Source organism: Candidatus Nitrosopumilus sp. bin_6a, assembly GCF_054095695.1.
Genome location: NZ_JBSWSR010000002.1, coordinates 1 through 57,671 on the forward strand (window position 1 = coordinate 1; position 57,671 = coordinate 57,671).

A 57,671-nucleotide genomic window follows, 5' to 3' on the forward strand; every position below is an offset into this window, starting at 1 on the left:
ATTGTTCAGGAGTAGCTTCTTCATGATTAGAACTAGGGAAATTTTGATGTGATAGAATATTTTCTAAATCATCTATCTGTTGTTGTAAATCATTTACCTGTGATAATTGTTCAGGAGTAGCTTCTTCATGATTAGAACTAGGGAAATTTTGATGTGATAGAATATTTTCTAAATCATCTATCTGTTGTTGTAAATCATTTACCTGTGATAATTGTTCAGGAGTAGCTTCTTCTTCCTCTGGTTCTATTACTGGTTCGGGTGCAAGATCTAACTCTTGAGGAAGTTCTTCTGCGGACTCTTTTGGTAATGAACCTCTAGGACTAGAAGGTGGTTCTATTACTGGTTCGGGTTTTGATTCTAATTCTTGTATTTGTAAAGATTTCACAAATGAGGACTCGGGTAAATCGCCAAGATAGTCTAAAGTTGCCTTGTTTTTATCAATACGAAGATAAGGACTTCCATCAATGGAGAAAGTGTGAATTTTATGGCCTTTTTTCCAAGAATTATTTCCACTGTAAATGGTAACATAGAATTTTCCATTCTTAATATCAGAGGCAATTGTTAATCGATCTACAGGTTGACCTTTTGTAATACCTTGATCGGTATCCTGATGTCTAGTTGCAATTGAGATTAAATGTTCAGAATCATAACTAACTTCAGAAATTAAAAAATCAGCCCATTTCTTTATCATAAAAAATAATGATTAATTTCTAGTAATTAAGCGATGATTTTTTGATAATACAAATCAAAAAATCAATTTATTACAAATATTCAAGATTATAGTCATTACAGGCTCAAAAAATAGGATTATTACTGTGAATTTTCAATAAGAATTGATGGAAATTTCAATTGAACCATGGAAAAAACTGATAATTCATGAAGTAATTGAATATAGATTTGAGGACTGGGTCAAACAAATAGCATTTAGTACACGATCGTCAGGGGGAGGAATACCCACCATGCAATGGACAAATGGAATTGTTTTTTCTCCAGCAAATTTCCCTACAACCAATTCAACGGTAGATGAACAATTGAAAGGAACTCTTCATTGGTCTTCAGTATCATTTGCAATTAAAGAAAAATTTGAAAATCAGATTGTGAAAGAAAACGCTACAATAAATTTGGTGGATGTTAGCGTAAATGAGATTTTTAAAGAATTGGCTACTAGCTTAAAAACACAATCAAAATATGCTACAATCAATCATGATAAATCCCAATGAATGCTGAAGAAGCTATAATAAAATGCGAGATTGCTTTAAAACAAATCAAACAATATGATCCTGAGCCATATTATGTAAGTTATTTTTTTGATCAATACATTACATCATTAGATAATATAATTGGAGGAATTTTTGAGGAAGTAGACAGAGATTTTGGATTATTTGTAGAGCAGATTTCTGAAGAGAAAATTTATGAAAAGGCAAAAATGAAAAATGATGAAAACGCTATAAAATTTTTAGAATGGTATTCAGAAAAATATACTGAGGAACACAAAAATCCATATCCAGATTTTATTAACAAAATACGTTCTTTCAGAAATAAATTTGAAAAACTACCTGAAATCAAGATAATGATCAGAGCATCAGATAGATACAAAGATGATATTAATCAAGAAATCAAGATAAATTTGAATAATCAAAAATTAAGATCCCGAGCTGAATTGAATGTAGAAATCAGAAGACAGTTACCAATTTTTTTGGAAGTAATTAATCATAAAAGACATGAACAAAATGAGCCTAAAGTGGAAGAAAAACAGGTTGTGGCGTCAGCATTCACAAGTATTGAAAATTATCAAGATATCGAAGTCGCATATTCTGCAGAGATTTACATTCCAGTCATGAAAAGATTAGTTGAAGAATCAAGAAAGAAGATTCAGGAATTGATCAGATAGAAAAATTCAAAAATTAATCAGATAATCCAAAAATAGAATGTTCATTTTTGATTTTGATGATTGGTAAATATGAAAAGCCATGAACAAAATCATTAGAGAATTCAGGATCTTGTCCTTGAAATCCTTGATATTTAAGAAAATGTTTTGTTGGCTCAGATTCCAATTCTACATAATTGAAATTATAATACACTTCATCCATTTCTAAAGATGTAATGTAGCCAATTACCCAGGACTTTTTGTATGGTAATGTATAAAGTGTGAGTTTTTGTTCATCAGGGAATTCTGGATCATATGTTAGCCGTGCTAAGCTACCCAAATCCTTTACTTGGATTGGATGAAATTGATCAGAGATGTTTTTTGATTTTTTTGGCAATGAAGAAATTTTAGATTTCATATGAATGATAGGTGCATAATTTGAAGTAGTTTTTGTTGATTCAACAATGTCACAAATTTCCTTTCCTGCAATGACATGATATGAAACATATCTACCAGTTTTTGGCATCGGAACATAAAAAATCAACAAAGTATTTGCTAATGCAAGAGTACTTGAAAGAATCCTAGATCCATCAAATTCTTGAGAATATACTCTTTTAGGATATTCGTGAGATGCACAAGAATATCTTGCTAAATCATCAAAACAAGATAATTCAATAAAGCATTCATTTTGTGTAACAGACACAAAATAATTATGGATTGATCATATTTTTATTCTTTCTATGTTTTGTTGATTTGTTTCTTCATCGTTTCTATCAAAAAATTCTATTAGAAAGTGAAAGATGTAGTTTTCCAAAAACAATCATGAAGTAAAAAAGAGAAATTTGTCTCTCAATTTATTAATTTATTTGGATTTTGGCCACATTGAAGTCCAAGTTTCAGCAAACTTTTTCATCATTTCACCATAAGCATTCATCTGTTCTAATCCAGATGAACTAAGTGCTTTTTGCCAATTTTCTGTAAATTGTTTGAAAGAAGCTGTATTACTATCGTTGAGAGCTTTCTGCCAATTCTCACCAAACTCTTTGAATGAATTCATTCCTGCCTCATTGAGAGCTTTCTGCCAATTCTCACCAAATAATTTCATGGTGTCAGTACTAGATTCAACAGTTGCTTTATCCCAAACATCATTGAATTTTGATTGCATTTCATTACTTGCTTTTTGAATTTGCTCAAAAAGAGATTTCCAATTTTCAAGAGATTTGGTGTATTCGGCCCACAAAGAATCCCATTCATTATTTTTTCCTTGTTCGGACATTAACTAAAGATAGTTGTCACTATTCTTAAATGGATCTATTAAAGCACACATTATTTTTGTCGATTCTTTAATCTGTTATCCATTCTGATTTTGCCTTCTTCAAATTTTGTTCTATCATCATCTGTTTTAAGAGATAATTTAGGAACAGATCTTGGTTTTCCATTTTTATCAAGTGCTACAAATGTAACAAATGCAGTTCCAGTAACAGTCCTAATTCCCGTGACGATATCTTCAGCTTCGGCTTTAACTTCAATTTCCATTGATGATTTATGAACATAATTTATTCTGGCATTTAATGTGAGAACATTTCCAACAAAGACAGGTTTCAAAAAATTAACACTGTCCATTGATACAGTAACTGCATTTGACTGAGCATGTCGCTGAGCAACAATTCCTGCTACCATGTCAATATGCTTTAAAATTTCACCACCAAATACATTTCCTGCCGGATTAGCATCGGATGGAAACATTCTGACAATCACTTCTGCATGTGATTCGGAAGGACTCTTTTCTGCAATATTGGGATTTTCTGAGGACATTTTATCTAATAATTATTCCTAAATTTATCCAATTTAATTTAATCAGTCAATTATGCTCATTTGAAATATTTTTCTAGTTTAATTTTCTCAATTTTGGGGATTTTTGCTAATTCGAATCCTTCAGGACGTTTAGAAAGAGGTCTAGTTGCATCAATGCCCATTTTTGCAGTTTGTAATTTTTGTTGATTACTAGAAGGATCAAGACTAGAACCACGTACATTTTTGAGGATTACCAGATCTTTATCTGCCTGAAATCTTGTAGCCATGGCATATTCTACTGATTCTGCACTATTAGGATCAATATCTTCATCAACTACAGTAACTTGTTTCAGTGAACGATGAGATTCGAATGTTTTTTTAATAATCTTTTTTGGGTCAGAATCATTTTTCTTTTTAATTTGGACTACAGCATGCAACCAATTACATCCACCATTAGTCATTGAAACTTGTTTAGTTTGAGAAAAAGATTTTTTCAATTCTCCATTAAGTTTTGATTCAATTGGCATTCCCATTAACAATCTATGTTCTGAATATCCAGAAAGAACATCATGGAAAATAGGATTATTTCTAAAATATAGATTTTCAAGTTCGAAAATTGGTTGGGTTCTTTTATGGTCATATGTCTGAAGCATTTCAACCATCCATTCAGGATGGGTTTTATCACGAAGAATTTTTCCTTCCATTACAATTTCAGCACCAGAAGGTACATTCAATCCTGACACAGGAAGTTGTGTTAAAGTTAATTTTCCATTCAAAAGAGAATTTGCAATGTCAATTTCATCTTTACCCCAATCAGCTTGGTACGCACCAGCGATTGAAATTGCAGGATGTACTCCTACTGTAATAGCAATTTTAAGATCTTCACCATGATCTTTTGCATCAATAAAACATCTGTGTAAATGACGACCTTCAACCATCCTTATAGAAAGATGGTTTTTATCAATTGGCATCATCCTATGAAATGATGAATTTTGTTTTCCAGTTTCAGGGTTTTTGGCATATGCAATAGATGATGTAATGAATGGACCAGATTCTTTTTCAAAATGAGTCACTATAGGCATGGAAAAGAGGTTTTTTTGCTTATTTTCCATGAATTTTCCCGAAGGAATAATTTTAGGTTTTTTTGCTTTTTTTATTGCTGAAATTACTTTTTCATGAATATTAGATTCAGTTCCACCAACTGCTATACCAAATCGTTTTCTAGTACCAACTAAGTTAGCAATTAATCTAAAATCACTTTCTTTGATTTTTTCAAACAAGACAGCATGAGAACCGTCAACCTTGGCTGTAACTCCAGCAATTTCAAATTTTGTTGAAACCGTATTTTTTACTGTTTTTAATTCATTTATTTTTTTGATCTGTGAAATGTAACTTCTTAAATCACTCATTCTCAATCATCTCCATAATCTCAGACATTAAGGCTTTTGCAGTATTTGATTCTAAAGGTTTTTGAATAAAAGTAGAAACTAAAGCAATTCCTTTCATTCTAGTACTAATACGTTCAGAAATAAGTTTTAGAAAAAGAGTTTCTGTTCTTGATGGAATTATTGTAGTTGTAATAGGAGTTGGTCCTGTTGATAATGATATTACCATTGAACCTAATTTGTTAGATCCTTCTGTTACTGAAATAAAATAACCATTTTCAAATTTTTGAATTTGTAAAGAAAAATTACGACTCTCCAAATTTACCATTTTGTGGAAAAATCCATTTGGAGAGGTCAACAAGCTATGAACAAATCTTATGCTTTTATTGCTATTGATTCACTTTTCTGAGAAGATATAACTTCGGTGTTCTTCTTGCAATTCTTCTCATGTTTATCTGGATAAACAAAGAGTTTCTCACAATATTTACATGGAGTTTTTTCTTTGGTTTTAGATTTAGTTGCTTTAGTTTTAGCAGTTTTAGCTTTAGATTTTGCCTTCACAGTAACTTCTTGAACTTCTGATTCAATTTCAGTAGCTGCTGCAGCTTCCATAGAATCAGCCTCAACTCTAGCACGTAATTTTGCTTTGTATTTCAAATTACGTGGCTTTGTTCTTAATCTATATCCACAACATGGACACCATAGTCCTTCCCATTTGATGAATATTTCACAAATCTGGCATCGACGTTGTCCAGAAGCATATCTTCCAGTGCCAACAGGCTTTTGAGCCTTATATCTAACACAAATTCCTTTACAAGTCATCTTGGTAATAAGATATAGAATTCATAACTATATAAGCATGGATCGATGTAATTTATAAGAAATTGTAATAAAACTTGAAAATATTTCATGTTTTGTATCGATCAAAAATATTATTTTCAAATAAAACTCGAAAAGTTCAATAAATATGTATAGCTGATTTTAAAACCATGTTTTTTGAAAAATTAACATGTAATAATATACGTGTTTGACAAATTATTTCATTTTTTTTCAAAATAATTATAAAACTTATGATATTCTCATACTTTCATCATATAATAGATTCAAAGTAAATCAAAGAATTTAAAATCATTATAATTTTGGAGTATTTTTAATTAAAAAAATTACATTTTCTACCCAGTAATTGAAAGAGGAAGAATAGAATGTCTATACCCATCTCTTTGAGAAATATATTTTGCAGAAAGCATATCTCGTTTTCCCCTTTGATTAAAATTTTTGATTTTCAAACTAGTTTTACTCTCATCTACAAATTCCAATTCAAATGATGAACAGAATTTAAGATTCAACATTGAAACAATTTGTTTTGCTATCTTCATATTACCATCTCCAATTTTTAGAATTTTTCTTTTTGCTCTAAGACCACCTAAAATCCCTATAAGATGAAAAACCAATTCTTCAATAGAAGTATGAACTGATCTTTCAATTTCTACTCCATAATAAAAAATTGATAATCCCATCCTTTGTCCAGGATCTATTCCTAAAATTAAATTCTCTTCTTCAAAATCAAGATTAAGTTTTTGCATCATCATTCCTCTAATTACAGTAGGATGATGTTCAAGGACATCCTCGTGAAATAAAATTTTTTTACAGTTTTCAGGAGATTCTTCCCTAGTAGTGAATACAAAATGTCCCGAAAAATTATGAATTTCTTCAGGAAGAATAGAATCAAAGGATAGATTGAGAGTTTTTAGAGAAGTTGAAAATCTATAGTATGGTTTACCATAAGTTGTAGCAAGTCCAATACGAGAATTCAGTAGGGGATCTATAATTTTTGAAATGAGGTATGAAATTTAGGTTTATGCTTTCAAAACAGTTGACACTACATGTTTGACTGCTTCATCAAAATTAGTATTGATATTTGACTGAATTTGAGATAATTTTGCATCACCTTCTTGAGCAATTTTTGCAGATTCAGCAGTTGCCTTTTCTTTTGATGCGTTAATGATAGTTTCAGCCTCTTTAGTTGCCATTTCTCTAGTTTTTGCTAACAAATTATCAATTTCAGATAGACTTTTCATGGCAAGTTGTTTTTTCATATCCCCAACTTTGCTGGTTAAGGAATCTAAATCATCTTCCAAGGCATTTAGAGATTTGATAATTCCAGTTACCTTGGATTCAGCCATACTGCTCATTATACTACAAATCTAGTAATTCCATTACTTAAATCATTCATTTTTAGGCACAAAATAAGAAAATTTTGAGGATTATCCAGTAGTCAAGAGTAAGATTGCTCTTGCAAGATCGCCTTCTGCCTCCTCTAAAGCACTTTTTGCCTTTTCCTCATCAACACCAGCCTGCTGACTAACAAGTTGAATGTCCTCTTCAGAGAAAATTGGAACCTCTAGTTCTCTTTCTTCATAACTATCTGCAGTGACAGTAAAAATAGAATTGTCTTTTGCCTTCATTTCAGTTACGGATGGTTTTGAAATGATTATTTCTTTTTTATCAGTTTTAATTATTACCTCTTGGACATTAGATAGTTCATTCATGTCTAGACCCATCTTGTCCATCATTCTTCGCATTTCGCGATTTCCTCCACGCATCATGATCTTATTTCCTCATTACGACTTTTTAAACTATCTCTGACTTTTATGGCTACTCCCCTATCAAAATCAGAAATCATATCAGAAGACAATATGGCCCTTCCAACAGCAATTACTTGATTTTTGAACAAGACAGGAGTATCTGCAGAGATACGAACGTTTTTTCCACATGACACTACATGCTTGCAAAATACGGATCTTCCTTGTTCCACATAAGGTGCGGCATCAGCATTTATCTCGACACAGTTTTCTTTGAATTTTTTATTTTTTAGTAGCATCTGAGCAAAATAAGTACTGATAGCTAAACTTCCATCAATTCTCAAAGTACAAAGTAATTTTCCTTTGTAAGATACTGTTCTGATTCTACCTGTTTTTCGTGAAAAGGTCATTTCAATATTTTTAGGTAATGACTTTGATGTGCCATTTCCAAATAATGCATCAAGGGAATACTGTAACTTCAGAACATGGTCCATTAGTATTAGAAGAATTTTTTCTAAATATTAGTTCAATGCTAGTCTATATTATATAGCCTAAACTATATAGAATGGAATTTTCCATTTAGATTATGGAAGAAGGGGGAGAAACAAGAAAAATTCAGTTTACTGGCAAGTCATCATACATAGTTTCATTACCAAAGCAATGGATTATGGAATTAGGTCTGAAACAAGGAGATCAAATAAGAATGGTCCGAAAAGGTTCATCGACATTAGAGCTTTACCCACCAAAATTTGAATCGAGAACTCAGAAAAAAGAAGATGCAGTTATTGAAATAGATGGAGAAGAAGAAGCATCTTCAATTGTTAGAAAATTAATTTCATTATACTTTTTAGGATTCAAGACAATCAATGTAAAACCAAAAAACGGTAGATTAAGTGCCCATCAGAGAAATACAGTAAAAGAAGCTGTAAAACGAATGTTGATGGGTTCTGAGATAATTGCTGATTCCAGTGGCGGAATAACAGTGCAGGTTCTTGTTAATTTGTTAGAATTATCAGTTGATGGTGCTTTCAAACGAATGATTCATTTAGCAAAATCAATGTCAAGTGATGCAATTTTAGCTGTAAAAGAAAATAATTTAGAATTGGCCCAAGAAGTCATAAACACAGATGATGAAGTCGACAGATTTGGATTTTATATTATCAGACAATTAAAAATTGCAATTCAAAATGAACACATGTTAAAAGAGATGGGATTTAGAAATGCTAGAAATTGTTTAGGATACAGATTGGTTGTAAAAAATATAGAAAGAACAGGAGATCATGCGGCTTTTATTGCAAAAGATCTTATCGAATTTAAAAAACCTGTAAAAAAGGAGATTTTGCAAAAAATACAAGAAATGAATGAGTTTTGTTTATCTGTTTTAGATGATGCATGTCTTGCATTATTCAAAGAAGATTATAATCAAGCCGAAGAGACAATTTCAAAAACTAAGGAAATAGCAAAATTTGAGAAAAAAGTAAGAGATGCTTCAAAATCATTAAAAGATGATGAGGAGATTTACAGAGTAAGAAGAATGACTGAAAATATTCGAAGAATTTCTGAATATGCTAGTGATATTGCAGAAATAGTCTTGAATATGAATATAGAAAAAGCACTAAAAAAATCAGGTTAATTTCCAAAACATGTCCAATACAATTATCTTAGATTCGATCAAAAAGATGAATTAGAATGAATTCTGCGATTTTAATCACTTATGATCAGGAGGACTCGATTAACGAGGCAAAAGGATTGTGTGATGCAGCAGGGTATGAAGTAGTGCATGTTATCAGACAAAATTATCTTCAGAAACCAAAGTATGGCATCAGCGGAGGAGTAGTGGAACAATTAGAAGAAATATCTGAAAAATTAAGACCAGATGTAATCATATTTGATGAGATTTTAAAACCAAGTCAAAACTATAATCTTGCCACAGTATTACACAGAGAAGTATTAGATAGAGAAGCATTAATTCTTGAAATTTTTGAGAGTAGAGCTTCAAGTGCAGAATCAAAATTACAAGTGAAATTAGCACAATTAAGATATGAAATGGCAAGAGCTAAAGAAAAAGTCAGACTTGCAAATATGGGAGAACAGCCTGGATTTATGGGGATAGGAAAATTCGAAGTTGATGTGTACTATAACGACATTAAACATAGAATGCAGACAATTAGATCAAAGCTTGAAAAAGCTGGAAAACAACGAGAGCTTCACAGACAAGGGCGAAAAAGAATGGGATTCAAGACAATTTCACTTGCAGGATATACATCTGCAGGAAAAACAACATTGTTTAACAAAACTACTGGTGAAACAAGAAGTCAGAGTAAAGAACTGTTCACGACTCTCACTACAACTACACGAAGAGTCATGATAGATCAAGAGGCATTTCTAATTGCAGATACAGTTGGTTTTATCAGTAAATTACCAGCATACATGATTGATGCATTCAAATCAACACTAGAAGAATTGATACATACAGATGTAATCATTTTAGTAATTGACATTAATGATTCAATTTCTGAATTGAAAAAGAAGTTTTCTAGCTGTATGAGAACTTTGAGCGAGTTGGGAGTAGAACAAGACAAGGTAGTTTACGCTCTAAACAAATCAGATTTATTAGAAAATGATGAAATTGAACGAAAGATTGAATTTCTTAATTTAAAAGAAAATAAAAAAGTGATTTCAGTTTCTGCAAAAACTGGAAAAAATATTCCACAATTAAAAGAATTAATCAAAGAAATCGTACAAAGTCAGAATTATCATAAACCAAAAAACAATGCATGGGAAGGAGCAGAGAAAACATTTGGTAATTGAAGTAGTTAGAATTGGACAACGATTAGTAAGAGATGACAGAGTGACAACTCATGTTGCACTTGTTTCCAGAGGATTTGGTGCAGAGAAAATCTACATGACTGAAATCAATCCAGAAATAAAAGATACCATTGAAAAAATTAACAATACCTGGGGAGGTAATTTCAAGATTGAATTTATTGAAAAATGGAAAAATATTGTAAAAAAGAAAAAAGAAGAAGGATTCAAAATTGTTCATCTTTCAATGTATGGTGAAAGTATCAATAAGGCTCAAGAAGAAATTCGAGCTGAAAAAGATTTGTTAGTTGTTGTAGGGGCTGAAAAAGTTCCAAGAGAGATTTATGAATTGGCAGATTATAATGTTGGAGTTGGCAGTCAACCTCATTCAGAGATTAGTGCTTTAGCAATTCTCTTAGATCGTATCCAAAACGGTATACAATTTGAAAAAGAGTTTCCGAATGCAAAAAGAAAGATCATACCCACCAAAAAAGGCAAAAACGTGCAGGTAAAAGAAACAAGGGATTAATAGTAGAAAATCAGGAGTCATTAGAGTTGGTAGACAAATACGAAGATCCTTTTGTTAGAATTGCTTCAATGATTGGGGGGGATGAATACCTCAAAGTAGCAAGATCTCTTCTAAAAGCTGAAGATGCTACTGATGAAGAAATTGCTAGCTCTACAGGTCTTAGAATCAACATGGTAAGAAAAGTATTGTATGATTTATTTGGAAAATCTCTCATTACAGGAATTAGAGTTAAAGACGAACGAAAAGGATGGTTTGTCTACAGATGGAGAACTAGAAGAGAAGAGGTTGAACATTTTATTGAGAATCAAAAGAAGAAAATTGATGAAAGATTACAACAAAGATTAGATTATGAAAATGCCTCAGATTTCTATCATTGCGGTAATGAAGATTGTCCTAGAGTAACATTTGAAAGTGCTCTTGATGGGATGTTTAAATGTCCATCATGTCAAAATGTTTTGAATCTAAAAAAGAACGATAAATCTAAAAAAGCATATCAAAAGAAAATTGATGAGATCAAAAAAGACATGCAACAAACGTTTTGATATTTTATCAGATAAAAAATTAGAAAAACAGGTCACTAAAATAAATAGGAGGAAAACTCGGAAAAATCCTTGAGCCAGATATCCACAGTAAATCCATCCACCGGAGAGAAAATTACAACATTTTCAGCAATGGACAAAAGTCAAGTGTTTGATTTAGTAGGAAAAGCAAAAAGAGCATATCCAGAATGGAAAAAAGATTATGAGAAACGAAGAAGTTACATTTACAATTTAGTAGAACATCTAAAGAAGAACAAAACAGAACTTGCAACAGTAGCTACATCAGAAATGGGGAAACCACTCAAAGAATCAATAGGAGAGGTTGAAAAATGTGCATGGGCTTTAGAATTTTATGCAGATCACGGAGATAGTTTTCTTTCGGACGAAGTATTAAACACAGATGCAAGAAAAAGTTTTCTAACTTTTGAGCCACTTGGAGTAATAGGTTCAATTATGCCATGGAATTTTCCTTATTGGCAAGCATTAAGATTTGCAGCTCCTTGTTTGATGGCAGGAAATGTGATTGTCATGAAACCATCTAGAGTGACAATGCAATCAGGTATTGAAATTGAAAAAGCATTTTCTGAATCGGGTATGCCTGACGGAATTTTTCAAACGGTTGTCGGAAGTGTCGAATCTGCAAATCATCTTATAGATTCAGATGTCAATGCTGTAACTTTTACTGGTAGTACCAATGCAGGGGCAAAAGTTGGTGAAAGAGCTGCAAAGAATTTGAAAAAGTGTGTATTAGAATTAGGTGGAAGTGATCCTTTCATAGTATTAGATGATGCAATTATTGAAAAAGCAGCAGAGGGAGCGGTAAAAGGCAGATTCATCAATTGTGGTCAAAGTTGTGTTGCATCAAAAAGATTTTTTGTTGGAAAAAATATTGCAGAAGAATTCACTGAATTATTTATTAAAAAAGCATCTCAACTCAAAGTAGGAGATCCTATGTCAATTGAAACTGACATTGGGCCACTTTCAAGTAAAGATGGATTAGAAACAATTTCAGGAATAGTTGAAGATGCGAAAGAAAAAGGTGCAGAAATTCTTTTAGGAGGTTCTGAAATAGAAGGGAAAGGATTCTTTTACAAACCAACAATTCTTAGAAATGTCAAACCAAACATGAGAATAGCACAAGAAGAAACTTTTGGGCCAGTTGCTCCTATTACAATTGTAGAAAATGAAAGTGAGGCAGTCAAACTAGCTAATGAGAGTGAATTTGGTCTAGGCGCAAGTATTTGGACAAAAGATCTTGCTAAAGCAGATAAAATGTCAAGACGAATAGAATCAGGTATTGTAAGTGTGAACAATGTGGTAATTTCAGATCCAAGAATCCCATTTGGGGGAATTAAGCACAGTGGATTTGGAAGAGAATTATCAAGATATGGCATGCTAGAATTTGTAAATTTGAAATCAGTTAGATTTTATGATAATTTAACACACCATCACTACGTAGAATAAATTATTTGAATTAAGAGATATTATTCCTCTGAATCATCAAATTCTTCATCATCTAGATCGTCCTCATCACCACATTCTTCTAGTTGAATATGTGTTGGATTTCCATCATCCCCAAAGAAAATCTCAATGCAAATATCAGTAGCCAGAGTAGGAATTAGAGTTTCTATCAGTTCCTTAGGAAAATTACTTAATCTATTGGGATCAGATGAATATCGATATGTGGTTAAATCATCTTCATGATAAAAATCGATTTCAATATCACCGTTAACGAATTTTCTCACTGAAGTGACTTGACCAAATATGCTATGTGACAAATCTAACTTCCCTGCTCAGAAACATCTTTTGCAAGATTTTCGGCTAATTTTTCATAATGTTCTCTAGTTTTCCCAAGCTCATCAAGTTTAGATTTTTCAATTTCAGATAGTTCTTTATCGACTTTTTCTGAAACATATTGTAATCTTGCTTCAGCCATCATGAACAATTTGTTATTCTCTTTCCACAAATGTTCAGTAATATGTTCAACATATTGTTGCATGTCACTAACCAATTTTGTCGAATCGCCTGATGAAAGATATTCTTTTGCTGATGCTTCCATTTCGGAACCAATTTCTCTTGAACGTTGGTGATCAATTAGCATCATAGCAATAGGCCCCATGTTGGAAGGCAATCCAGCTTTTTCTAAAGCTGGAAATAATGATTTTTCTTCTTTACTGTGATGACAAACGTCTGTAAAATTTTTTGAAAAATCGATTACAGGTAATAGTATGAATTCAGGGATTTGTTTACCATCATTTAACAATTGAATGGTAGATTCCATAGCTTTGATGACCTTTTCTATTAGTTCATGATCGCGTCGTAATGATGCAGTAGACATGTAAGTTTCAGATTAAATCTAATATCTATATCTTATTGATTTCAGAAAAAATAATTAAAAGATAGAAATTTGTTAACGAAATCTCGCTAACATTTGGGTTTAACGATTAGAAAGGCTTTTTGATTTTACAAATGCCCAAATCTTTTTAGTCATTTCACTTGGTGCAATTGGTTTTTTACCAAATACTTGTTCTACAGTTTCAGAACGCCCTGCAAAACTAATTGCATATCCACCAAATGCTGCTTTTTTAGCTTTTGATTTAGTTGCTTTCTTTTTTGGTGCAGCTTTCTTTTTTGGTGCAGCTTTCTTTTTTGGTGCAGCTTTCTTTTTTGGTGCAGCCTTCTTTGTTGTAGCTTTTCTTTTTGTTGTAGTTTTCTTTTTTACTGCCAATTTCTTGTAATTTTATTTCAAATTAACTATAATAACTTACACTTTCAGATAATTCAAAACCAGATGATTTTTGAGCCTCTTAATTGATTTAAGTTGAAGATTAGGCGATTTTGATATTTTGTCAAATCCATCGCCCTGAACAAAAGATATTGCATTTTTTCCACCAATTAGAAAAGGAGAAATTGTAATGATTAATTCATCAAAAATATTTTGTTTGACAAATTCCCAATTTACAGTTCCACCACCTTCAACAAGAATAGTTTTAATATTTTTTTGTGCGAGTTTTTTCAAGAGAGATTTGATATTTACAGACTTTTCTCCAGTGATAATCACTTCAACAGGAAACTCTCTTAATTTTTGAAGATTAGATTTTGTGATTTGTTTTGATGTTGCAATAATTGTAGGAACTTTTTTGGATGTTTGTAATATTTTAGATTTGGATGATATTTCACCTTTAGAATCAAGTATTATTCTAACAGGATTTTTTCCTTTAGTATAACGTACAGTCAGTAAAGGATTATCTTTCATGACAGTATTTTTTCCAATCAAGATTCCATCAACTTTCGTTCTTAATTTATGTAATCTAACAAAATCCTCATTTGATGAAAGATCAGAATGTCCTACATTAGTAGCAATTTTTCCATCAATAGAAATTGCTGCACTGAGTATTACATACGGATTAGATTTTTCCATGTACTATTTTTCCTCCAATCATTACAGCCTTTATTGTAGATTCAGAAGCTCTATGAACAATTGATGCATATGGATTATGCATCGGTTCTAAATCCAATGCATGTTTATCAAGAAAAATACAATCGGCAATTTTTCCAGGAGCAATTACTCCAATATTTTTATTTAATATTTTTCCACCATTTACAGTTGCCATTTTCAGAATTTCTTTTGCATCTATTCTTTTTTTATGCAATCCCATTGTTACTTTCCAAATGAAATCCATTTCTCGAAACATATCAGGAGAATTTATCATTACATTATCTGTGCCTAATCCTATGGTACAACCAGCCTTTTGCATTAATTCAATATCAGGAATTCCTTCAGCAAGAGAGGAATTTGCTCGGGGACAAATTACAATTCCTCTTGTTTTTTTAGAGGCCATCTGAAGATCAGATTTTGAAGCATAAGTCATATGAACCAAAAAATCAGGCTTCATGGCCAATGCTCTGATTGTCTCAGATTTTCCTGTAATTTTTTTTGATTTTGTAGTGCTTTGTTTGGTTTCTGCAGAATGTATTGCACGAATTTTGGGTATTTTTGAATAATAATTCAATACGGATGTGCTATTTTCATTTGCACCGCTAATTCCAATACCGTCACATTTTTTTAACAGTTTAAGAAATTCGCCAGATTTGGTGCTTGGAAAAGAGGAGTTTTTTTGAATTTCTTTATCTCCATGATAAAATTCTAAACGTCCTAAAATTATCGAACGTAAAGGTATGTCATCAAGTACTTTTTTCAATAAAAGAACACCATCCAATCCACCTTCCCTAAAATCAACAAAAGTGGTGATTCCCTTTCTAAGCATAGAATAACATGAATTTTTCATAAAATTTCCGAGGTTTTCATTGGATGTATTTTTGAGGATTTTTGATTTAGCACCAAAAACAGGATGTATTTTTTCATTAACTGTCTTGTTTAAAGAAACATCTTTTCCAATCGAGTCTCCAATATGCGTATGTGCATTAATGAATCCAGGAATCATCAATAACCCTTCACAATCTACAGACTCTTGTGGATTTGGTTTGATCTTTGAATTTATTTTTTTGAATTTATTTTTTTGAATTTCTACATCTGTATTTGAAATAAAATCTAAATTTTGTCCTGATAAGACACTGACATTTTTAATCAACATGATAATTCATAAACTTCAGGTTTTTCTTTGCCCGAATCTCGAATTTCCCTTATAGTATCAAGGGATTTCGTGGCTAATTTTACAGCTTCTCTACTAGTATTTGCATTACCTATACCGCAATTCAAAGAAATTTTATCATTATTTTTTGTTATGTTGATAAAATCTTGTACAGATTTTTTTGCATCATCGTTTGAAACTACCATAAAATTATCACCACCCATAAAAAATGTAAGAGAATTTTTCTCTAAAAAGAATTTAGACATTTTTGAATATAAATCAAATATTATGGATGATATTTCATATGGAGAGGCAGTTTTTCTTCTTGAAGTAAGATCATCTACATCTAAATGCATTATAGAAACTTTAGAATCAGAGTCTCCATTAATAAAACCAAAAATATTATGCTCCTTGTTTAAAATAATTTTATTTTTCTTTCCTTCATACGCTTTCAAATTTGCTTCAAAGGGAGAACTTCCAATGCCAATAGATATTGTTAATCTAATATCAAATAATTTTTCTAATTTTTTTTGAATTTGAATATGATCTTCCAAGTTTAGACCATTTGAAACCACAAAAAATTCATCAGATCTATTAAGAAATACTATACAGTTTTTTTCAGAAAATAATTTTTGTACTTCCTTGTATAGTGAAGCTTGAAGCATTTGGAGTTCATGCTCTCTATCACTACCTAAAGTTAAGGTCCACGGACCATATTCAGAAATTTTTAATATGCTAAGTTGAATCATTTTTGAATCCTTTTCAATTCTTCATAGATTTTTACAACGGCTTCAACAGCACGTTCGGCTACAGGTCTAATCCTAGCATATGCATGTCTTTCTTGCATTCCAGGGCCAGATATTCCCAAAGAAACAGGTTTTTTGTATTTTAATGATAAATCAGTCAAAGATTTTGCTGCTGCATGAGATATCACCTCATCATGTTTTGTTTGTCCTTTGATGATAGCACCTAAAGTAACTACAGCATCAACGTTTTTTTTATTCAATAATGAATCTACAATTATAGGCATATCATAGGCTCCAGGTACCATAGTAATATAGGATATTTTCAATTTCATCAAGTTCGCTTTTTCTTTAGCCACATCAAGCATTCTAGATGTTATTTCTTCATTGAATTCCGAAACAACTATGGCAATATTCAAAATTAATTCACCTTAGCATATTCTAAAAGTTCTTTTCCATCAACTAGTGGAATTCCATTTTCTTTTGCAAATTTTTCAGCTTTTTCTACAGATAACGCAGAATAAGTTTCAGCATCCATCATTTCACATATTGCGGTTACAGGAGTTAAACCTGCTAGTTGTGTTAAATAAACAGACATTTCTGTATGTCCTTGACGTGCAGCTAACAAACCTTTAGATGCAATCAATAATGGAACATGGCCTGGAGTTTTAAAAGATGATGCAAATTTTTTCTGCCTATTTTCAACATTGTAGATTTTTGCCATCTCAGTAATTGTTAATGACCTATCCTTATCAGTGATTCCAGTATATGTTTGATAATGATTAACAGATAATGAAAAGGTAGGATGATCACCGTATGGGGCCAAGCCCATAATCATTTCTTTATTTGCAATGGAAGATTCTGAAAGAATTTCATGCATATATTGCAAATCCAAAGAAGTTGCAAAATTATTTTCAATTGCAATACATAATAATCCACCAGCATGTTGACGCATTCTTGCAATATGCTCAGGTGTTACAAATTCTGCGGCTACAACCATATCAATTTCATTTTCTCGTCCAGCAGAGTCAAATAACAAAACAAATTCTCCGCGTTTTAAAGATTGTAATGCAGATTCAAGAGACATATGAAAAAACCTGTTAGTCTAATTATAAAGTTTACTAAAAAATTGGTAATTACCACTAAATTGGTAGATAATTGGCTTTATTTTAGAATGTATTTTCCGAGAATGTCAGTTTCAATATTAACTTTATCGCCTACTTTTTTGGTATGGAAATTAGTTACTTCAATAGTATGAGGAATCAGTGATACTGATGCAAGAGAATTTTTGATATCTACTACAGTTAAGCTAATTCCATCTACAGCAATAGAGCCTTTTTTTACAACAAATTTTGATAGTTTTTTAGGAACTTCAAACCAAACCTGAACTTCTTTGGGCTTTTTTAAAATTTTTTTGATAATTCCAACTCCATCAACATGTCCTAAAACAAAATGGCCTTCTAATCGATCGCCTGCCTTTAAACTTCGTTCAATATTTACTATTCCACCAACTTTCAAATTTCCAAGATCCGTTTTTTTCGTAGTCTCTTCAATCATTTCAAAAACACAATTAGACTTTGAAAGTTTTGTTGCAGTCAAGCAGACTCCGTTTAGAGCAACGCTTTGACCGATTTTTAATCCCTTTGCATGTTTTCCTAAATTAATTGTCATCTCAATTGCACTCCTATTTTTAGTATTTTTAGAAATCTTTTCTACTTTACCAATCCCTTCAACTATACCAGTAAACATTATTGATTCTATCATGTTTGTGTATAAAATTATTTAGATAGTATGTTATTTGTTAGATTTTTCAAATTCCTCTTCACAAAACTGATGGAAAACAGAGCATTTATTTTTTTTAGCATCATTTTTGATTTTATCCATATCTTTGTTAAGAACTCCTTGCGCAGCTAAAAACGCTTCATCAAGCATGTCTAGTTTTTCAAATAAACGAGATTTTGCAAGAGGTATTTCTTTCAAGTCTGAGTCTATCGTCTGAGTCATATCATAGTAATTTATTGCATCTTTGTATTTTCCCAGATGGCTCAAAGAAATTGCCTTATTCATTAAAGCAGTAACATCATTAGGATCTATTCCTAAAACCATATCATAGTATTCCAATGCTTTTTGATGAAGATTTAATTCATTTAGTGCCAATCCCATACTGTTTAGAGCCCAAGTATCTTTGGAGTTATAGTCAAGAATTTTTTGGCTTAATTCCAAGACTTTTTCGTATTGCTTTAAATTTTCTAAGGCATAGATCTTATTTTTTAGCGCATAAATATCAGAATTTTTTATTTCTAAAACCTTATTGCAGTAAATTATAGCCTCGTCGAATTTTTTTAAATAAATCAACGACAGTGAAATATTTTGTAGTGCAACCATGTCATTTGGAATTTTTTCTAGTAGATTTTTACAATATTCATACATCTCATCATATTTTTGAGCATTAAACATTCTAGTTATCACATTTGAAGGATCAAGAAGATCAACCATTTTACTATAGTTATTAATATTTTATCATGTTTAATCTATTCTGAAGATAAGAAAGAATCTAAAATTATTTTAAAATTTTACGCAGTGATTCATTTAACACTTTGGAATAACTGTATGATGTTTGTTCTTGTTGAATCATTTTTGCTTGACGTAATCGAAGTTTTTTATCTAGATCATCGTCAATCATGATTGTTACACGTTTACTCATTTGTATCATAATAATATCTTAAATTTCGAATATAAGATTATATGAAAAGTTCCAGTAATGGGAATTTTAGTTTTGAATCATAGAAATCACTTGATCCATTTTGAAAGGCTTTTGGATCAGAGGAATATTGAGCTTTTCTAATTTTTCTTCAGTTGCAAAACTTCCATCAGCACTAACTGCAATTATGTGGGCCTTTGGATTAATATCATGAATTTTTTTTGATGGCATAAAATCCACTACCATTTGGCATGTTTAGATCAATCAGTACAACATCAGGTTTAGTTTTTTTGTATAATTGTACAGCAGTAATCCCATCATATCCATTACCAATTACCCGGATATTATTTTCTTCAAGGAATTCACAAAATAATCTGACTGTATCTTCATCATCATCAATTACTATTACTGATTTAGTCATACTCATACAGGATACTCAAAACAGTGCTTTAATATTTTCCATTAATCAAAAAAATACATGTCGGGCATAGATAGAATGATTGCATCTTCATTAACATCTCAAATTAAAAAAAATCTTGATTTAGACATTTTAAAAAAAGTGGAACGAGAATTGTTTTTAGAACATGGAATGTCAATAAAATTATCTATTGAGCATTTTCATATATTTTCAAAAGTTCTTAAAAAAAATTCAAACATAGATGTTAAGAAATTTGAAGATGAATGTATTAAAAAAATTATCAAAATTAAAAGAAATAATGAAAAATACATAATCACTATACTAGACTCGGATTTGAAGAACTTGATTCTAGAGATATTTGGAGAAATAGAGTCAAGGAAAATAATTTCGTGTCTTTTTGATAATGAATATACCATTCCACATATTCTGAAAGAATCAAGAGTACCTAAAACATCAGGATATAGAAAGATTAAAAATTTAATTCTTAATGGATTAATAATCGAATCAGGAAAGGTTCTAAGCGAAAGTAAAAAAATTTCTAAATTACAGTGTATTTTTCAAGAAATAAGTTTGGATATTAAAAAAGGAGAATTTTTAGTAAGTGGGACTGTTGATAAAAAGATATTTGAAAAGAGTACAAGCATGAAACATGTTTTAGAATAATTGGAATAAAAAACTACTTTACAAGTTCCAAAAGAGCTTTTGCTTGTTTGAAATGTACTTCATCTATCATTTTTCCTTCAACAGTGGTAGCGCCCTTTCCTTTCTTTGTTGATTCGAGATAAACCTTACATACTTTTTCGGCCCACAAGATTTCACTTTTATTTGGATGAAATAATTTGTGTACAACAGAAATTTGATCAGGGTGAATGATACTTTTTCCAGTATATCCTAAACTTTTTCCTAATTTGCAATCAATTTCTAATCCTTTAGGATCTTTAAGATCTTGCCATATCGAATCAATTACTGCCACGCCTGCTGCATGTGCATCTACAGCGATTTTCCTTCGAGAGTATTTTTCTCCTTCAGAATATTTTGTATATTCAACTCCTAAATCATTTAACAAATCAAAAACACCAAAAACTACTGCAGATACACGTTTTCCAAATGATGCAATATGATAGGTGTTGACTACGCCTTCTGCTGATTCAATTGATGGGATAATTTGAATTGGCTTTAGTTTTCTAGTTTTTTCCAAGATAGAAAGAGTTTTGGTAATTTTTTTGAGTTCTGCAATATTGTTTACTTTAGGGATTACAATTCCATCAATTCCTTCTTGAACAATTTCTTTCAGATCTGTTGGAATTTTTCCAGAATTTGGAGAATTTGTTCTGACAAAAATTGAAGATTTGTACAATTTTCTTGATTTTAGTGCAGTTTTGATTAATTTTCTGGCATTAGGTTTTTCTACATCAGGAACTGAATCTTCTAAATCAAAACAAACAATGTCAGCTTGAAGGTCTTTAGCTTTTTCAAGAAACCTTGAGTTATTGCCAGGAACAAAAATGAGACTTCTGAAGAGCTGAGTCATTAAATGACTAAGCGCCTTCAGGCTTCATTAAGATTTTTCCGAACATTCCTTTTCCGGTTAACATCTTTGTATGAGCCTCAGCTGCTTGCTCAAATGTGTAAGTTGAGTCAATTGCTGCTTTGATTTTTCCTTGACCCATCCAATACAAGGCTTGGTCAAGTTCTGCTTTGGTTCCTTGTGTTGAACCTAAGATGTTAGTTCCTTTAAAGAACACATGTCTAAGATCAGTCTTTGCATTATATCCAGTGGTTGCACCGCATGAAACAAGGGTTGCACCATACTTTAACAACTGCAATTGTTGATTCCAGTGTGTTTCACCAATATGATCAAAAGACAAATCAATTCCTGGTGCTTCACCTTTTCTCTTTGCAATTTCTTTTGAAATCTTAAAGACTTCTTTACTCCAATCTTCTTTTCTGTGATCTACTGCATAATCTGCTCCAAGTTCTAGACACTTGTCTAGTTTGTCTGGACTTGCAGTTGCAATAACATCACAGTTGTATAATTTTGCAATTTGAATTCCAAAGCTTCCTACTCCAGAACCTCCTCCCATAATCAAGACGGTTTGTCCAGGAGTGATTTTGGCTCTGCCAACTAGCATGTGCCATGAAGTTAGAATAGTCATTGATGCAGCTGCTGCTTCATCATATGATACACCTTCTGGGATTTTTGAAACATTGACTTCAGGAAGATGAGTTACTTCTTGGAATGCTCCCCAAGTTGGACCAGTTTGGAAACCCCAAATGGTTCTCTTAACACAATCAAATTCTCTACCGTCAGTACAGGCTTTACAAACTCTACATGACATATTGGAGTGAGAAACTACTCTATCTCCAACTTGAATATTTTTTACATCCTCTCCGACTGCAATAACATCACCTGCAGCATCAGAACCTGATACGTGTGGTAATGGAACTGCAACTGGAACTCCACGCATTCCCCAAATATCATTATAATTCAGAGCGGCAGCTTTTACTTTGAAAACTACTTCATCGGATTTTGGTTTTGGGTCATCTATATCCTGGACTTTGAGGATTTTAGCATAATTATCATCTGGTGCATATTCATTGTATACAACGGCTTTCATGTATTAACAAAATTTGTTTCTAAATTTATATTTTTTCTGTATTATACTCGATTTATCTTGAAATCACGTTTAGGTTGTTGTGCAGAGAGTAAAATTTGCTTTAATTGATCGTCATTTATCTGCCCAGGGATCTTTCCTTGAGTTGCCATTCCAATGAGATATTGTTCTACCATTTCAGATAACTCAGGTTTTACCATTTTGATGTTATTTAGCCTCATTCTAGCTTCAGGAGTTAGAATTTGTTTTAGGATTTGTTCTTTTTGTGCAGCTAATTCATGATTTGTGTTATCAACGGGAGATTCATTAGATTCTGGAAAACTCATTTTGTATCTAAGAATATACTTTCAATTGTGGATTTTCAACGATTAGTTCTTTAAGAATTTCTGTTGATAATCTATCTAGTTTTTGCATTCCTTGTTTAGAAATTATACGTCCCTTCTTCTCAACTTTTTCTACATATCCAAGTTTCTCCAAACCTTGAATTGCATTTCTGATAATTGCACCGCCTGCATCTTTATGATGGGCAGCTCCATATCCAGAAGGTTTACCACCGCCATAATCATTTCTTAAAGCATTAATTCCAATTGGACCATTAAGGTAAATTTTTCTCATAATTGAAGCGCATCTAGTATGCCACCATTCCCTATCTTGTGGAGGTTTATCTGCATGAGCTCCAGTTTTAACAAATGGAACCCAAGAAGGTGCAGGAATATCTTCATTTTTTAGAGCTGAAGATAGTCTTTCAATCAATATGTCTGCTGGTACATCATAGACCTTTGCCATAGAGTGAAAAAATCGAGAATCGTCTTATAAATCATTGAGATATTGGGTCTAGTTTATTCAACATATTTCAGCACAAATTCTTAGATCGGTGATTAATTTTATTAAATTTAATTTAAAAAATACGTAGAAATTATTCATGCAAATTATCAGTATTATCTAAATATCATTTAGGTAAACTCAATTTAGTTGGAATTGTCACCAGACAATAAATCATTGTTGGTCTTAAATTCCAATTTAGATTATCTGATTATCCCTTGACTGATAAGGAATTCTATTCCCTTGACAAAATCTCTTTCAGAAATCAAATCATCTGCCCACCATCCAGCATTGTTTTTTATCCAAGATGGAATTTCTTTAGAGCCTGTTGATTTTGATTCAGTAACAGGAATGTGAATGATGTTTTCATTAATCAAAAATTGAATAGATTGAACAAATTCTTGATCACCCATAATTCCATCTGCCCACCATCCAGCATTGTTTTTTATCCAAGATGGCACTAATACAGATTTTTCTTTGTTTACAGATACAGAATTAAGACTAAAGTCAGATTTTGATGTAAAATACTTTTCAAAATTTTTAGAATCATGACCAATTAAAATTATTTTTAATTGATAGTTGCCATCAGTTGGAATTAAAACAGACTCTTGATAAATTCCATGAGGAGATAAAATGCCAAGATATTTTTCAGATATTCCCATATTGGACCAGATCTCTTTTCCAAAAGAATCAGAAATGCTATATGCAAACAATATATCTTTGACAGACTCATTGTTTGCATCAAAGAAAGAAAATGTAAGTGGGATTTTTTCGCCTGGTTTTAATTTAGAATCCCAAGATATTTTTGCATTAAAACCATTTTCAAACGTTAAATCAAATTCATTTAGATCGATTTGTTCACCAGATAAAATTTCTATTTTTATTGTATCATTATCATTGAGATTTGATTTATTTTTGATTTTCATGAGTTCTTCATGAGGGAGATTTATTCTAATAATATTTTCATCAGGATTTGAAATTTCAAAATCAAAATGATTACCATTAATTTGAATATTATCTACAAAAACATCAATGTCATATCCTGTTTTGAATGGTGAGAAATCTTTTTGGAATAATATTATTTGGTTGAGATTAGAATCATGTTGATTTGGGTTTGAATCATATGATATTTCATATGAAATTTTATTTGTTAATTCATCATAATTGAAATTTGAAATTTTGTCGTTGTAAGATTTTATAGATATTGGAGATTCCTGTGCATTTGCGATTTTAATTGGAAATGTTTGTTTTTGTGGAAGATGTAAAAAAGTTTCAAACAATAGATCTTTTGTGGTCATTGTTTTTGGATTGGTTGCTCCTACAATGGAAACTTGAATACTATATTGTCCACTTTTATCAAAAACAGGGCCTTGAATTACAGGCAATGAATCACCTCTTGCATAATAGGCTCCAGCTATGGCATGTTTTTCACCATAATATTTAGTACATTTCCAAAGATTTTCATTTTGGCACAGAGATGTAGGTTTAATTTCTAAATCTAGTTTGCCGTCATCGTCAAAAAAATATTCATTGGCAACTAAATTATCTTCGTGAAAAATCTGAATTCTGTATGTGACGCTTTGGATATTTGTATTGGTATCACTGTCAAAGAATCTAACTGATAAATTTACACTTTTAGGATCACCATAAATGAAATCTTCTGGAGTTAAAATGGTAGTTAGAGCTACTCTTAATCCATCAAAATCTATGGGAGGTGCCAGAGATCCTGAATGATGTTGAGCATATGCGGGAGTTATTGAAATTGTAAATAAGCCAACTAGAATTAACAAAACAATCTTTGAAATCATAATTATATGTATTTTGAAGTTGTTAAAATATCATTGTTAATTATTAAGATATAATTTTACGATAAGTATGCCCGCATAAATTACAAGAAATTCTGATCGATTTGACAGATGCTCTTCCTAAACGAATTCGAGAATTTATTCCAGGAGCAATAAAGGATTTACATTTTTTGCAAAAAACCATTCTAAGATTATAAGGCATTCTGATTTTATGTCTAGTACTTATTCTTCTAGCAATAGAGGCCTGCCTTTGAGAAAGTTCAGGGTTTGTCTTTGCATTACTAATTGCATTTTCAATTAGAATTTCCATTCTTTCCATTGCAATTTTTTTTGCTCCTAGTTTCACAGTAATCTTTGAATCTACACCTAAAAATTGGTTCTCATAGAATAAAACAATGCAGTCAGCGGGATTCGAACCCGCGTCACAGGGTTGGAAACCCCGAATACTAACCAGGCTATACTATGACTGCAATAGATTGCAAATTTTATTTCCTACATAAAAATGGTTTTTTCATACTCATAGAGCATTCTAGCAATGACAACATGACCTTCGAAGGATTCATCCCCAACCGAATAAAGGTCTGTAATTTCATTTTCAACTGAATTAGAAAAATGACCTTTTTGGAATCCTCCAAGTACTATACAGGCATCATCTGGAATCTCTTTTGCAATTTTTTCATAAGTACTCTTTGTACCTTGTGTAGAAAAACCAATTACTTTTGATGGATTAATCTCACCAATTAATTGAGAGAATGTTTTTTCTTCAATTTTTAATAAAAGATCATCGTCTTTTGTTGTAATTTTTTTTTCCTGAAATAATTTTTCAATGACACCTTCAAATCTGTGATATGATTTAGGAATGTGAACATTTTTTCCAAAGAATATTACTTTGTCATCAAGTGTATGTACAAAAAGTTTCATTTTATTTTGAAGATATAATGGAATAGTTGTAGCTTCCAGTATTGAAAAATGCACTAGATCAGGTCTGCCTCTTTTTAATTCATTTTCAATTCCTTTCATAGCTGCAAAATGCCACGAATTATCAAGTAGGATGTCTGAGGGATGTTTCCCTAGTTTTCTTGCATGTGCAATTATTGATGGATGGTGTTTTAATTCAGTTGGAACAAGTTCTAATGAAGATTCAGACAAGATTAAAGAAATCATTAGTTTATCATTTGTATTTGCTTCTTAAATTCATTCCAACTTGATTTGGGATTGCCATCATTATTGATCAATCCAGCATCACAAATGTAATTACTCAATCTTTCAGCAACATGTTCGCTACTTCCAAAACCAGAACCTCCAACAGTCAGAGTATCTTCGCCTATAGTAGGAGACTCAACTATACAAGTTCCATCAGGTCTATCATATTGTCTATACCAAGTGAAGAATTCTATTTTAGGTTCATTTTCAGTGTAAAATTCAAAAGATTTTTCTAGAAATTCTGTTTGCATTGCTTCATTTCCTCCAACAAAATCAGAAGTGCTCCAGCTAATCTCAAAAAGTCCTGCCTGTTTATCACCTGCTAAATCAAAAATTTGGGCTAATTCTTCTTTTGCTTGTTCAGGAGTTTTTACAATATCATTTAGAGAATCAACTGGTGAATAAGAAAATGCAATAAAATCACCAATTGCCAAATCAGTCACAACATATTGCAAATTTTTATTTAAAACCTGGTGTAATGCAAACGAATTTCCTATTTTTACATCAGGATGTTTTGATTTGATTTTATCATAAACTCCATTGAATAGATCTTTGTATACTGGAATATTTTGTTCATAAAATCTGAATTGGGATTCTGTTTGTCCTGCTAGAATTACAGTATCTACAATATCATATCTTGATAATATTTCATCTAATACGCTAACAACTCTGTCTTCACCTATAGAATTAAGAGATGGCTTTCCAATCCAATTAGGAAAAGGTCCAAGTGTTTCACCATTAATTATGGAAAAATATAGAGTAACTTTGAGATCATTTTTTTCATTCAAACCCATCAGGATATCAGATTGTTTCCAATCAAATTCTCCACGTACAGGTTCTACCAGATTCCAAAATAGATAGACATTGCTTCTTCCAATTCCAGCATCAGAAGCTTTTGAGTAAACCTGATCTAATTCTTGTAATGTTGTGGATTGGTTTGGGGAATTAATTACAAGACCAATTTTTTCATTTGTTTGTTTAGAAACGATATCGGTATCGGAAGTTAATAAAACTGCAGATATTCCGATTATTACGGCTATGCCTGCGATAATGCCTAGAAATTTTTTATCCATACAGATTGAAAAAGAAAAGAAAGTAAAAAAGTTGTGATTCTGTTATTTATCCAGAAGTACAACCACTGTATCCACATTCAATGCAGATACTGCAACCCTCTACGAAGACAAGATTGTTTTTACATGTTGGACATAGACGATCTTCTGAAACCTCTTCAATTTTAGTAGGTTCTAATTTGATTTCTTCATCATGTACCTTTAATGCAAGTGCAGCGTTGACTTGTGACTTGATGTATGGATTTGTAATTTGAGTGGTGACATATTCAGTCATGAAATCACTTGGTCTTACATCAAATGTCTTTGTTGCATTCTCACTTGTCATGTGAAGAACTTGTTTGTGTCTAGAGCCATCACGATAAACAGTCATTCCTTTTAGACCAATTTCGTGTGCTAGCAGATATGCAGATTTTACATCTTCGACTGTTACATCATATGGCATGTTGATTGTTTTTGCAATTGCATTTCCAATCCAATCTTGCCATACACCTTGAGCCATTAGATGATCGGCCCAATGGATATCCATTGCTGTAACAAAGACATCTTGCATCCATTGTGGAATCTCTTCAATTCCTTTCAATGAACCGTAGTTGTCTGCGATCTTTTCAAGAATTTCATCAGTGTAGAGACCTTCTTCTTTGAGAGCTTCTTCAAGAATCTTGTTTGTATAGAAGAATCTTCCAACAGTGACTCTCTTTTCAAACACTAGAGCAAATGCAGGCTCCATTCCATTTGAACAGTCTGCAATCATAGATAGTGTTCCAGTTGGGGCTACTGTGGTAGTTAAGACATTTCTAATACCATTCTTTTGGATTTTTTCAATGAGAGGATCCCATTCGTAAGAATGAGAGTCTTTTGGATTTTCATAATATCCAGATACTGGAATTTTTCCTTCAGGATATTCTGTTTTTGCACATAGAGGGAATTCACCACGAGCATTAGCAAGTGCAACACTTTCTTCCATTGAATAGTATGTCAGGGCTTCAGATAGTTTTGATTGGAGTTCATAACCTTCTTTAGAATTGTATGGGATTTTTAGTCTGTATAACAGATCAGCTACTCCCATAACTCCAAGTCCAATTCTTCTAGACTCTTTTGATGCTACATTGATTTCTGGAACTGGATAGTTATTTACATCAATGATGTTATCCAAAAATCTTGTTGTCTTGCGGATTATCTCTTCATATCCTTGCCAATCAAATTCATAAGAACCATCTGCTTGTCTTTTTGCAAGATTCACCAAATTGATAGAACCTAGATTACATGATTCGTATGGATAGAGACTTTGTTCACCACATGGATTTGTTGCTCTTAATGGTGCTTGTCTTGCTTTTGCAAATACGTTGTATTTGTTAATTTGATCAAAGAAGATCAAACCAGGTTCTGCGCTTTTCCATGCAGATAATGCAATTAGATCAATTAGTTGGTGTGCATTGATTTCTTTAACAGGTTTTTTGTCACGTGGACTACGTAGGACATAGTTTCCATCAGTAGTATTTACAAGTGCATGCCAAAAGTCTTCCCAGATTCCAACACTTATGTTGAAATTCTCTAAAACTCCTGCTTCTGTTTTGTTTGTAATGAATTTTTCAACATCAGGATGCCATGCTTCAATGATGCCCATATTTGCACCACGTCTTTTACCACCTTGTTTTACAACTTCGGTTACAGTGTTGATGATATTCATGAAAGATACAGGACCAGATGCGACACCAGATGTTGATGCTACAATGTCTCCTTCTTCACGAAGATCAGAATAGTTGATTCCTACTCCGCCACCAGACTTGAAGATTAATGCAGCGTCAGAGGTAGATTTCATGATTTCTTCCATGCCATCATTCATTCCAAGTACAAAGCATGCTGAAAGTTGTCCTAGTCTTCCACCAGCATTCATCATTGTTGGTGAATTTGGTAGAAAGTCTTGTGCAGTCATCAGATCTAGGTATTCAGTGATTTTGTCTGCATAAACTTCAAGCTTCTTTCCTGCTAGGAGTGTCAAAACGTCTTTGAAACTAATCTTCATCTGACCTTTGTTTGCCAGAGTCACATAGTGATTGATTAGGGCTCTAAAATGCCATTTGTTGAAGAAATAATCTCCTACTTTGAATTTATAATCAAAGGCATCTAGTTTTTCAAGATAAGATTTTGCTTCTTCTATATCCTGTTTCTTATGTCCAGATTTGTCAAATATTTGTGAATCATATAACATGTCACCAATTCCGACTAGAATTGCAACTCTCTCAAACATTTGAGTTGGAGATTCGATAATCTCACTTTTTGAATTTCTAAAAAGATATCTAGAGGCTAGAACTCTCAGACAATTCAAGTCAAATTTCTTTGAGACTGGGTCAAGGGCCTTTAGATTCAAGACCTTCATTTTTTCATCTCTTAATTTTCTTCTTTCATGTCTATAGACGATGTATGCTTTTGCAATATCGCTATTTCCACTGTCGATTAAAGTAGATTCTACAATATCCTGAATATCTTCAACTGTAGGTGATCTAGAGCTAGTAAATCCTTGCTCGACTAGCTTGTTAACTACATCATTTGCTAGTTTGTCGGCAACGCCACGGTCGGCTTTAGAGGTGGCTGCCAATGCCCTGTAAATGGCATTTGAAATTTTATCTTTATTGAAAGCCGTTACTGCGCCACTGCGCTTACGGATCTCAGTGATCGTATTTTCTATTTGTGAATTGTCCATTATAATCTCCCCGCAAGGGTTAGAATGAATATGGATATAACTTGTGTGCTCGAAAAATTTTGATCTTGCTCTGTTATTGGGTCAATATTTTTAACACCGCTACTATGAACATCATACTGGCATAATATTACTTATAGTCGACGATGATCGCGACATCTAAAAGTGATCAAAAAGTTTTGAAAAATGATCGGAACTAGTTTATCATTTACGATTTTCAGACAACATAAGGTGACTTACACTTTGGACACTTGTCATCAAACTGTTCATCTTTGAAACCACATTCACCACAAATTGAAGTATGTCTTACTGGTTTGAAGGAGGGTGTGAGTTCAGAGGCTTTTTCAATTGATTTTTTGATTTCCTCAACCTTTGCGTTTTTATCAATATCTAATGTTACAAGCAACCCACCGTTAAGCAGTTTTGAGAGTTTGTTACATTCAGATATAGGCTCACTTTTGTTAGTAAAATCAGACACTTCAGATGCTTTTACGACTACACCTTGAGAATAGAAATCAGAATCCATTGAATTTAGTGATGAATTTTTACCATATTTTTCGCCATCAAGGGTTGCAAAACGGGCAGATCCTTCAGTTTCAGTCATAGATATTGCTACTGTATCACCCAATTCTTTGCCTTTTTTGGCACCTACATCAACTGCAGTTTCAATGACTTTGTAAAGAATATCTCGTCCTTCTTTGTTGTCTTGGAATCCAAGAATGTTAAAGACTGCTTCTTTGAGTCCTACCAAGTTCACAACCAAGGATACAGAACTTCTTTGCATGTATTGTGTATTCTTTGCAAGTATTGGATTTAGACCTCTTCGTGTAAGATCGGATATCTCTTTCTTTCTTAATGCCATAGAAGCCAATGCTGGTTTCATTAGCAAAGCAAGTCTTGCTCTAAAGTAAGTTTCATCTTTGTTTGATTCAAATGCTAATCTTGGAAGATTAATTGAGACAGATTGTAAAGTTATTGAGAGCGGACCAGAAGCTTTTGTTGATCCATTTGTAATGCCATAGCTTGATGTTTGTCCTTTAGCAAACATTATTTTTCCACCAATTGAAATTATTTCCGCTACTGCTTGTGATACATCAGTAATCTTTCCTTTATCAGCATCAATGATTAAGCCGATTTTTGGGATTGGCGTCATCTTTGTATAATTTTTGTATGCGTTAATTATTGATGTAATAATTTTTGTGTCAGCTCCAAGTTGTAAGCGAATTGAAACGTTGGTACTAGTTTTATTGTATTTTGAAGTTGTTGATGCAGTTGCAAATGCATCAGTTAATTTTTGTTCAAGTTCTGTAAGGGATTTGGAATGTTTTGTAAATAGTGGAACTAGACCATCAAGTACTACTTCTTGTGAAGCTTCTTTTGAAAGAAGAGCAATAACTACAGATAGTGAGCTTGTAATTTCATCAAGTTGTTTTGATGCAGGAATTCTTGACACATCAAGATATTTTCCACCAAGATCAATTCCGTCTTCAATTAATTCTTTAACATTAACAAAGATTGTATCAGGAATCATTGACCAGATTCCAGGATTTGAAATATGCAAGTCTCCAGAAAGATGAGAATCTGCTACATCTTTTGGTAAAACATTTGTTAGAAGATGTTCAGCAAATACTCGCTGTCCAGTATTAAACAAGAGGCCTTCAGCACCGTTATCTACATTATCTAAATTTGAAATCATTTCTTGAACATCATATACAGGCAAGCCTAGGCGTGCGAGTTTGTTCCTATATTCCTCATGACCATGCTCAAGCAGGACAGAATTAACCATTTCACGTATTAATGCGCCCGTAAGATATGTAGTCTGATATTTGTAAATTCTATTTTCAACTTCTTCAGTAATTTTTTGTGCTAGTTCTAATGGAAGGCTTCCTTCACGTACAAGAGATTGAATAATTTTGTGAGAATTAAATTCTTCAATCGATTCAGAGGATGTTCTAACATACATTTTTCCACTTTCAATAATTGATCTTTCTTCAATTTGTCTTGCCAAACTTAGAACGAGTTTTCCAAGATTTGTAATGGTGTAACGTCTTTCAGATTTGTTTAGTGCAACGAGTGATTGTCTGAGTAATTTTCTCAAGTGATATGCAAATTTTCCACTTTCTTTTTTTGATTTGAATCCAGCTAGGGATTTTAATTCAGAGTAAGTTAAAGGACCTTTAGAATTTAAGATTCTAAGAATATCGATTCTGTTTGGACTTGCCATGACAGAAAAGATCATTCTGACACGTTTTGAAGTAGATTGTAAGATTCCACCTCGCTTTGGATCTGAGTCGTCATCAATATCTGAATCCAGGTCTGTGTCTAGATCTGAATCGTCATCAATATCTGAATCCAGGTCTGCGTCTAAGTCAGAGTCTATGTCTAATTCTAGTTCCTCTTTACTTAGTTTCATTATTGCATCTATAGTGAAGGAGTAAATAAGACTTGTGACTAGATTATTTTTTTAGGGTTTTAGATCATATTTCTTAAAAATGTAAAAAGATCTTTATTGGAGATCAATTTGTATTAATTTTCTTTAACATCAAGTGAAAACTCTGATGTTGAAAGTTTCTGTCCACATGATGGACATTTTCCATTTGTTGGATGAAGGACATCTTTTAGAGATTTTAGCATCTTCATGTTTGTGATCTTTTCACCACATTTGCCACATGTAATTTCTACAGACATGAAAATGATCAGACATGCAAAATAATTAAGAAAAGATTTTGATTTTTTTTAATAATTCAAGCAAATAATTTTACTGTTTTTCGATGAGGATTCCGCGTTCATCAAAACCACCAATTTTTGCTCTAGTTCCAACAGGTAGATCAGCGGGGGTAGCAATATTTGGCATAAACCCAGATATTCTCAAATCAGTGTTATCCAACTGAAGTACAACAAAAGCATAAGGAGTATATTTTTCAAAGCCTGCAGGAGCGACTGTGATTATAGTATAAGTTGCAACTACTCCTACACCATCTAAAACAGTATCCTCAAATCCCTTGCTACCACATTTTAGGCAATAATATGCAGTAGATAGATGAAGATATCCACACTCAGTACATTTGTGAGTTAAAAGCTTGCCTTGTTTGGCATATTCAATAAGTTGTTCTTCAATAGTCATTTTACACACTTTGGAATACGTGAACAGCGCAACTTGCACCAGTTGCACCAAAATTATGAGTTAAACCAATTTTTGCATCTTTAACAGTTCTTTCACCAGCTCTTCCAGTTAATTGATCAAATACTTCTACTACTTGTCCAACACCTGTTGCTCCAATTGGATGTCCTTTAGATTTAAGACCACCTGATGGATTAATTGAAATATCAGAATTTAATTTTGTTCTTCCTTCACGAACAGCTTGTATACCTTGTCCTTTATCAAAGAATCCCAAGTCTTCAGTGTCAACTACTTCTGCAATTGTAAAACAATCATGTACTTCTGCAAAATCAACATCTTTTGCAGTGATACCTGCCATTTTGTATGCATCAGCTGCTGCAATCTTTGTACTAGGGATTGTTGTCATGTGTTCACGTCCTTGTAATGCAGCTGGTGAACCACCTCTGCCAGAACCAATAACCTCAATATAGTCACCTCCATGTTCTTTTGCAAATTTTTCAGAACAAAGAATAACAGAACTTGCGCCATCAGAAAATGGACAACAATCATAAAGTTTTAGTGGACTTGCAACCACAGCAGATTTCATTACATCATCAATTGTAATTTTCTTTTGCATGTGAGCTTTTGGATTAAGAAAACCATTGTCATGATTCTTTACTGCAACTGCTGCAAAGTCTTCTTCAGTTGCATTAAACTCTGTCAAGTAAGCTCTTGCCATAGACGCAAACAAACCAGGAAATGATGCACCTGCTTGACCTTCATAGAAAAAGTCAGAACAATATGCAAAGTAAGTTGTAGTCCATTCAGTTCCAGTATGAGTTACTTTTTCAACACCTGTAACAAGAAGGCAATCATAAAATCCGGCTGCAACATTAGCATATGCTTCTCTAAAAGATACAGAACCACTACCACATGCAGATTCTATTGTTAATGATGGTTTATCGGGAATTCCTAATCTACTCATTAAGACAGGACCAATGTGGACCTGTTTGTCAGCTACTCCAAAGACATTTGAAATGTAAGAGGCTTTGATATCTTTTGGAGAGATTCCAGCATTTTCTATGGCTGAAACTGATGCTTGAGTAGTAATATCGGCTATACTTTCACTTAATTTTCCATATTTGGTGCTACCAGCGCCAAGAACACAAACCTTTTCCACAAATGTCACTGACCCATTTCCCTATAAAAATTGTTTTAGTAAATCCATCATAGATAATGCCAAGAAAATCAAATCTCAAAACCGTTCAGGTAAAAAAACCGATTATGAGACACGTAGTCAAGACTACAAAATCAAGAACGAATATTTTCAAAAAAGAAATAATTCAGTATTTTGACAGTAACGGATTTCTCTCTTGGTCATCAAAGGAGAAAAAATACATTATTCTTGGAACAAATTCTCCTAAAAACGGACTGGTTCCATGTCCTGAATGCAAGATGGGGGAGTTAATGGTGATTAGATCTAAATCTACAAGAAAACGATTCATGGGCTGTTCAAACTTTTATGGCGGATGCAAAGCGTCATCACCGTTATTACAAAAAGCAAGAATGCGGGCAACTAAGATGCCTTGTGATATATGTAAATGGCCAATGATAATTTTTCGTTACTCACGAAATCAAAAGTGGACAAAACAATGTGGGAATTTTAATTGTGACAGCAGAAAAACTAAATCTTCAAAGTAGGATAAATATCGGTTCTTCTGTTTTTAAGTAAAGGTAAAATTTTTCGTGTTTGTTTTACTTTGTTCAAATCTATATTTACAAAACCAATTCCTTGTTTCTTTTTCATATCAAGTAAGATTTTCCCATACGGATCAACTACTAGACTTCGTCCACAATAGATATTTCCAACTTGATCCGGAGATATGACATAGCATCCATTTTCAATTGCACGTGTTTTGTTTATTGTAATCCAATGTTCTTCTTTCATATTTCCTTTAACCCAAGCAGACGGTGCAACTAGAACTTCAGAGCCTGCAGATGCAAGTGATCTGGACATTTCTGGAAATCTTAAATCATAACAGATCATCATGCCAATTCTTCCAACAGATGTTTTGATTGGCTTTGTGATTTTTGAGCCTGATATCATTTTGTCAGATTCTTTGAATCCTAACGCATCATAAAGATGAATTTTTCTATATGTGGAGATTATCTTACCAGATTTGTCAATCACAAATGCAGTATCATAAACTCTATCTTTTTTTCTACTCTTCTCATAAAATGAACCTACAACTTGAATTTTATTTTCTTTTGCAGTCTTTGCAATTGTTGAAACAAAATTTCCATTAATTGTTTCAGCTAATTTTGCTAGTTGTTTGGCAGTTTGAGATGAATTTGTATAAAACATCATAAACTCTGGAAATGCACATAACGTTGCATTTTTTGATGCAGCTTTTGAAATGTATGAAATGATTTTTTTGAGATTATCCTCTTTACTAGTTGATGCTTTGAATTGAACTACTGCAACTTTCATAAAATTGGTTAATTGTGTTATAATAAAAGGATAAACTTGTGGTACAAATTAGAAATGTACCATTTTCTTATTATGCAAACTAATCCTATACAATACAAACCGATCATAGTGTGTATGTCATCCTTTGACTGGAGAGATACTTTCCAGTCAAATATTTTTTAAAAATAATTAAAGTTGGTTTCCTGCTAAGAACCAATTTTCTTTAGGATTGTCTTCAAAAACAACAATTACGTGACTTTCTTTTGTTTTTAGAATCTCAACTGCTGATTTTGTGATTGCTTTTGCATATTCATCTTTTTGTTCCTGAGTTCTACCAGGATACATTGATACTGTAATCAAAGGCATGTGAATTGCAAACAGAATCAGTGATTTATTCTTTCAATAATCTGGTCTGTAACCATATCTTGTTCCATAAGTGTACTCAGAGCTATGTGTTTTCTTGTATAGGTATCCAGTTGCAAATCCAATTGCAAATCCTCCAATGTGAGCCATATATGCAACACCGCCGCCTGCAACACCAAAGCCACCTATGAAAAACGGTAATAGATTTTGAAATACCAACCAAAATGGTAAGAACCATTTTGCCTGAATATGCATAGTTCTCCAGATGAATCCTAGCATTAGAAAAGTAGTGATTCGAACTCTAGGAAAGACTGCAAGATATGCGCCAAGTACACCAGATATTGCTCCCGATGCGCCTACAGCAGGAATGGAGCTTGTTGGATCTATTACGACATGAGCTAAACCTGCACCAATTCCCCATCCAAGATAAATTAAAAGAAATTTTGCTTTGCCAAACTTTAGCTCTATGTTATCTCCAAAAATCCATAAAAACAACATGTTACCACCAAGATGCATCAAACCACCATGCATGAAAATAGAACTGAATAAAGAAATGTAAGACATGTCAGGGCATGAGACTCCAGGTTGTATCACAGATGTAAAGCCAGTAATACAACCTGGAACTGCACCCCACTCAAAAAACATGAATGCAGCTTGTTGATTAGAAAATTCCCAAAATTGACCAGTGACAGCTATTTCATAGAAAAATATTACAACATTCATTATGATTAAACCAATAGTTACTTTTGGTTTGAATCCTGGAGGATGTGGGTTTTCATCGCGTATTGGTAACATTAGTTATTTTGTTTGAATAAAATTTGTATAATAAGATTATTAGATTTAAATTTGTAAAAATCCTGTTTTTATTAAAATTTCATTAATTTAGAAAAATAAGATGAGAAACTGGTACTATGACTCCTCTGTTTCTCATCTAACTATGGCCTGTATGATATTACTATACTTCAATAGATAAAAACAGAATTGGTACATTCGTAGGATGAACTGGTATGAATAACAAAGAACAGATTATACTTGTAAAATCCCATTACTAATCAAATATTGAATTCCTTGTACAAAGGCTTGATCATCTATTGCCCCTTCTGCCCACCAGCCTGCGTTGTTCTTAATCCAAGATGGGATTTCATTTCCTGATGTTCCTTCTGATTCAGTTTGTGGAATATCTAAAATTCCATTTGTAATCAAATATTGAATTCCTTGTACAAAGGCTTGATCATCTATTGCCCCTTCTGCCCACCAGCCTGCGTTGTTCTTAATCCATTCAGGGACAGTGGGAGTAGATTCACCTACAATTATTGTGCCTATCATCCAAGGATGAAGGGTGCAGTAGTAATCAAATGAGCCATTTTCTTCAAATTTGAAAGAAAATTTTTCTCCTCCTGCTACAATTCCGCTGTCAAAGCTGCCTGAAGTCCCAATATCTGGAGCTCCCGATGTTACAGTATGTGCTGAACTATCTTTGTTATCCCAAAGTACAACTTGACTAGGTTGAATAGTTATTGATTGAGGAATATAACATGAATTATTTTTTTCACATCCTGGAAGATATGATCCCTTTGCAATATCAACAACATAATCACTACTAAATTCTTCTTTTGGTTCTGAAACTCTAAATGCAAATTCTCCAGCAGTACCAAAATTATTTACATTAGAAATTCTTGCAATAACAGAACCAACATCATCAAAAGTTACTTTTACTGAATCAGTTCCGTCATATGCATCTAATCCTTTCATTGATTCAATTATCTTTCCATTTAGAAAAATTTCAAGATCATATACGTTTTGTTTGATAATAGAGTTTGTAATTGGATCATGAAATTCAATGTGTAATGTAATTTCATTACCAGGATTAATTTGGCCCTTTGGAGTCAATGACAAATGGAATTTCCAATCTTCTTCACTAGATAACACAATTACTTTGTCACCATCTTCTAATGACGCATTTTCTTTTTGAATATCTCGTGCATTACCGGATTTTATTCCAAAGATCATTTTATCATTTTGATTTGAGCTAGCTTCATCAAACATTTTGAGTAATTTTTTTGATGAAAGTAAAAAGTGGACAACAATTTCATCATCACCTGAACGATCTATTGTTCCAAAGTATGAAATATCATTTACTGTTAACAAAATTTCATGATCTTCGAAAATATCAACTGTTTTTGGAATATAGTATTCAGCATGAACAAACGGAATTGATTCAATAAATTCCCTATCCCAATTAAATGGCATTTGGGCAGTAAGCTTTTTGTTTTTACTGTCATAATTAAATTCTTCAATTTTATCAAAATACGTAGCAAACATTAGATCATGTGTTGTATCATCAATTTCTGTGGAAAACGGGATAAATTCTCCCATAGTAAACATAATTTGAAAAGTTGTCTCATTTCCTGAAACAGGTATTGAATTAATTGATAAAATGGTGATTTTTGCATCAACTAATCCACCTTGCAGAAATAGAGGAGCCTCAATGGTTAGTGGTGACTGATTTGAGCCTAACCAAAAGCCATTCTCTGTTGTTTCACCTGAAAAATTCAGGGATTCACTAGGTACAATTTTTGTTTCCAATTTTTCATCAGGAGAAAAGGCATCAAAATCTAAAATCAAGTTTCCTTGACCATCAAAAATCTCAATTTTGTACTCTACTGCTGAAACTATTTTTTGAGTATCATCATTAATGGTAGTTATATCAAAAGTGATTTGATTTTCATTGCCTTCTAAAATAGAAGGATTTGTTTCAAGTTTGATTTTAAAATAATTTTCATTAATGAAAAGAATGTCACTTTCTTCACTACCTGAGCCTCCTGCATATGCAAATTGAATTGAACTGGAAATAATAATTACAGAAAAGATTACAATCAAGAATTTTAGATTCATGTAAATCATTTAGAATTAAATTATTTTAAGGTAACAAAAATTCCTATACTTTGATTAATCCCGAAGAAACCAAGTATTGAATTCCATTTGCAAATTCAACATCTGTCAAATGACCTTCTGACCACCATGCTGCGTTGTTTCTAACCCATGTTGGAATTGAAGTTAGATTAACCTCACTCTCATCAATGTTCTCATCTGTTGTTGGAACACTGATTATATTTTCTTGAACTAGGTATTCAATTCCTTTAGCAAAGTCAGGATCATTTATTTGTCCATTAGACCACCATGCTGCGTTTTTCTTTACCCAACTAGGAATATCAGTGTCTGCTGAAACAGGAGTAATTTTTACTCCTGGTTTTTCTACAAATATTTCTGAATCATCTGAAACCATAGTAACTCCAGTGTCTAGAACTAGAGTTTTTGCAACTATTTCCAAAGTATCAGATGTTGTGTATGGTCTTGGTAATGTAAGGTCTTCATATTCTATGTAAATTGTATCACCATTTGAAACTCTTAGTTGATTTTGTTCTTGGGAAGAATCATCAGTAGTCAAATAGAATTCCCCTGGAAGATAATTGATATGGTGAGGATGTTCATATCCTACAAATTCAATTGGTGTACCTCCTTCTTCAAAAGAGTGATGTCTAGGTACAACTTCTTTTAGAATTGCTTCAGGAGCAACTTGGAAGGAGAAATTGACTTCTTGATCACTTTGATCAAAAATGTTAGAAATCACAATTTTTGCTGAACCACGTTCATCAAATCTAATTGGTTCTACACCTTGTCCATCAACTGAATATCGATCATTTCTAGACTCTACTAATTCTCCATTAAGATAGATATCCATATCATATGCCAATCCCATTTCGTGGATATCGGTTAAACCATCATGTACCATCAAATTCAAATCATAATCTTGATCAACACCGATCACACCGCCTGGTTCTGTCCAAAAGTATGTCTTCCATTCACCATCAGGAGTGTATTTGGTTAATGAGCTAGCAGCAGGTTCTGTCAAGTGTCGATCATTGAATCCATCTTCAACTGTTGCATGTTCCATATCTTTTACAAATTGAACTCCAACATTGATTCCACTTCTATCTGAATCAGAATATACTTTAACATAATTTGTGAAAAATTCTCTGTGGTGTTTCCACAGATCATTGTCTCTTATGAAAAATGATACTTTTTCATTTACATCGTAGACATCTTTGTTAAATTCTGCTTGACCTATTTGCCATCCATAATATGCAGATTTCATAACTACTTCATCGTCATTGAATTCCCAAGCAACAGTTACACGGCCTTCTGTTGGTGAGGTAGCAATCATTACTGCACGATCATGTGATGAAATTGGGTCAGCCACACCATTCACCATCATCATTCCTTGACCCATTACCATTTGCATCCTCATACCATCATTGTCCATGGTCATTCCAGGTGTTGTGACTGTAGTAAGATAGGTATCATGAACAACATAACCCATTTCTCCTGTTAATTTTACAACACCCATGAAAATTCCTGTATCAGGACCAGTTTCTGAAAATTCTACATTATCTACACGGGCAGCATCAGTATAAACATCAAGTGGATTTGATGCGCCACCAATTTGCTCAATCTTATCTTCATCTTCATTCCATCCAGGTGCATAAATTAAAACATTAATTCTATCAGTCCATCCAATTCCTTCGTATCGCTCATTACATTCTTGAAGGGTAAAAACTTCATTAGCACAAAACATCATAATTACTCCAGCAGTTTTTTTAACATTTGTAAAACCAGATTCAGCATATACAGATTGTATAGAAATAGATGATACTAGAATTACCATAAAAACAAAAATTGCCATTGACTTAATACTTTGTGTCATATGATAATGTAAAGCAGAATTTTGAATATAATACAGATGGTTCATTCGATAAATGTACCAGATAATATTCTATTCTATTTCAATTTGACAAGAATGGAAATTTTCATTCCATTTTGAATGACCTACAAATCTTTTTGATTCAAATTCTTTAAGATCATTAAATGTTGTACTAGATTTAGCTATTTCAGTTCCTTCATTATCCAAAAATGAAATTATCAGATCAACTTGAGCACGTCTTGTATTATCATTATAATATTGACCTGAAATTGTTACCAAACCAAAGTCATCACGAGTACATGAAAAATTCTCTACTCCCCTAATTGCAGATTCTTCAGGCTCTATAGATTTTGGTACAGTTTGAGCCCCATTAGAAGATTTATCTGAATTTTTATTTTGATTTGTATTTTCTAATATGTGATATAGTTGAGAATTTATGTAATCATTTTTGTAATAACTAATTTTTTTCAAAATTTCATTTGCAAATCTACTGGTAGGTTCAGTTTCATCTAAAATCAGATTATTAGTATCATAATCAAAATGTTCACCATGTTGATCAAATATGATTACTTGGAAAATCAAATTATCATAAATACAAGATGTAACAGCACCTTTTGAATTATAATTGAATAAGCATTGGGAATTTTCATTGGGATTTCCTGTTAGATATGATGAATCAAAAATTTCTTTTTTACTTCTTTCACCAAAAGAATTCCAATAATTATCTAAATCATTTAGATTATTAAATTCAGAAATCTGTAAGGTTATCGAAGGGACTTTAAATTTGTAAAATGTAGGCTCGTATACTCTAGTTATATCAGTAAAAATTAATTTTACAGAGTCAACAACTCCTTCTTTTTCTTCAAATTCATATTCAGTTGAGAGTAGTCTCCATTTTGTTTGCTTGGTAATCTTCAAAATTTCTTTGTCATTTAACAGAAATTTTTCTAAACTTGATTGAATGGTTTGATCATCTGAGAAAATACTTTTTTCTGGAGTATATTCCAAGTACCCAACTTCTCTCAAGTAATGTATTGTTCTAAGGAATTGATCATCGTTAATTTTTCCTTCAACCCACCATTCTGCTCGGTCTTTTACCCAATGGGGAATTAATTCAGAAGTTTTTTCTTCGTATTGTTCTGGGATATCATGTATCACAGTTTTTGCAGTATATTTTAGAACTTTTTTTGATTCTATTTCTTCAGGTATGATGTTTTTTTCAAGAACATTTTCAATTAATGCCAAAAATTCTGCATCTGAAATTTGACCATCAACCCAGATTTCAGTTGCCTGTTTAACCCAAGGAGGAATTTCTCCCATGTTTTGACCAAAAGCTTGACCAGTAAATGAGAGTAAAACAAAGAAAATGGTCAGTCCTAACAATAAACTGGATTTGAGATTAATCATCAAAGACTGACCTCTTTTGAGAAATTTGATAATGCGCTCTTAAACTCGTCATTATTTGACTTGTATTTCGCATATTCTACACTTCCACAAAGTAAAAGGCAATCTTTCACTTTATCATATTCAGTTGCTTTTAATTCTCTTAGAATTGATAACAGTTCAAAATTAGTTATCTCTTTGTAGATTCCCAAATTTTGAGAATAGTAGTAGCGTATGGCTTGACTGAGAATTTCGTGAGCTTCTTTTTGTTTATTATTTTCATATAGATTGGATGATTTTCTAAGCATATCATGTGTTAATTCTCTGAAATCAGTTTGAGGTGAGGAAACTAGCAAGACAGGTTCTTCAGGCTTTCTTTCTTTCAATTGTTTATGCATAAGATATCCAAATACTGCCAATGAAACAAATACAGGTATTATCAAGAGTAATGATATATTTTCAAATTCTTGTGAAGGTGGAATTACTTGGAATGGGTTACTCTGTAATGAATCACGAATATGTCGTGTGTTTTCAAACTTTGGTTGTTCAAATTTGAAATTATCAAATATATTTTCAGAATCTCTAGATGGTTGTGAAACTGCAACTCCAATATTTGGAACAGTGCTTGATTCAGATTGTTCACCAGATATTATTTCATTAAACATTTGTGAGGTTTGCTCTGTAAATGCATCTAACATTTTTTCTTGAATTTGTTCCTTATTTAGCAACAAATAGTTTGGTGAATATTCTCTAAGATCAAATTCACCCTCACCATTTCTTATGGCGTCAGCCATTAATGCTCGTCCTAATGTAAATTCTTTAGGAGTAAAGATATCATTGGGAATAGCTTCTAAATTATCCATAGAATATCCACGTTCAAGTACAAAAAGTTCCAAATTAGAATTAGGATTGTAATCAAGTGATCTTCCTTGAATAATGTATTTGCTATTACCTATTGGATCTAACAGTGCTTCAGCTATTTCCACATAACCATCTGAAAATCTATCATAATATTTTATTTTTTGTTGAAAACTTTCATGTCTAAGATCTCGCTGTTCAACTAACACTCCATTAAGTATTTGACCTTCTTCTGAATCAATAGTAATTTTGTATTCGCCAATAGAATATTGATTATTAGTAATGAATTTGTCATAGATTGGTTTTGTATCTTTGATTGCAAGTTCTTCATAATTTGAAACAATCTCATCTTGTTGAGAGGTTACACTTTTTTTATCAATTTGTCCTTCAATTAACCAATCCATTTGGATTTCATTACCATCTGCAAAAACAGGATTTACAAGAAAAATTAGGGGTGCAAAAAAAAGTATTTTCAACAATTCTTACTATAAAATGTCAAATTTTCCTTTAATCGAAATTGGTACATTTTTCGAATGAACCAGTCTCCTATTAATTCAAAAATGAATATCTTAAGACATGGCTCTAAGAGAAAATCACGTAAATTATTCAGTATCAAATAAGGAAATTCAGGACTTGAACAAAGAGGCTCAAAAATACGCCGAAAAACTAAATGGAGTTTTTGATGAATCTCATAAAGTCATTATTGGGCAGCAAGATGCACTAAAAAAAATTCTCATCTCTATAATTTCTGATGGACATGTTTTACTTGAGAGTGTTCCAGGTTTAGCAAAAACATTGATGGTTAAAACCATGTCACAAATATTCAGTGTTGATCATGTAAGAATTCAATTTACACCAGACTTGCTTCCAGCAGATATTTTGGGAACAAAAATTTACAAAAATGTTTCAGGATCATTTGTAACTCAGAAAGGTCCTATTTTTCATAATTTTGTTCTAGCTGATGAGATTAATCGTGCACCACCAAAAGTTCAATCAGCATTACTTGAAGCAATGCAAGAAAGAAATGTCACAATTCATGGAGATACGTATGAATTAAAAAAACCATTTCTAGTTTTAGCTACACAGAATCCAATTGAAAATGAGGGAACATACAAACTTCCAGAGGCTCAAGTAGATAGATTTGCTTTAAAAATTCTAATTGATTATCCATCAAAGCAAGAAGAGCTTGAAATAATTGAAAGAAATTCTTCTAATAATTCGAATTCAGTTAAATCATTAGTTAGTCCATCAGAAATAATTGAAATTCAAAAGTTCAATGAAAAAATCTATGCAGACAAAGTAATTACTGAATATATTGCAGATATTGTAAACGCTACAAGAAATCCAAAAGATTATGATTTAGATTTAGAAAATATGATTGAATTTGGTGCATCACCAAGAGCTTCAATTTGGTTAATGAGAACTGCAAAAGCAAATGCATTACTAAATGGAAGAGGTTTCATAATTCCTGAGGATGTAAAAGAAGTTGCACATGAAGTTTTACGTCACAGAATAATTTTGACTTTTGAAGCTGAAGCAAATGGAATAAATCCTGATAAAATAATTGACTTTGTTTTAGAGAAAATTAGTCCACCTTAGAAATGAGTCAACTTTCTGAATTACTAAAGCAGGTCAAAGATCTGGAAATTAAGACTAAAAATCTAGTTGAAGGTATGGATTCTGGCGCCTATAGATCTAGATTTAGAGGTGGAGGAATAGAATTTTCTGAAGTTCGTGAGTATGCGGCAGGTGATGATGCAAGAAGAATTGATTGGAATGTTTCAGCCAGGTATAATGATCTTTTTGTCAAAGAGTTTGTTGAAGAAAAAGAACTTAATGTTTTTGTAGTAATTGACATGTCAGCATCTAATGATTTTGGTTACATTAAAAGTAAAAAGGAATTAGGTTTTGAAGTAGCAGCTTCGTTAATGTTTTCAGCATTAAAAAATAATGATAGGGTTGGAATGGGTCTTTTTACAGATTCACTTGAAAAATTCGTTCCAGCTAAAAAAGGAAAAAGACACATGATGGAAATTCTTAAAGAATTATTAGATTATCAAACAAAAAGTACGCATACTGATATTTTTAAATCACTTTCTGAATTACAAAAAAATCTAAAGAAAAGAAGTGTGGTTTTTATTGTTTCAGATTTTATTTCAGATTCTTTTGTAAAACCATTAAAATTATTAAAATTCAAGCATCAAATTGTTCTTGTCAATATTTCTGATATTCGTGAGACAGAAATTCCTGAAATGGGTCATGTGTATTTAGAAGATGCAGAATCAGAAGAACAAATTCTTGTAAATACTTCGGATAAAAAATTTCAAAAAGAATATTCTAATCTAATCAAAGAAACAAGAAAACAAAATGAATTTGAGATGAGAAAGATGGGAATTGATTTTCTTAGTCTTTCAAATGAGGAATCATTTGATATAACATTTAATCGATATGTTAGAAGCAAAAAAAGAGGTAGAAACTAATGCAGATTGAGTTTGAATTTCTTTATGCATTGCTTTTGCTTTTGGTAATTCCTGCACTATACATTTTATATTCAAAGTATAACTCTGAAAAAAAGGAATCAATTCTAAAATTCAGTTCATTAAAAATTGTGAAAAAATCAATTATGGGGAAAAATTTTCTAAGAAAACATTTGCCATTTGTATTGATGATGGGAATTCTAGGATTGGCCATTATAGGATTGGCAAATCCTCAGATTCCAACATTATCAGTTGAAAAAGGCATCAATTTGAGCATAGTTTTAGATGGTTCAGAGAGTATGGCAGCCTCAGATTATACACCTACACGCCTAGATGCTGCAAAAGGTGCAATTAGTAATTTGGTAACAAAAATTGGTCAACAAAACAATGTTGGAGTTGTTTTGTTTGAATCAGGAGCTACCACAATCTCATATCTTTCACCAGACAAAGAAAAGACTGTAAATGCAATTTCATCAATTGAACAGGGTCAAGGAGCTACTGCAATTGGTGATGGATTAGCGTTAGGAATTGATATGGCTTCATCAATTCCTGACAAAAAAGGTATCATAATTTTACTAAGTGATGGTGTTCATAATTCAGGACTAATAACACCAGAAGAAGCAATAGATTATGCAAAGATTAACAGTGTTCAAATTCATACAATTGGTTTAGGTTCAGTTGAACCAGTTTATCTAAGAGATGACATCTATGGAGAACCACAATATGCACAATTAGATGAAGATACACTTGTTACAATTGCACAAGAGACAGGTGGAAACTATTACAAATCACTTGATGAACAAACACTCAATGAAATATTTTTCACTCTAAGTTCTAATCTTGAATATGAAATGGAATATTCAACTATTAGAGATTGGTTTATAGCTGCTTCGATAGGATTGTTACTAATTGATGCATATGTTATTTACGGTAGATATAGAATAGTTGCTTAACTTTCTATACAATTATTATTTTTCTCTTTACAAGATTCTCAATTATATTTAGAAACTCATCGTCGGTAATTTTTTCTTCAGACCACCATCCTGCAGAATTTTTTACCCAAGATGGGATTTTCCATTGTGATTCTGAAATTACATCTCGTTCAGGAACAGAAACAATTTGTTTTTCAAACAAAAAGTCAATTCCTTCAAGAAATTCTGAATCAGTGATTTGGTTTGTTATCCACCAATTAGCATTAGTCTTGATCCATTGAGGAATTTTTGGCATCTCAGGTGGTAATCCTTTATCAAAACCTGAAATTTTGAGTGTACCTTGTGATGTTGGACCCACATTAAATGCTACATGCCAAAATCCCATCTCATCTATGCTTTGAATAAAATCAACAGGTTCATCATTTAGGGTTACAGAGAATTTTTCATTTCCTGAAATTGGAGGAAATTCAAAATTGGCATACGTCTCTAATGGATAGCTGTTATACCCACGAATACTCATCGTTGTTCCTTTCTCATCAAACTTTGCAGCAGAATACCATGCACCTGAATCATATCTAAAATCAAAATCACCGCCATTTTTCTTTGCAGTTACAGGAATCACAGTAGTATCAACAGGTGCAAAACATGAATAGAAACGAACAGGTTCAGATACAGAAGGATCAGGATATATTGTAAAGTTCAGTATTTGCCCTGGCTCAATCTTTTCAATTGGTTTTATATTTTGAGCAACATCTAAAATATATTTTTCATAGCCATGAACAATCGCAAATATTTTAGGATTGTATACTGTGTGATTTCCAATATTTGTTATTCTACCAGTAACATGACCATCTTCATGAGTAATCAGAGTTTTATCATAGATAATTTGTATAGGGACAGAATCTTTTTTGGTTTTAGAATAATCTAATTCAGCATTTAGCAAGACAGGATTATCACCACGAATTTCTGGAAATTTTAATTTAAATGGAATATCAGTCATTGCAGGTATAGGTACATGATGTAATGTATGAGTAATTTTTTTCTGATCATTATCAATAACAGATATTGTAATTATTGGAATTAATGCAAAATCATTTTGATTTTTTACATTTCCAACAACAGTATAAACTCCTTCATAATCATAATATCCAGCATATTCACTATCAGGTATGAAAATATCAGCATATGCAATTGTAGGAAGTAACAGAAGAATGAATAATCCTAAAAACATAGGAATGATTAGTTGTGAAATTCTAGAAGGAGTTGAAAATATCTTCAAACCCAGAGGTTGGTTTCTCAAGTATGCTTGGTCTATAGTCTTCAATTAATTTATCTATGATATCTCTTGCTTTAATATGATATCTTTTTTTGAGATGGATGAATTTTATTTCTACTAATTCATCATCTACAAGTTGTGATAGATATAGTGAAACAGTTGATGGTGATTTTTTAACTGCCTTAACTAATTCAGAAAATTCTGATCCATCATTTTCTATTAATGCTAGAAGCAAATCACGAGGAGTCTGTTTTCGCAAAGCTTTGATTGCAATTGATTCAGATTCAGTAATTTGTGGTGGATAAAATCTTACTTGTCGTGGACCGCGATGAGCTTTGATGATTCCGTTTTTTTCTAATTTTCCAAGATAGTGACTGAGTACTCCATTTTTTAATCCAGATGAACGCATAATTTCACGGAATTGAATTCCAGGATTTTGTTCTATGATTTGTTGAATTTGTATATCTCTATCAGTCATTTCTAAACACTCCTAATGCCAATAATCCTAATGTCACAAATGTCAATAAATGTCCTACCTCAGAAATCGACATCATATCAAGATCAAAGACAGTTGGCCAAGTGGCGTCAACTAGTAAAACAACTTCAGCCCCAATAAAATTTGCAAATGCTATTGCACTTAGTAAGAGTCGTTTAGTCTTCAATCTATAGTATGCAAATACTGCAAGAACTGTAATGAATACTGCAAGTGTGATTCCTCCAACATGCAAGAAAATATGAGCAAGATGATACCCATGGAACAAATGTGGAACAATGATAGGCAAAGCCAAAATTGCGATTACACCAGTAACTACAATTGAAAATAGAGTTGACTTTCTTTCAAGAATTGTTTCAGGCCTAAACAAAGTAATGATAATTACTCAATTATTCATTTAAAGCGACTGGTTCATTTCTCGAACTAGTATCGATCAAACATGAATGATTCCTTTCTTGATTAAAAATTCCAGTCCTTGAAAAAAGGTATTATCATCAATTTGTCCTGCTGCCCACCACTCTGCATTGTTTCTGATCCATGATGGAATCTCTTGAACATCTGTTGTTTCTTGTTGTGTTTGAGGAATTACAATGATATTGTTTTTTATCAGATATTCTATTCCTTGAATGAATGTATTATCATCAATTTGTTCTTCAGACCACCACAATGCATTGTTTCTGATCCAATCAGGTATCAAAATTTCATTTTGGTTTGTAACTCTATTAATTACAATGGGAATCATAGTTTTTGCAAGATCATTATTGTCTAAATTATAAAAATTCAAATTGACAATTCCGGAGATATTTTGAGGAACCATAAATTCTGCAATGTTATGTTTATCTTTAGAATCTGTACTAATTCCACTTTGCTCAAAAATTATTTTTTCATTTTGGGTAACTGAAAAATCATAAGTTGTAGAAACAGGTTTGTTCTTTAAGAAGATATCAGTTATATCAAAAATTATCTTGGCATTAGAATTTGATGTTAAATTTTCAGGTTCCATAGTTACTAGAATTCTAAATTGTCCATTTTCTGTAACTGAGCTCAAATGAACGTAATCACGATCAGGTTTTATCACAAAATTCATTTGGTTTTGATTAGAGCCATTTTCAAATATGTTTAGCAGTTCTTTTTGATAAATAATAAAATGAACTACACGTCCATCAGAGAAAAAATCATCAATAGTTGTAACATCATCAGATAACTTGATTCCATTTACATACATTGAAAATCCAGATACTAGTAAATCACCAAATGTTTTTGGAATTACAAGTTCTTCATGAACAACGGATGTTTGATTGATGTTAGATTCGCTCCACTCAAAAGGCATAGAATAACTGATTTCTTTTGAGTGAGAATCATAATTAAAATCCGAAATTTCATCATAGTATGTAACTATATCAATAGTTTGTTCACCAAAATTTGGATCAACAAAATTGTGTGTAGTAGTTTGAGCAACAGATATTCCAGCATTAAAGATAAGGGGTTCTGCTAATTTTTGGGAATAACCATCAGCTGTAAGTATACTAATATCGAATTTGTATAAGCCACCTTCACTGAGTTTTGGTCCTTTTACATTAATCATTCTGCTTTCTAATCCTAGTAAAGAGCCAAAAAGTCCATTATCTGAAACTTCTTCAATTACAACAGTATCAGAATCTTCAGATACAAAATTAAAAACTATGAATCCATTATCTGCCTTGAATTCTTGCTCAAACAGAAAAGTTTCACCACGATAAGATTTAATTAAAAATGTAACATCACGTAATGTAATTTTAGAATCAAAATCAATCATTGAAATGGAAATTTGTTGATCATCATTTTTTTCAGGATCATTTTTTGAAGATGAAATTTCTAGAGTAACTTGTTTTCCATTTAGAACAACAGGTGGAAAAGTTTCGCTGCCTACACCATGACCAAATGCACTATCAAATACAAATACAGAGAGAAATATTAGAATAGCAAATAAGAAGAAACTTTTCAAGCTATGTCCACTTGTTTGGATCTTTTTTGCGTATTTCTTTTCCATCGATTGTAATTTGATCTTGCTCTTCAAATACAGTATGCCATTTTCCATTGTCTGGAAAAATTTCATTCATCTCTTTTACTTTTTCACTTGTTGGTGCTTTGTTCATCAAAGCTCCCCATCTCATGTTTGGAATTTTTGGCATGATGTCATTGATGTCTTTCATAATACTAACACTTAACAGAATTTATTTAAAAACCTATGATTGAATTTTCATAATTCCTTCTTTGATTAGATATTGAATGCCTTGCACAAAGGAATCGTCATCGATTTGTCCTGCTGCCCACCACTCTGCATTGTTTTTAATCCAACTAGGAATGTTATTTGTGGTTCCACCAGTTCCTTGAGTGGTTGGTGGAATCTTCATGATTTTTTCTTTAATGAGATATTGAATGCCTTGCACAAAGGAATCGTCATCGATTTGTCCTGCTGCCCACCACTCTGCATTGTTTTTAATCCAACTAGGAATTGGTGCTTTTTCAGGAACTGAAGGGATAGTAGTAGAACCAGGACCAATTTCAATAATTGCAGAGCCAATTCCAGCATAGGTTGGATCATAATCTAATCCTGTTCCATAAACTAGAATATCAACTCGAATTTGACCCTGAGATGGAACATAGATTCTTTGAATGTCTAATCCTTCAATAGACATTATTCCTGGGTTATCTGGATCATCTCCATCATTTCTGGCAATTTCTTTATCAAATTCATCTAAAACAACATAAGCATATCTTACATCTTTGATTAAATCTCTATTTTCATCAAAGAATGTAAATTCAAACGGAATTTCTTGATTAGCTCCATATTTTCCATCCCAAGCTATGTTAACAGTTGTTGGAACTTTTTCATAGTTTTTGGTATCTACAAGATAAAATTCGGTAGAACTTTTTGTAGTTTCTGCTAATGGAACTAATTTCAAGTCCATTTTTTGATTATCATAGTTTGAAGGGCCAAGTGATGCATTAATTTTTTCTAAGTCATTTTTAGTAATTAAGAAATGAACAATGTTTGTATCATCATATGAGTATGGATCATTCAGTAATGCTCTCTGATCAATTTCAACACCATTAACATATCCTTTGAATTGTTTTCCTTCTGCATACGGTGCAAATGTTTTTGGAACTCGTACTTCTTCATGTACTACTTGTACCAAGTTAACATAATCTGGACTCCAATCAAATGGCATGTCAAACGAAATTGAATTATCGGATTTATCGAATTTGAAATTGTCAACATCATCATAGTATGTCTTTATAACAACTGGAACTTCTTCAGCATTTGCGGTCTGGAAAGAAAAGTTTTGTTCTTGTGCAACACTTACAAAAGTCTCATAACTTAACAAGTTAGCTAGTACTGTTCTTGGACTAGTGGCAGCTTCAATGTCTACCCTAATCTTGTACAATCCACCTTTTACAAATATTGGACCCGTGATTGAAGGTCTTGCGCAGATATCTAAATTCTCATCAGTACAAGATGCCCCTTGTACATATAAAGCGCCAGGGGCACTAACATGTTGAGATCCACCATAAATTGAACATTCATGAAGATTATCTTTATTACAACTAGACTGTGGTTTGATTTTAACATCTAGTCTTCCATCCATATCATAAAACAAATTTCTAGCTAAAAGTTCACCACTTTGCCAAACTTCTATTCTATATGTCACTTTTTCAAGATTCTTATCAGTTAAAGTATCAAAAAAACGTACTTGCATATTAGCAGAATCAATTTCTCCAACTGTAATATCAGATGGACTCAGTTGCGTTCTAACAGTTACCTCCATATCTCCAAATGATAGCGGTTCAGCTTGATCTCCGCCAAGCCCATGTCCAAATGCATCAGGAAGAATAGTGGCAATCGAAAAAATACCAATAATTGAAATGAATAATGCAAACTTGTTATACAATGTTGAAATTGAGTTCATTCCATATTTAAATATGGTACAGGATTTCTATGCGTAGGAATTTTTTTTTATTTGAAAAATAGAGTACAATTTTTATTTCAGGTTTTCAAGTTTAATGTATGAAGATTTTGCTTGCATTTTTGCTGATTCCATTATTAATCATACCAGCATTTGCTGAATCACAAGTTTTACCTACAGAAAAAGGAACACTAGATGTAAAACTATCACATGATCCAATTGAACCTAATGTTGAAACAAAAATCAATATTGATTTTCTAAATCCTCAAACACAAAAAGTTCAAGAGCATATTGATTATACAATTTCTGTATCTAAAGATGGTGAAAGAGTATTTGGACCAATACCACTAACTCACACATCTGTTGGTTCTGTTAAAATTCCAATTGAATTCAATCTAGGAGAAGGTGTGTATACAATGGACTTTGAGATTGAAGGTATTTTGTTTCAGCCAATTCCTAAAGAAGCAGTATCATTTGACATTATAGTAGGTGAAGCACACGCTCAACCAACAAAAGACGTTCCACCTGAAGAAAATGGAGGATGTTTAATTGCAACAGCAGCATTTGGTTCAGAACTTGCACCACAAGTTCAACAACTCAGAGAACTTAGAGACAATACGGTCTTAACAACAGAATCAGGAACTATGTTTATGAGTGGATTTAATCAACTCTATTATTCATTTTCACCCAGCATAGCTGATTTTGAAAGAGAAAATCAGGTTTTCAAAGAAATTGTAAAGGTAGGATTAACACCAATGTTATCATCATTGTCATTGCTTAATCATGTCAATATTGATTCAGAAGAAGAAATGTTGGGATATGGTATTTCTATAATTATGCTAAATGTTGGGATGTATATTGGAATTCCAGTGTTGGGAATTCTAAAGTTGTACCAATTTAGAAAAAATTAGTACCATTTATGAAAATTCCAGTGAGGTTTTTATGTATCCAGACAAGTATTTTCTTTAATGAAGACTAAAGCAATTAGCTCTTTCTTCGTACTATTTGCTATTGCAGCAGGTATTGTCGCAATGACACCAGCTGCCTTTGCAGATCATTCAGAAGTCACAATCGTTCCAGCACCAGGTTCTGGTGCACCAGGTTGTGAAGATACAGCAGAAGGATGTTACATTCCAAGTACTGCAACAGTAGATGTTGGTGGTGTTGTAATTATGACAAACACTGACAGTGCAGCACATACATTCACATCAGGAACTCCAGATGGCGGACCAGATGGTGTATTTGATACAAGTCTACTAATGATAGATGGTTCATACGAATGGACTCCAGATACTGTAGGTGAATATCCATACTTCTGTATGGTACATCCTTGGATGCAAGGTTTGATTATAGTACAAGAAGTAGAAGCTGAAGAAGCAACTGACGATCATGGTGATGATCACATGGACGATGCAGGTCACTTGATGACACAAGCATCTGCAACTGGTATGATGTCTGATGGAACAAAAGTTTCAGTATGGACTACAGAACCAATGGCAGGTGAGATGATGGAAGTTCATGTAGAATTTGAAGATTCAGAACATGTCAATCATGACATTACTGTTACACAGAATGGTAAAACAGTACTAGATGACATGGGAGCACATCATCATGAAGGATCAGGTATGCATACAACAGCACCACTAAGTTCTTCTGATCCAGTAGACATTACTATTACCTTCCAAGGTTATGGTGTTGACGATCCTAAAACAGGACCTATTGGTGAAGAAATAGTATTCTCAAAGGTTGTCCCAGAATTTGGAACAATTGCAATGATGATACTAGCTGTTGCAATCATAAGCATCGTAGCAGTAACTGCAAAATCTAGAGTCATTCCAAGATTTTAGGAATTCCTCTTTTTCTATTTTCTTTTTACTAAAGCAATTATCGCTAAGATTATAGCTGCTCCAGCAATTGATAATCCAAATATTGCAAAGTCATAAGCTGCACCACCATCAGAAGAAACTTTAGTTTCGCCAGAATTTAGTTTAGAAACATCTTGCTGTAGTGAAGAAATTGCATTTTTTAATGCGGCAATGTCAGTATCACCTCCGCCTGATGTTGGAGGAAAATCTAAGACTGCAGTAGATTCTACATCTTCAACTGGAATTTTAATGTCAATTAGAGTACCGTGAAGATTTCCCTTTAGTTCTACCATGTAAGTTCCAGTTTTAGTAGGAATTATCGGAGAAAAATAGTATCCGGGTTTAGGATCAGAATTAATATCAATTTTTTTAGATGCGCCTCCAAACATTACAGTCGCATCAACATTTTTGAAAGCACTTGTTATTCCTGTAAATGAACCTTCATTTTCTCCTCGTTCAATGATTTTCAGAACTAGATCATTTCTAATTCCTACAACAGGAGGTTCAATTCCCCATCCTGCTTCGATTTCATATTGTTCTACATGAACAGTAGTATGGGCAAATGAGGGAACAATCATCCCAATTGAAAATAACAATCCAATAAAGACAAAAAGCAGAATCTTCACTATAATCAATTTAGAATAACATGTTATTATCTTTACGTGGTTTGGTACAAATCTCGAATAATTTGAAAACTGTTTAAATTATCAAGTATGATTTGAAGTGTAAATGAGAAGATTACTGATACTTTTGTTTGTTTTATCATCCATATCACTACCATTTGCAGCAGCGCATCCTTTTACAGAACAAACCATTCCAAGCTTGGAAACAAATGCACCAGCAGGAACCACAGAAGTAATTGTATTTTTTTCAGAACCAGTTGACATAAACTTTAGTGAGCTTAGAGTGTTTGACAATAATGGAAATCAGATTGATAACAAAGATACCAATTACTATGAAGGAGAGTTATCACTTATTGTTACAACACCTCCATTAGAAGACGGAGTTTATACTGCAACAACCAAAGTCCTATCCAAAGTTGATGGACATCTTGTTCCTGGGGCATTCTTGTTTGCAGTAGGAGATGTGATTATCGATCCTTCCATGTTAGGAATAGAAAGACCATCAGAGTTAGTATTTTTACCTGAAGCAGGTGCTAGATTTCCAGGATTAGTAGGTCAAACGATTGTTTTAGGAGTTGTAATTGCATCTCTATTCATTTGGGGAACACAAAACAAACAATCTATCAAAGAAGAATTACAAAAGATTGAAAATATTCATCATGGAAAATTTATGTCATTAACTGGTATTGGTTTAGGATTAGTTTTTGTTTCTGATATTTTGATGATTGCAGTACAGACAATACGATTAGAAACATCTCTATTAAATGCAATTCAAACTGATTTTGGAAATATTTGGTTAATCAGGATGGTAATAACAATAATTTTACTAGTAATTTGGTTTGGATTAGACAGGAAAAAAGTTCTATCAAAAAAGAATCAAATTCCATTGCTTGTCATGTCACTTGCATTAATTGCTACTACAAGTCTAATTGGACATGGGGCAGCTAGTGGAGAAATACCAGCAATAGTACTAGATTACATTCACAACTTAGTGGCGGCATTATGGATAGGTGGAATATTCTATTTTGTTTTTACATTGTTGCCAACATTTTCTCAACTTAAAGAATCAAAAAGAGAGAAAATGAGTTTGGTACTAATTCCAAGATTTTCAATTGCATTTATCATTGCATTAGGAATTGTAATCATTACAGGACCCACACTGATGTGGTTCTTAGAAAGTGATGTAGGACTAATAACAGAATCAGTATATGGACAATTAATAATTCTGAAAATTGCGATTGCAACAATCATGATAGCATTAGGAGGATTTTTCCAGCTTAAAGTGCAAAAAAATGCTGAAAAGAATTTTTCAACTGGAAAAATTTTAGTTCATAAAAAATTAAAGAGATCACTCAAAGTTGATGCAGTATTAGGAATAATTCTTCTGGGAGTAGTTGCATTACTAACTAATGGAACATTACCTGCAGGTGAAATTCAAAAGGTTGATGCACAAGAGATTGTCTATGGATTTAAGACAATAGAATTTACTGAGAATGTAAAATTTGATATCTATATTTCTCCATTTTCTAGTGGCACAAATACAGTCATAGTTAAAGCAAGTAATTTTGAAGGAAAGCCAATTTACGATTCTGAAGAAATCAAAGTAAAGGTTTCAAATCCATCACGAAATATAGCTCCAATTGAAATCCCAATGGAGATTATCAAAGAAGATGAAAATAGACTAACTGAATTTCAAGGGGAATTAACATTTGGATTTTCTGGAGAATGGCTAGTAGAGATTGAAGCATTAAGAAATGAAAATGCAAATGAATCAATAATTTTGAATTTGCTTGTAAAACCTAGACTAGCAGACATTCAAACTAAGATAATTGAATATGATTTACCAGAAGATGCAAAACCGCTTTTCCCATTATATGATGGAGGAAATTCAATTTGGCTAAGTGATGCATCAGCTCCTAGACTATGGCAATTTTCACTTGAAACAGAAAAATTTTCTTCATATATGTTTGATGGATTAACTTCAACATTTCTAACACAAGACAATAAAGGGAATATTTGGTTTACAGATACACGAGCAAACAAAATTGGATTCATTGATCCTGAAACAAAACAAATCACAACAAAAATAATTCCAAAACTAGATCCAGTGATTTCAAAAAATACACCACTATTTATCAAAGCAGATTTTGATGGAAATATCTGGATTACCATAGTCAACAAAGATAGAATTGTAAAGTATTTACCAGAAGATGATGAATTTGAAGAAATTATACTACCAGGAAGAGAAAATCTACCATTTGCTTTAGCACTTGATGATAATGGAAAAATATGGTACACTAGTACTGGTTCAGGAAAAATTGGATACGTTAATCCTGATAATAACAAACTAACTGAAATCTCAACTGATACAGTTTTGCAGGGCCCTGAGGCATTGCTCTTTGACAAGGATGGAAATCTATGGATTGCTGAGCATACTGGCTTGGCAATTACCAGATTCAACCCAGTTCTAGAGACATTTGAGAGAATTTCAGTTCCCAATGATGAAGCATTACCATTTGGAATGACATTTGACAGATATGGAAATATTTGGTTTGCACAACATACGATTGATTCTATTGGATCATATGATCCTGATAACAATAACTTGATCGAAGTTCCTGTTCCAACTGAAACATCTTTTATTCAATTTATGACATCAGATGGAAATGATAATGTATGGTTTGTTGAACAACAATCAAATAAAATTGGAACAGTTAAACTTACAGAAATTCCAGTAATTCCATCACAAATAGAATCATCAAAGATTATTGAAATAAAATATACCGAATTTGCATCACCATTGATTGCTTTAGGAATTATTGCGACATCATTATTTTATGTCAAGAGTATACAAGATAAAAGAAGATTAAATTCTTTGATCAATTCTTAGACAATAATCCTGCAGATTTTATTCCCATAGTTCCTGCAAGTAAACCAATTGCCATCAATACAAT

At 32.4% G+C, this 57,671-nt stretch carries 65 protein-coding genes, 1 tRNA gene and 1 pseudogene (1 of these 67 running past the window's edge); 15 read left to right on the forward strand and 52 right to left on the reverse strand.

All coding sequences use genetic code 11. The annotated features are described in order from the left end of the window. Positions 1-691 (reverse strand): hypothetical protein (locus ACW9XA_RS02555; protein WP_457762864.1); only part of this gene is annotated, 691 nt, incomplete at its 3' end. 145 nt (positions 692-836) lie between these two features. Between ACW9XA_RS02555 and ACW9XA_RS02560 the strand changes: the two genes are divergently transcribed. Next, positions 837-1,220 (forward strand): hypothetical protein, encoded by a 384-nt coding sequence (locus ACW9XA_RS02560; protein WP_457762865.1) that lies wholly within the window; start codon positions 837-839, stop codon positions 1,218-1,220. Beyond that, entirely contained in the window at positions 1,217-1,891 is a 675-nt protein-coding gene (locus tag ACW9XA_RS02565) for a hypothetical protein (protein ID WP_457762866.1), read from the forward strand. The genes ACW9XA_RS02560 and ACW9XA_RS02565 overlap by 4 nt, the downstream gene beginning before the upstream one ends. 13 nt (positions 1,892-1,904) lie before the next feature. Here ACW9XA_RS02565 and ACW9XA_RS02570 read toward each other — a convergent pair whose 3' ends face one another. The 10 genes from ACW9XA_RS02570 to ACW9XA_RS02615 form a co-directional block, all read right to left on the reverse strand. Next, complete coding sequence (locus ACW9XA_RS02570) at positions 1,905-2,570, reverse strand: hypothetical protein (RefSeq protein ID WP_457762867.1); 666 nt, start codon at positions 2,568-2,570, stop codon at positions 1,905-1,907. Between the two features lie 159 nt (positions 2,571-2,729). Further along, complete coding sequence (locus ACW9XA_RS02575; protein WP_300327045.1) at positions 2,730-3,143, reverse strand: hypothetical protein; 414 nt, start codon at positions 3,141-3,143, stop codon at positions 2,730-2,732. A gap of 50 nt (positions 3,144-3,193) precedes the next feature. After that, the gene (locus tag ACW9XA_RS02580; RefSeq protein ID WP_457762868.1) at positions 3,194-3,682 is read right to left on the reverse strand and encodes an acyl-CoA thioesterase; all 489 of its coding nucleotides are present in this window, start codon (positions 3,680-3,682) and stop codon (positions 3,194-3,196) included. 56 nt (positions 3,683-3,738) lie between these two features. Further along, positions 3,739-5,070: a UbiD family decarboxylase gene (locus ACW9XA_RS02585; RefSeq protein WP_457762869.1), complete on the reverse strand. Its 1,332-nt coding sequence runs from the start codon at positions 5,068-5,070 to the stop codon at positions 3,739-3,741. Next, positions 5,063-5,404: a proteasome assembly chaperone 4 gene (locus ACW9XA_RS02590; protein ID WP_457762870.1), complete on the reverse strand. Its 342-nt coding sequence runs from the start codon at positions 5,402-5,404 to the stop codon at positions 5,063-5,065. The genes ACW9XA_RS02585 and ACW9XA_RS02590 overlap by 8 nt, the downstream gene beginning before the upstream one ends. Before the next feature lie 17 nt (positions 5,405-5,421). Beyond that, positions 5,422-5,868, reverse strand: coding sequence for a hypothetical protein (locus tag ACW9XA_RS02595; RefSeq protein ID WP_457762871.1), 447 nt, complete (start codon positions 5,866-5,868; stop codon positions 5,422-5,424). 350 nt (positions 5,869-6,218) lie between these two features. After that, entirely contained in the window at positions 6,219-6,629 is a 411-nt protein-coding gene (locus tag ACW9XA_RS02600) for a hypothetical protein (RefSeq protein WP_300326952.1), read from the reverse strand. Positions 6,630-6,902: 273 nt separating this feature from the next. Then, a complete protein-coding gene (locus tag ACW9XA_RS02605) occupies positions 6,903-7,229 on the reverse strand; it encodes a hypothetical protein (RefSeq protein ID WP_300326951.1) in 327 nt (108 codons plus the stop codon). 81 nt (positions 7,230-7,310) lie between these two features. Then, positions 7,311-7,652, reverse strand: coding sequence for a nascent polypeptide-associated complex protein (locus ACW9XA_RS02610; protein ID WP_016940006.1), 342 nt, complete (start codon positions 7,650-7,652; stop codon positions 7,311-7,313). Beyond that, entirely contained in the window at positions 7,649-8,122 is a 474-nt protein-coding gene (locus tag ACW9XA_RS02615) for a PUA domain-containing protein (protein ID WP_457762872.1), read from the reverse strand. The genes ACW9XA_RS02610 and ACW9XA_RS02615 overlap by 4 nt, the downstream gene beginning before the upstream one ends. A gap of 92 nt (positions 8,123-8,214) precedes the next feature. On the opposite strand from ACW9XA_RS02615, the gene ACW9XA_RS02620 reads away from it, so the two are divergent. The 5 genes from ACW9XA_RS02620 to ACW9XA_RS02640 all read left to right on the forward strand — a co-directional run bounded on the left by ACW9XA_RS02620 (position 8,215) and on the right by ACW9XA_RS02640 (position 12,965). Beyond that, positions 8,215-9,261 (forward strand): PhoU domain-containing protein, encoded by a 1,047-nt coding sequence (locus tag ACW9XA_RS02620; RefSeq protein ID WP_457762873.1) that lies wholly within the window; start codon positions 8,215-8,217, stop codon positions 9,259-9,261. Positions 9,262-9,317: 56 nt separating this feature from the next. Then, a complete protein-coding gene (gene hflX / locus ACW9XA_RS02625; protein ID WP_457762874.1) occupies positions 9,318-10,439 on the forward strand; it encodes a GTPase HflX in 1,122 nt (373 codons plus the stop codon). Next, a complete protein-coding gene (locus tag ACW9XA_RS02630; protein ID WP_457762875.1) occupies positions 10,429-10,962 on the forward strand; it encodes a tRNA (cytidine(56)-2'-O)-methyltransferase in 534 nt (177 codons plus the stop codon). The genes hflX and ACW9XA_RS02630 overlap by 11 nt, the downstream gene beginning before the upstream one ends. Positions 10,963-10,988: 26 nt before the next feature. Continuing rightward, positions 10,989-11,504 (forward strand): transcription factor, encoded by a 516-nt coding sequence (locus tag ACW9XA_RS02635; RefSeq protein ID WP_300326946.1) that lies wholly within the window; start codon positions 10,989-10,991, stop codon positions 11,502-11,504. 69 nt (positions 11,505-11,573) lie between these two features. Beyond that, positions 11,574-12,965 (forward strand): NAD-dependent succinate-semialdehyde dehydrogenase, encoded by a 1,392-nt coding sequence (locus tag ACW9XA_RS02640; RefSeq protein ID WP_457762876.1) that lies wholly within the window; start codon positions 11,574-11,576, stop codon positions 12,963-12,965. Between the two features lie 20 nt (positions 12,966-12,985). Here the strand turns inward: ACW9XA_RS02640 and ACW9XA_RS02645 are convergent, their stop codons facing one another. From ACW9XA_RS02645 to ACW9XA_RS02700, 12 genes and pseudogenes are all read right to left on the reverse strand, one after another. Further along, a complete protein-coding gene (locus ACW9XA_RS02645; RefSeq protein WP_300326944.1) occupies positions 12,986-13,279 on the reverse strand; it encodes a hypothetical protein in 294 nt (97 codons plus the stop codon). A 2-nt stretch (positions 13,280-13,281) separates the two neighbouring features. Beyond that, positions 13,282-13,839 (reverse strand): hemerythrin domain-containing protein, encoded by a 558-nt coding sequence (locus tag ACW9XA_RS02650; RefSeq protein ID WP_457762877.1) that lies wholly within the window; start codon positions 13,837-13,839, stop codon positions 13,282-13,284. A 99-nt stretch (positions 13,840-13,938) separates the two neighbouring features. Next, entirely contained in the window at positions 13,939-14,229 is a 291-nt protein-coding gene (locus tag ACW9XA_RS02655) for a hypothetical protein (RefSeq protein ID WP_457762878.1), read from the reverse strand. A gap of 36 nt (positions 14,230-14,265) precedes the next feature. After that, positions 14,266-14,922: a 2,5-diamino-6-(ribosylamino)-4(3H)-pyrimidinone 5'-phosphate reductase gene (locus tag ACW9XA_RS02660; RefSeq protein ID WP_457762879.1), complete on the reverse strand. Its 657-nt coding sequence runs from the start codon at positions 14,920-14,922 to the stop codon at positions 14,266-14,268. Then, positions 14,909-16,096, reverse strand: coding sequence for an amidohydrolase family protein (locus ACW9XA_RS02665; protein WP_457762880.1), 1,188 nt, complete (start codon positions 16,094-16,096; stop codon positions 14,909-14,911). The genes ACW9XA_RS02660 and ACW9XA_RS02665 overlap by 14 nt, the downstream gene beginning before the upstream one ends. Further along, the gene (locus ACW9XA_RS02670) at positions 16,090-16,842 is read right to left on the reverse strand and encodes a GTP cyclohydrolase IIa (RefSeq protein ID WP_457762881.1); all 753 of its coding nucleotides are present in this window, start codon (positions 16,840-16,842) and stop codon (positions 16,090-16,092) included. Before ACW9XA_RS02670 ends, ACW9XA_RS02665 begins: the two co-directional genes overlap by 7 nt. Continuing rightward, complete coding sequence (gene ribH / locus ACW9XA_RS02675; RefSeq protein WP_457762882.1) at positions 16,839-17,255, reverse strand: 6,7-dimethyl-8-ribityllumazine synthase; 417 nt, start codon at positions 17,253-17,255, stop codon at positions 16,839-16,841. Before ribH ends, ACW9XA_RS02670 begins: the two co-directional genes overlap by 4 nt. A 2-nt stretch (positions 17,256-17,257) precedes the next feature. Continuing rightward, positions 17,258-17,923, reverse strand: coding sequence for a 3,4-dihydroxy-2-butanone-4-phosphate synthase (ribB, locus tag ACW9XA_RS02680; RefSeq protein WP_300327065.1), 666 nt, complete (start codon positions 17,921-17,923; stop codon positions 17,258-17,260). A 77-nt stretch (positions 17,924-18,000) separates the two neighbouring features. After that, on the reverse strand, positions 18,001-18,585 hold the full coding sequence (locus tag ACW9XA_RS02685; RefSeq protein ID WP_457762883.1) for a riboflavin synthase: 585 nt from the start codon (positions 18,583-18,585) through the stop codon (positions 18,001-18,003). A gap of 45 nt (positions 18,586-18,630) precedes the next feature. Continuing rightward, positions 18,631-19,332 (reverse strand): tetratricopeptide repeat protein, encoded by a 702-nt coding sequence (locus ACW9XA_RS02690; RefSeq protein ID WP_457762884.1) that lies wholly within the window; start codon positions 19,330-19,332, stop codon positions 18,631-18,633. A gap of 64 nt (positions 19,333-19,396) precedes the next feature. Next, positions 19,397-19,540 carry a hypothetical protein gene (locus tag ACW9XA_RS02695; protein ID WP_300327068.1) on the reverse strand — a complete coding sequence of 48 codons (144 nt, stop codon included), beginning with the start codon at positions 19,538-19,540 and terminating at the stop codon, positions 19,397-19,399. 66 nt (positions 19,541-19,606) lie between these two features. Continuing rightward, positions 19,607-19,958: pseudogene (locus tag ACW9XA_RS02700) on the reverse strand (response regulator). A 57-nt stretch (positions 19,959-20,015) separates the two neighbouring features. Between ACW9XA_RS02700 and ACW9XA_RS02705 the strand changes: the two are divergent. Further along, positions 20,016-20,618: a transcriptional regulator gene (locus tag ACW9XA_RS02705; RefSeq protein ID WP_457762885.1), complete on the forward strand. Its 603-nt coding sequence runs from the start codon at positions 20,016-20,018 to the stop codon at positions 20,616-20,618. A gap of 13 nt (positions 20,619-20,631) precedes the next feature. Here ACW9XA_RS02705 and ACW9XA_RS02710 read toward each other — a convergent pair whose 3' ends face one another. From ACW9XA_RS02710 to ACW9XA_RS02775, 14 genes are all read right to left on the reverse strand, one after another. Further along, the gene (locus tag ACW9XA_RS02710; RefSeq protein ID WP_457762886.1) at positions 20,632-21,486 is read right to left on the reverse strand and encodes an HpcH/HpaI aldolase/citrate lyase family protein; all 855 of its coding nucleotides are present in this window, start codon (positions 21,484-21,486) and stop codon (positions 20,632-20,634) included. Positions 21,487-21,493: 7 nt separating this feature from the next. Continuing rightward, the gene (locus ACW9XA_RS02715) at positions 21,494-22,573 is read right to left on the reverse strand and encodes a zinc-binding dehydrogenase (RefSeq protein ID WP_457762887.1); all 1,080 of its coding nucleotides are present in this window, start codon (positions 22,571-22,573) and stop codon (positions 21,494-21,496) included. A 41-nt stretch (positions 22,574-22,614) separates the two neighbouring features. Then, entirely contained in the window at positions 22,615-22,896 is a 282-nt protein-coding gene (locus ACW9XA_RS02720) for a DNA-binding protein (protein ID WP_300327228.1), read from the reverse strand. 7 nt (positions 22,897-22,903) lie between these two features. Beyond that, on the reverse strand, positions 22,904-23,356 hold the full coding sequence (locus tag ACW9XA_RS02725) for a 30S ribosomal protein S19e (RefSeq protein WP_457762888.1): 453 nt from the start codon (positions 23,354-23,356) through the stop codon (positions 22,904-22,906). A gap of 239 nt (positions 23,357-23,595) precedes the next feature. After that, entirely contained in the window at positions 23,596-25,200 is a 1,605-nt protein-coding gene (locus ACW9XA_RS02730) for a peptidase (protein ID WP_457762889.1), read from the reverse strand. A 43-nt stretch (positions 25,201-25,243) separates the two neighbouring features. Next, a complete protein-coding gene (locus ACW9XA_RS02735) occupies positions 25,244-25,507 on the reverse strand; it encodes a ribonuclease P protein component 4 (protein WP_457763080.1) in 264 nt (87 codons plus the stop codon). Between the two features lie 86 nt (positions 25,508-25,593). Next, positions 25,594-25,667: transfer RNA gene (locus ACW9XA_RS02740), tRNA-Gly, on the reverse strand. A gap of 22 nt (positions 25,668-25,689) precedes the next feature. After that, positions 25,690-26,361, reverse strand: a complete 672-nt coding sequence (locus ACW9XA_RS02745; RefSeq protein WP_457762890.1) for a ribosome biogenesis protein — start codon at positions 26,359-26,361, stop codon at positions 25,690-25,692. Next, the gene (locus ACW9XA_RS02750; RefSeq protein WP_457762891.1) at positions 26,361-27,473 is read right to left on the reverse strand and encodes a hypothetical protein; all 1,113 of its coding nucleotides are present in this window, start codon (positions 27,471-27,473) and stop codon (positions 26,361-26,363) included. Before ACW9XA_RS02750 ends, ACW9XA_RS02745 begins: the two co-directional genes overlap by 1 nt. A gap of 46 nt (positions 27,474-27,519) precedes the next feature. Beyond that, positions 27,520-30,171 carry an adenosylcobalamin-dependent ribonucleoside-diphosphate reductase gene (locus tag ACW9XA_RS02755; protein ID WP_457762892.1) on the reverse strand — a complete coding sequence of 884 codons (2,652 nt, stop codon included), beginning with the start codon at positions 30,169-30,171 and terminating at the stop codon, positions 27,520-27,522. Positions 30,172-30,385: 214 nt separating this feature from the next. Then, entirely contained in the window at positions 30,386-32,581 is a 2,196-nt protein-coding gene (gene nrdD / locus ACW9XA_RS02760; protein ID WP_457762893.1) for an anaerobic ribonucleoside-triphosphate reductase, read from the reverse strand. 113 nt (positions 32,582-32,694) lie between these two features. Further along, positions 32,695-32,856: an LIM domain-containing protein gene (locus tag ACW9XA_RS02765; RefSeq protein ID WP_457762894.1), complete on the reverse strand. Its 162-nt coding sequence runs from the start codon at positions 32,854-32,856 to the stop codon at positions 32,695-32,697. 70 nt (positions 32,857-32,926) lie between these two features. Continuing rightward, positions 32,927-33,292 (reverse strand): Zn-ribbon domain-containing OB-fold protein, encoded by a 366-nt coding sequence (locus tag ACW9XA_RS02770; RefSeq protein WP_457762895.1) that lies wholly within the window; start codon positions 33,290-33,292, stop codon positions 32,927-32,929. 1 nt (position 33,293) lies between these two features. Then, the gene (locus tag ACW9XA_RS02775; RefSeq protein ID WP_457762896.1) at positions 33,294-34,457 is read right to left on the reverse strand and encodes a thiolase domain-containing protein; all 1,164 of its coding nucleotides are present in this window, start codon (positions 34,455-34,457) and stop codon (positions 33,294-33,296) included. 95 nt (positions 34,458-34,552) lie between these two features. On the opposite strand from ACW9XA_RS02775, the gene ACW9XA_RS02780 reads away from it, so the two are divergent. Then, the gene (locus ACW9XA_RS02780; RefSeq protein WP_457762897.1) at positions 34,553-34,969 is read left to right on the forward strand and encodes a DNA topoisomerase; all 417 of its coding nucleotides are present in this window, start codon (positions 34,553-34,555) and stop codon (positions 34,967-34,969) included. On the opposite strand, the gene ACW9XA_RS02785 is transcribed toward ACW9XA_RS02780, so the two are convergent. From ACW9XA_RS02785 to ACW9XA_RS02815, 7 genes are all read right to left on the reverse strand, one after another. After that, positions 34,953-35,759, reverse strand: a complete 807-nt coding sequence (locus ACW9XA_RS02785; protein WP_457762898.1) for a carbon-nitrogen hydrolase family protein — start codon at positions 35,757-35,759, stop codon at positions 34,953-34,955. The two genes, ACW9XA_RS02780 and ACW9XA_RS02785, sit on opposite strands and share 17 nt — an antisense overlap. 168 nt (positions 35,760-35,927) lie before the next feature. Then, on the reverse strand, positions 35,928-36,104 hold the full coding sequence (locus ACW9XA_RS02790) for a tautomerase family protein (RefSeq protein WP_048114848.1): 177 nt from the start codon (positions 36,102-36,104) through the stop codon (positions 35,928-35,930). A gap of 33 nt (positions 36,105-36,137) precedes the next feature. Then, the gene (locus ACW9XA_RS02795) at positions 36,138-36,896 is read right to left on the reverse strand and encodes a rhomboid family intramembrane serine protease (protein ID WP_457762899.1); all 759 of its coding nucleotides are present in this window, start codon (positions 36,894-36,896) and stop codon (positions 36,138-36,140) included. A 231-nt stretch (positions 36,897-37,127) separates the two neighbouring features. Then, positions 37,128-38,996 (reverse strand): cupredoxin domain-containing protein, encoded by a 1,869-nt coding sequence (locus ACW9XA_RS02800; RefSeq protein WP_457762900.1) that lies wholly within the window; start codon positions 38,994-38,996, stop codon positions 37,128-37,130. A 43-nt stretch (positions 38,997-39,039) separates the two neighbouring features. Next, a complete protein-coding gene (locus ACW9XA_RS02805; RefSeq protein ID WP_457762901.1) occupies positions 39,040-40,866 on the reverse strand; it encodes a hypothetical protein in 1,827 nt (608 codons plus the stop codon). 69 nt (positions 40,867-40,935) lie between these two features. Continuing rightward, on the reverse strand, positions 40,936-42,270 hold the full coding sequence (locus ACW9XA_RS02810) for a hypothetical protein (RefSeq protein ID WP_457762902.1): 1,335 nt from the start codon (positions 42,268-42,270) through the stop codon (positions 40,936-40,938). Next, positions 42,270-43,580 carry a hypothetical protein gene (locus ACW9XA_RS02815; RefSeq protein ID WP_457762903.1) on the reverse strand — a complete coding sequence of 437 codons (1,311 nt, stop codon included), beginning with the start codon at positions 43,578-43,580 and terminating at the stop codon, positions 42,270-42,272. Before ACW9XA_RS02815 ends, ACW9XA_RS02810 begins: the two co-directional genes overlap by 1 nt. 100 nt (positions 43,581-43,680) lie before the next feature. Between ACW9XA_RS02815 and ACW9XA_RS02820 the strand changes: the two genes are divergently transcribed. The 3 genes from ACW9XA_RS02820 to ACW9XA_RS02830 are packed head-to-tail and all read left to right on the forward strand — an operon-like array spanning position 43,681 to position 46,534. Next, positions 43,681-44,703, forward strand: a complete 1,023-nt coding sequence (locus ACW9XA_RS02820) for an AAA family ATPase (protein WP_457762904.1) — start codon at positions 43,681-43,683, stop codon at positions 44,701-44,703. A gap of 2 nt (positions 44,704-44,705) precedes the next feature. Then, positions 44,706-45,584 carry a DUF58 domain-containing protein gene (locus ACW9XA_RS02825; RefSeq protein ID WP_457762905.1) on the forward strand — a complete coding sequence of 293 codons (879 nt, stop codon included), beginning with the start codon at positions 44,706-44,708 and terminating at the stop codon, positions 45,582-45,584. After that, positions 45,584-46,534, forward strand: a complete 951-nt coding sequence (locus ACW9XA_RS02830) for a vWA domain-containing protein (protein ID WP_457762906.1) — start codon at positions 45,584-45,586, stop codon at positions 46,532-46,534. The genes ACW9XA_RS02825 and ACW9XA_RS02830 overlap by 1 nt, the downstream gene beginning before the upstream one ends. 4 nt (positions 46,535-46,538) lie before the next feature. Here ACW9XA_RS02830 and ACW9XA_RS02835 read toward each other — a convergent pair whose 3' ends face one another. The 6 genes from ACW9XA_RS02835 to ACW9XA_RS02860 form a co-directional block, all read right to left on the reverse strand. Next, on the reverse strand, positions 46,539-47,744 hold the full coding sequence (locus ACW9XA_RS02835) for a peptidase (RefSeq protein WP_457763081.1): 1,206 nt from the start codon (positions 47,742-47,744) through the stop codon (positions 46,539-46,541). A gap of 22 nt (positions 47,745-47,766) precedes the next feature. Next, a complete protein-coding gene (locus ACW9XA_RS02840) occupies positions 47,767-48,267 on the reverse strand; it encodes a winged helix-turn-helix transcriptional regulator (RefSeq protein WP_457762907.1) in 501 nt (166 codons plus the stop codon). Next, complete coding sequence (locus tag ACW9XA_RS02845; RefSeq protein WP_457762908.1) at positions 48,260-48,652, reverse strand: hypothetical protein; 393 nt, start codon at positions 48,650-48,652, stop codon at positions 48,260-48,262. The genes ACW9XA_RS02840 and ACW9XA_RS02845 overlap by 8 nt, the downstream gene beginning before the upstream one ends. A 63-nt stretch (positions 48,653-48,715) precedes the next feature. Next, the gene (locus ACW9XA_RS02850) at positions 48,716-50,311 is read right to left on the reverse strand and encodes a peptidase (RefSeq protein WP_457762909.1); all 1,596 of its coding nucleotides are present in this window, start codon (positions 50,309-50,311) and stop codon (positions 48,716-48,718) included. Then, entirely contained in the window at positions 50,268-50,474 is a 207-nt protein-coding gene (locus ACW9XA_RS02855) for a hypothetical protein (protein ID WP_457762910.1), read from the reverse strand. Before ACW9XA_RS02855 ends, ACW9XA_RS02850 begins: the two co-directional genes overlap by 44 nt. A 33-nt stretch (positions 50,475-50,507) precedes the next feature. Continuing rightward, positions 50,508-52,214, reverse strand: a complete 1,707-nt coding sequence (locus tag ACW9XA_RS02860) for a peptidase (RefSeq protein ID WP_457763082.1) — start codon at positions 52,212-52,214, stop codon at positions 50,508-50,510. A 116-nt stretch (positions 52,215-52,330) separates the two neighbouring features. Between ACW9XA_RS02860 and ACW9XA_RS02865 the strand changes: the two genes are divergently transcribed. Together ACW9XA_RS02865 and ACW9XA_RS02870 are read left to right on the forward strand one after the other, a co-directional pair. Further along, positions 52,331-53,140 (forward strand): CFI-box-CTERM domain-containing protein, encoded by an 810-nt coding sequence (locus tag ACW9XA_RS02865; protein WP_457762911.1) that lies wholly within the window; start codon positions 52,331-52,333, stop codon positions 53,138-53,140. 57 nt (positions 53,141-53,197) lie between these two features. Further along, positions 53,198-54,076, forward strand: a complete 879-nt coding sequence (locus ACW9XA_RS02870) for a PEFG-CTERM sorting domain-containing protein (RefSeq protein ID WP_457762912.1) — start codon at positions 53,198-53,200, stop codon at positions 54,074-54,076. Between the two features lie 14 nt (positions 54,077-54,090). On the opposite strand, the gene ACW9XA_RS02875 is transcribed toward ACW9XA_RS02870, so the two are convergent. Next, a complete protein-coding gene (locus tag ACW9XA_RS02875; RefSeq protein WP_457762913.1) occupies positions 54,091-54,720 on the reverse strand; it encodes a hypothetical protein in 630 nt (209 codons plus the stop codon). A 103-nt stretch (positions 54,721-54,823) separates the two neighbouring features. Here ACW9XA_RS02875 and ACW9XA_RS02880 point away from each other — a divergent pair, with 103 nt between their 5' ends. Then, on the forward strand, positions 54,824-57,607 hold the full coding sequence (locus ACW9XA_RS02880; RefSeq protein WP_457762914.1) for a copper resistance CopC/CopD family protein: 2,784 nt from the start codon (positions 54,824-54,826) through the stop codon (positions 57,605-57,607). On the opposite strand, the gene ACW9XA_RS02885 is transcribed toward ACW9XA_RS02880, so the two are convergent. After that, positions 57,597-57,671, reverse strand: the end of a protein-coding gene (locus ACW9XA_RS02885; protein WP_457763083.1) for a metal ABC transporter permease. The gene runs 714 nt beyond the window's last position; only the last 75 of its 789 coding nucleotides appear in the window; its start codon lies beyond the right edge, outside the window; its stop codon occupies positions 57,597-57,599. The genes ACW9XA_RS02880 and ACW9XA_RS02885 overlap by 11 nt on opposite strands.

What these genes read in the sequence shown, in the direction of transcription:
- ACW9XA_RS02560 (WP_457762865.1), top strand. Translation starts at nt 837, where the DNA reads ATGGAAATTTCAATTGAACCATGGAAAAAACTGATAATTCATGAAGTA.
- ACW9XA_RS02565 (WP_457762866.1), top strand. Translation starts at nt 1,217, where the DNA reads ATGAATGCTGAAGAAGCTATAATAAAATGCGAGATTGCTTTAAAACAA.
- ACW9XA_RS02575 (WP_300327045.1), bottom strand. Translation starts at nt 3,143, where the DNA reads ATGTCCGAACAAGGAAAAAATAATGAATGGGATTCTTTGTGGGCCGAA.
- ACW9XA_RS02580 (WP_457762868.1), bottom strand. Translation starts at nt 3,682, where the DNA reads ATGTCCTCAGAAAATCCCAATATTGCAGAAAAGAGTCCTTCCGAATCA.
- ACW9XA_RS02585 (WP_457762869.1), bottom strand. Translation starts at nt 5,070, where the DNA reads ATGAGTGATTTAAGAAGTTACATTTCACAGATCAAAAAAATAAATGAA.
- ACW9XA_RS02595 (WP_457762871.1), bottom strand. Translation starts at nt 5,868, where the DNA reads ATGACTTGTAAAGGAATTTGTGTTAGATATAAGGCTCAAAAGCCTGTT.
- ACW9XA_RS02600 (WP_300326952.1), bottom strand. Translation starts at nt 6,629, where the DNA reads ATGCAAAAACTTAATCTTGATTTTGAAGAAGAGAATTTAATTTTAGGA.
- ACW9XA_RS02605 (WP_300326951.1), bottom strand. Translation starts at nt 7,229, where the DNA reads ATGGCTGAATCCAAGGTAACTGGAATTATCAAATCTCTAAATGCCTTG.
- ACW9XA_RS02610 (WP_016940006.1), bottom strand. Translation starts at nt 7,652, where the DNA reads ATGATGCGTGGAGGAAATCGCGAAATGCGAAGAATGATGGACAAGATG.
- ACW9XA_RS02615 (WP_457762872.1), bottom strand. Translation starts at nt 8,122, where the DNA reads ATGGACCATGTTCTGAAGTTACAGTATTCCCTTGATGCATTATTTGGA.
- ACW9XA_RS02620 (WP_457762873.1), top strand. Translation starts at nt 8,215, where the DNA reads ATGGAAGAAGGGGGAGAAACAAGAAAAATTCAGTTTACTGGCAAGTCA.
- hflX (WP_457762874.1), top strand. Translation starts at nt 9,318, where the DNA reads ATGAATTCTGCGATTTTAATCACTTATGATCAGGAGGACTCGATTAAC.
- ACW9XA_RS02650 (WP_457762877.1), bottom strand. Translation starts at nt 13,839, where the DNA reads ATGTCTACTGCATCATTACGACGCGATCATGAACTAATAGAAAAGGTC.
- ACW9XA_RS02660 (WP_457762879.1), bottom strand. Translation starts at nt 14,922, where the DNA reads ATGGAAAAATCTAATCCGTATGTAATACTCAGTGCAGCAATTTCTATT.
- ACW9XA_RS02665 (WP_457762880.1), bottom strand. Translation starts at nt 16,096, where the DNA reads ATGTTGATTAAAAATGTCAGTGTCTTATCAGGACAAAATTTAGATTTT.
- ACW9XA_RS02670 (WP_457762881.1), bottom strand. Translation starts at nt 16,842, where the DNA reads ATGATTCAACTTAGCATATTAAAAATTTCTGAATATGGTCCGTGGACC.
- ribB (WP_300327065.1), bottom strand. Translation starts at nt 17,923, where the DNA reads ATGTCTCTTGAATCTGCATTACAATCTTTAAAACGCGGAGAATTTGTT.
- ACW9XA_RS02685 (WP_457762883.1), bottom strand. Translation starts at nt 18,585, where the DNA reads ATGTTTACTGGTATAGTTGAAGGGATTGGTAAAGTAGAAAAGATTTCT.
- ACW9XA_RS02690 (WP_457762884.1), bottom strand. Translation starts at nt 19,332, where the DNA reads ATGGTTGATCTTCTTGATCCTTCAAATGTGATAACTAGAATGTTTAAT.
- ACW9XA_RS02695 (WP_300327068.1), bottom strand. Translation starts at nt 19,540, where the DNA reads ATGAGTAAACGTGTAACAATCATGATTGACGATGATCTAGATAAAAAA.
- ACW9XA_RS02705 (WP_457762885.1), top strand. Translation starts at nt 20,016, where the DNA reads ATGTCGGGCATAGATAGAATGATTGCATCTTCATTAACATCTCAAATT.
- ACW9XA_RS02710 (WP_457762886.1), bottom strand. Translation starts at nt 21,486, where the DNA reads ATGACTCAGCTCTTCAGAAGTCTCATTTTTGTTCCTGGCAATAACTCA.
- ACW9XA_RS02715 (WP_457762887.1), bottom strand. Translation starts at nt 22,573, where the DNA reads ATGAAAGCCGTTGTATACAATGAATATGCACCAGATGATAATTATGCT.
- ACW9XA_RS02720 (WP_300327228.1), bottom strand. Translation starts at nt 22,896, where the DNA reads ATGAGTTTTCCAGAATCTAATGAATCTCCCGTTGATAACACAAATCAT.
- ACW9XA_RS02725 (WP_457762888.1), bottom strand. Translation starts at nt 23,356, where the DNA reads ATGGCAAAGGTCTATGATGTACCAGCAGACATATTGATTGAAAGACTA.
- ACW9XA_RS02730 (WP_457762889.1), bottom strand. Translation starts at nt 25,200, where the DNA reads ATGATTTCAAAGATTGTTTTGTTAATTCTAGTTGGCTTATTTACAATT.
- ACW9XA_RS02735 (WP_457763080.1), bottom strand. Translation starts at nt 25,507, where the DNA reads ATGGAAATTCTAATTGAAAATGCAATTAGTAATGCAAAGACAAACCCT.
- ACW9XA_RS02745 (WP_457762890.1), bottom strand. Translation starts at nt 26,361, where the DNA reads ATGATTTCTTTAATCTTGTCTGAATCTTCATTAGAACTTGTTCCAACT.
- ACW9XA_RS02750 (WP_457762891.1), bottom strand. Translation starts at nt 27,473, where the DNA reads ATGGATAAAAAATTTCTAGGCATTATCGCAGGCATAGCCGTAATAATC.
- ACW9XA_RS02755 (WP_457762892.1), bottom strand. Translation starts at nt 30,171, where the DNA reads ATGGACAATTCACAAATAGAAAATACGATCACTGAGATCCGTAAGCGC.
- nrdD (WP_457762893.1), bottom strand. Translation starts at nt 32,581, where the DNA reads ATGAAACTAAGTAAAGAGGAACTAGAATTAGACATAGACTCTGACTTA.
- ACW9XA_RS02765 (WP_457762894.1), bottom strand. Translation starts at nt 32,856, where the DNA reads ATGTCTGTAGAAATTACATGTGGCAAATGTGGTGAAAAGATCACAAAC.
- ACW9XA_RS02770 (WP_457762895.1), bottom strand. Translation starts at nt 33,292, where the DNA reads ATGACTATTGAAGAACAACTTATTGAATATGCCAAACAAGGCAAGCTT.
- ACW9XA_RS02780 (WP_457762897.1), top strand. Translation starts at nt 34,553, where the DNA reads ATGAGACACGTAGTCAAGACTACAAAATCAAGAACGAATATTTTCAAA.
- ACW9XA_RS02785 (WP_457762898.1), bottom strand. Translation starts at nt 35,759, where the DNA reads ATGAAAGTTGCAGTAGTTCAATTCAAAGCATCAACTAGTAAAGAGGAT.
- ACW9XA_RS02790 (WP_048114848.1), bottom strand. Translation starts at nt 36,104, where the DNA reads ATGCCTTTGATTACAGTATCAATGTATCCTGGTAGAACTCAGGAACAA.
- ACW9XA_RS02795 (WP_457762899.1), bottom strand. Translation starts at nt 36,896, where the DNA reads ATGTTACCAATACGCGATGAAAACCCACATCCTCCAGGATTCAAACCA.
- ACW9XA_RS02800 (WP_457762900.1), bottom strand. Translation starts at nt 38,996, where the DNA reads ATGAATCTAAAATTCTTGATTGTAATCTTTTCTGTAATTATTATTTCC.
- ACW9XA_RS02805 (WP_457762901.1), bottom strand. Translation starts at nt 40,866, where the DNA reads ATGACACAAAGTATTAAGTCAATGGCAATTTTTGTTTTTATGGTAATT.
- ACW9XA_RS02810 (WP_457762902.1), bottom strand. Translation starts at nt 42,270, where the DNA reads ATGATTAATCTCAAATCCAGTTTATTGTTAGGACTGACCATTTTCTTT.
- ACW9XA_RS02820 (WP_457762904.1), top strand. Translation starts at nt 43,681, where the DNA reads ATGGCTCTAAGAGAAAATCACGTAAATTATTCAGTATCAAATAAGGAA.
- ACW9XA_RS02825 (WP_457762905.1), top strand. Translation starts at nt 44,706, where the DNA reads ATGAGTCAACTTTCTGAATTACTAAAGCAGGTCAAAGATCTGGAAATT.
- ACW9XA_RS02830 (WP_457762906.1), top strand. Translation starts at nt 45,584, where the DNA reads ATGCAGATTGAGTTTGAATTTCTTTATGCATTGCTTTTGCTTTTGGTA.
- ACW9XA_RS02835 (WP_457763081.1), bottom strand. Translation starts at nt 47,744, where the DNA reads ATGTTTTTAGGATTATTCATTCTTCTGTTACTTCCTACAATTGCATAT.
- ACW9XA_RS02840 (WP_457762907.1), bottom strand. Translation starts at nt 48,267, where the DNA reads ATGACTGATAGAGATATACAAATTCAACAAATCATAGAACAAAATCCT.
- ACW9XA_RS02850 (WP_457762909.1), bottom strand. Translation starts at nt 50,311, where the DNA reads ATGGAAAAGAAATACGCAAAAAAGATCCAAACAAGTGGACATAGCTTG.
- ACW9XA_RS02855 (WP_457762910.1), bottom strand. Translation starts at nt 50,474, where the DNA reads ATGAAAGACATCAATGACATCATGCCAAAAATTCCAAACATGAGATGG.
- ACW9XA_RS02865 (WP_457762911.1), top strand. Translation starts at nt 52,331, where the DNA reads ATGAAGATTTTGCTTGCATTTTTGCTGATTCCATTATTAATCATACCA.
- ACW9XA_RS02870 (WP_457762912.1), top strand. Translation starts at nt 53,198, where the DNA reads ATGAAGACTAAAGCAATTAGCTCTTTCTTCGTACTATTTGCTATTGCA.
- ACW9XA_RS02880 (WP_457762914.1), top strand. Translation starts at nt 54,824, where the DNA reads ATGAGAAGATTACTGATACTTTTGTTTGTTTTATCATCCATATCACTA.